This is a genomic window from Halorubrum sp. LN27 (assembly GCF_016635065.1).
In the GTDB taxonomy this organism is placed as follows: domain Archaea; phylum Halobacteriota; class Halobacteria; order Halobacteriales; family Haloferacaceae; genus Halorubrum; species Halorubrum salipaludis.
The window spans coordinates 1058753-1112935 of sequence record NZ_JAEPET010000001.1 but is presented as its reverse complement, the minus strand read 5'-3'; the positions used below and the strand labels follow the sequence as shown (position 1 = coordinate 1112935).

General features: G+C 70.1%; 59 protein-coding genes (1 of these 59 running past the window's edge). 27 read left to right on the top strand and 32 right to left on the bottom strand.

What is annotated here, in order from left to right; all coding sequences use genetic code 11:
- Positions 1–588 carry the 5' portion of a metallophosphoesterase gene (locus JIN95_RS05505; protein WP_200530746.1) on the bottom strand. 30 nt of this gene lie to the left of the window's left edge, so the window shows 588 of its 618 coding nt (coding positions 1–588); it begins with the start codon at positions 586–588; its stop codon lies beyond the left edge, outside the window.
- 146 nt (positions 589–734) lie between these two features.
- On the opposite strand from JIN95_RS05505, the gene JIN95_RS05500 reads away from it, so the two are divergent.
- Entirely contained in the window at positions 735–1931 is a 1197-nt protein-coding gene (locus tag JIN95_RS05500; RefSeq protein ID WP_095637082.1) for a multicopper oxidase domain-containing protein, read from the top strand.
- Between the two features lie 49 nt (positions 1932–1980).
- Here the strand turns inward: JIN95_RS05500 and JIN95_RS05495 are convergent, their stop codons facing one another.
- A complete protein-coding gene (locus JIN95_RS05495) occupies positions 1981–2436 on the bottom strand; it encodes a MoaD/ThiS family protein (protein ID WP_200530745.1) in 456 nt (151 codons plus the stop codon).
- Positions 2437–2616: 180 nt separating this feature from the next.
- On the opposite strand from JIN95_RS05495, the gene JIN95_RS05490 reads away from it, so the two are divergent.
- Complete coding sequence (locus JIN95_RS05490) at positions 2617–4905, top strand: cbb3-type cytochrome c oxidase subunit I (protein WP_095637080.1); 2289 nt, start codon at positions 2617–2619, stop codon at positions 4903–4905.
- A gap of 22 nt (positions 4906–4927) precedes the next feature.
- Here JIN95_RS05490 and JIN95_RS05485 read toward each other — a convergent pair whose 3' ends face one another.
- The 4 genes from JIN95_RS05485 to crtI all read right to left on the bottom strand — a co-directional run bounded on the left by JIN95_RS05485 (position 4928) and on the right by crtI (position 8871).
- Entirely contained in the window at positions 4928–5485 is a 558-nt protein-coding gene (locus JIN95_RS05485; protein WP_095637079.1) for a diadenylate cyclase, read from the bottom strand.
- Positions 5486–5588: 103 nt separating this feature from the next.
- Positions 5589–6479 carry a bisanhydrobacterioruberin hydratase gene (cruF, locus tag JIN95_RS05480; RefSeq protein ID WP_200530744.1) on the bottom strand — a complete coding sequence of 297 codons (891 nt, stop codon included), beginning with the start codon at positions 6477–6479 and terminating at the stop codon, positions 5589–5591.
- Positions 6476–7363, bottom strand: a complete 888-nt coding sequence (locus JIN95_RS05475) for a prenyltransferase (protein ID WP_233139073.1) — start codon at positions 7361–7363, stop codon at positions 6476–6478. The genes cruF and JIN95_RS05475 overlap by 4 nt, the downstream gene beginning before the upstream one ends.
- Before the next feature lie 8 nt (positions 7364–7371).
- A complete protein-coding gene (gene crtI / locus JIN95_RS05470) occupies positions 7372–8871 on the bottom strand; it encodes a phytoene desaturase family protein (protein WP_200530743.1) in 1500 nt (499 codons plus the stop codon).
- Between the two features lie 123 nt (positions 8872–8994).
- On the opposite strand from crtI, the gene JIN95_RS05465 reads away from it, so the two are divergent.
- Positions 8995–9705, top strand: coding sequence for an SDR family oxidoreductase (locus JIN95_RS05465; RefSeq protein WP_200530742.1), 711 nt, complete (start codon positions 8995–8997; stop codon positions 9703–9705).
- Between the two features lie 33 nt (positions 9706–9738).
- Here the strand turns inward: JIN95_RS05465 and thiM are convergent, their stop codons facing one another.
- The 9 genes from thiM to JIN95_RS05420 all read right to left on the bottom strand — a co-directional run bounded on the left by thiM (position 9739) and on the right by JIN95_RS05420 (position 19464).
- Positions 9739–10617, bottom strand: coding sequence for a hydroxyethylthiazole kinase (gene thiM, locus JIN95_RS05460; RefSeq protein WP_234699163.1), 879 nt, complete (start codon positions 10615–10617; stop codon positions 9739–9741).
- The gene (gene thiE, locus JIN95_RS05455) at positions 10607–11245 is read right to left on the bottom strand and encodes a thiamine phosphate synthase (RefSeq protein ID WP_200530741.1); all 639 of its coding nucleotides are present in this window, start codon (positions 11243–11245) and stop codon (positions 10607–10609) included. Before thiE ends, thiM begins: the two co-directional genes overlap by 11 nt.
- 615 nt (positions 11246–11860) lie before the next feature.
- Complete coding sequence (locus JIN95_RS05450) at positions 11861–12721, bottom strand: mechanosensitive ion channel family protein (protein ID WP_200530740.1); 861 nt, start codon at positions 12719–12721, stop codon at positions 11861–11863.
- Positions 12722–12794: 73 nt separating this feature from the next.
- The gene (gene cofG, locus JIN95_RS05445) at positions 12795–13967 is read right to left on the bottom strand and encodes a 7,8-didemethyl-8-hydroxy-5-deazariboflavin synthase subunit CofG (protein WP_200530739.1); all 1173 of its coding nucleotides are present in this window, start codon (positions 13965–13967) and stop codon (positions 12795–12797) included.
- Positions 13968–14061: 94 nt separating this feature from the next.
- Complete coding sequence (gene cofC, locus JIN95_RS05440) at positions 14062–14751, bottom strand: 2-phospho-L-lactate guanylyltransferase (protein WP_200530738.1); 690 nt, start codon at positions 14749–14751, stop codon at positions 14062–14064.
- Positions 14752–14764: 13 nt separating this feature from the next.
- On the bottom strand, positions 14765–15943 hold the full coding sequence (locus JIN95_RS05435) for a tubulin/FtsZ family protein (RefSeq protein WP_198951575.1): 1179 nt from the start codon (positions 15941–15943) through the stop codon (positions 14765–14767).
- 169 nt (positions 15944–16112) lie between these two features.
- Positions 16113–17009, bottom strand: a complete 897-nt coding sequence (locus tag JIN95_RS05430) for a complex I NDUFA9 subunit family protein (RefSeq protein ID WP_095637886.1) — start codon at positions 17007–17009, stop codon at positions 16113–16115.
- An 87-nt stretch (positions 17010–17096) separates the two neighbouring features.
- Positions 17097–17966, bottom strand: coding sequence for a universal stress protein (locus tag JIN95_RS05425; protein WP_200530737.1), 870 nt, complete (start codon positions 17964–17966; stop codon positions 17097–17099).
- A gap of 94 nt (positions 17967–18060) precedes the next feature.
- The gene (locus tag JIN95_RS05420; protein WP_200530736.1) at positions 18061–19464 is read right to left on the bottom strand and encodes a hemolysin family protein; all 1404 of its coding nucleotides are present in this window, start codon (positions 19462–19464) and stop codon (positions 18061–18063) included.
- Between the two features lie 220 nt (positions 19465–19684).
- Here JIN95_RS05420 and tmk point away from each other — a divergent pair, with 220 nt between their 5' ends.
- A complete protein-coding gene (gene tmk, locus JIN95_RS05415) occupies positions 19685–20278 on the top strand; it encodes a dTMP kinase (RefSeq protein WP_200530735.1) in 594 nt (197 codons plus the stop codon).
- Between the two features lie 15 nt (positions 20279–20293).
- Here the strand turns inward: tmk and JIN95_RS05410 are convergent, their stop codons facing one another.
- Positions 20294–20617 (bottom strand): hypothetical protein, encoded by a 324-nt coding sequence (locus tag JIN95_RS05410; RefSeq protein WP_095637882.1) that lies wholly within the window; start codon positions 20615–20617, stop codon positions 20294–20296.
- A 38-nt stretch (positions 20618–20655) separates the two neighbouring features.
- Positions 20656–21213: a DUF5813 family protein gene (locus JIN95_RS05405; protein WP_200530734.1), complete on the bottom strand. Its 558-nt coding sequence runs from the start codon at positions 21211–21213 to the stop codon at positions 20656–20658.
- A gap of 150 nt (positions 21214–21363) precedes the next feature.
- Between JIN95_RS05405 and JIN95_RS05400 the strand changes: the two genes are divergently transcribed.
- Entirely contained in the window at positions 21364–22722 is a 1359-nt protein-coding gene (locus JIN95_RS05400) for a carboxylate--amine ligase (RefSeq protein ID WP_200530733.1), read from the top strand.
- 603 nt (positions 22723–23325) lie between these two features.
- On the opposite strand, the gene JIN95_RS05395 is transcribed toward JIN95_RS05400, so the two are convergent.
- Positions 23326–24729, bottom strand: a complete 1404-nt coding sequence (locus JIN95_RS05395) for an ATP-binding protein (protein ID WP_200530732.1) — start codon at positions 24727–24729, stop codon at positions 23326–23328.
- A gap of 159 nt (positions 24730–24888) precedes the next feature.
- Here JIN95_RS05395 and JIN95_RS05390 point away from each other — a divergent pair, with 159 nt between their 5' ends.
- From JIN95_RS05390 to JIN95_RS05380, 3 genes are all read left to right on the top strand, one after another.
- Positions 24889–25485, top strand: a complete 597-nt coding sequence (locus JIN95_RS05390) for an NUDIX domain-containing protein (RefSeq protein ID WP_095637878.1) — start codon at positions 24889–24891, stop codon at positions 25483–25485.
- A gap of 74 nt (positions 25486–25559) precedes the next feature.
- Positions 25560–26315 carry a DUF2064 domain-containing protein gene (locus JIN95_RS05385; RefSeq protein ID WP_200530731.1) on the top strand — a complete coding sequence of 252 codons (756 nt, stop codon included), beginning with the start codon at positions 25560–25562 and terminating at the stop codon, positions 26313–26315.
- A 73-nt stretch (positions 26316–26388) separates the two neighbouring features.
- Positions 26389–26859, top strand: a complete 471-nt coding sequence (locus tag JIN95_RS05380; protein ID WP_095637876.1) for a DUF5812 family protein — start codon at positions 26389–26391, stop codon at positions 26857–26859.
- A gap of 21 nt (positions 26860–26880) precedes the next feature.
- Here the strand turns inward: JIN95_RS05380 and JIN95_RS05375 are convergent, their stop codons facing one another.
- Entirely contained in the window at positions 26881–27228 is a 348-nt protein-coding gene (locus tag JIN95_RS05375; protein WP_095637875.1) for a hypothetical protein, read from the bottom strand.
- A gap of 146 nt (positions 27229–27374) precedes the next feature.
- Between JIN95_RS05375 and secF the strand changes: the two genes are divergently transcribed.
- From secF to JIN95_RS05360, 3 genes are all read left to right on the top strand, one after another.
- On the top strand, positions 27375–28256 hold the full coding sequence (secF, locus tag JIN95_RS05370) for a protein translocase subunit SecF (RefSeq protein WP_095637874.1): 882 nt from the start codon (positions 27375–27377) through the stop codon (positions 28254–28256).
- Positions 28256–29845 (top strand): preprotein translocase subunit SecD, encoded by a 1590-nt coding sequence (locus JIN95_RS05365; protein ID WP_095637873.1) that lies wholly within the window; start codon positions 28256–28258, stop codon positions 29843–29845. Before secF ends, JIN95_RS05365 begins: the two co-directional genes overlap by 1 nt.
- 198 nt (positions 29846–30043) lie before the next feature.
- Positions 30044–30853, top strand: a complete 810-nt coding sequence (locus tag JIN95_RS05360) for a TMEM165/GDT1 family protein (protein WP_200530730.1) — start codon at positions 30044–30046, stop codon at positions 30851–30853.
- Positions 30854–30877: 24 nt separating this feature from the next.
- Here JIN95_RS05360 and rnhB read toward each other — a convergent pair whose 3' ends face one another.
- The 3 genes from rnhB to JIN95_RS05345 all read right to left on the bottom strand — a co-directional run bounded on the left by rnhB (position 30878) and on the right by JIN95_RS05345 (position 33818).
- Positions 30878–31594, bottom strand: a complete 717-nt coding sequence (gene rnhB, locus JIN95_RS05355) for a ribonuclease HII (RefSeq protein ID WP_200530729.1) — start codon at positions 31592–31594, stop codon at positions 30878–30880.
- Positions 31595–31660: 66 nt separating this feature from the next.
- Positions 31661–32032: a 30S ribosomal protein S8e gene (locus JIN95_RS05350; protein WP_095637870.1), complete on the bottom strand. Its 372-nt coding sequence runs from the start codon at positions 32030–32032 to the stop codon at positions 31661–31663.
- A 151-nt stretch (positions 32033–32183) separates the two neighbouring features.
- Positions 32184–33818 (bottom strand): NAD-binding protein, encoded by a 1635-nt coding sequence (locus tag JIN95_RS05345; protein ID WP_095637869.1) that lies wholly within the window; start codon positions 33816–33818, stop codon positions 32184–32186.
- Between the two features lie 158 nt (positions 33819–33976).
- On the opposite strand from JIN95_RS05345, the gene JIN95_RS05340 reads away from it, so the two are divergent.
- The 5 genes from JIN95_RS05340 to JIN95_RS05320 all read left to right on the top strand — a co-directional run bounded on the left by JIN95_RS05340 (position 33977) and on the right by JIN95_RS05320 (position 36624).
- A complete protein-coding gene (locus tag JIN95_RS05340) occupies positions 33977–34360 on the top strand; it encodes a transcriptional regulator (protein ID WP_200530728.1) in 384 nt (127 codons plus the stop codon).
- Positions 34357–34635, top strand: coding sequence for a hypothetical protein (locus JIN95_RS05335; protein ID WP_200530727.1), 279 nt, complete (start codon positions 34357–34359; stop codon positions 34633–34635). The genes JIN95_RS05340 and JIN95_RS05335 overlap by 4 nt, the downstream gene beginning before the upstream one ends.
- Positions 34636–34707: 72 nt before the next feature.
- Positions 34708–35409 carry a helix-turn-helix domain-containing protein gene (locus tag JIN95_RS05330; protein ID WP_095637866.1) on the top strand — a complete coding sequence of 234 codons (702 nt, stop codon included), beginning with the start codon at positions 34708–34710 and terminating at the stop codon, positions 35407–35409.
- Between the two features lie 78 nt (positions 35410–35487).
- Positions 35488–36033, top strand: coding sequence for a DUF1684 domain-containing protein (locus JIN95_RS05325; protein WP_095637865.1), 546 nt, complete (start codon positions 35488–35490; stop codon positions 36031–36033).
- An 84-nt stretch (positions 36034–36117) separates the two neighbouring features.
- Complete coding sequence (locus JIN95_RS05320; RefSeq protein ID WP_200530726.1) at positions 36118–36624, top strand: hypothetical protein; 507 nt, start codon at positions 36118–36120, stop codon at positions 36622–36624.
- A 103-nt stretch (positions 36625–36727) separates the two neighbouring features.
- Here JIN95_RS05320 and JIN95_RS05315 read toward each other — a convergent pair whose 3' ends face one another.
- Positions 36728–37765 carry a succinylglutamate desuccinylase/aspartoacylase family protein gene (locus tag JIN95_RS05315; protein WP_095637863.1) on the bottom strand — a complete coding sequence of 346 codons (1038 nt, stop codon included), beginning with the start codon at positions 37763–37765 and terminating at the stop codon, positions 36728–36730.
- A gap of 121 nt (positions 37766–37886) precedes the next feature.
- Between JIN95_RS05315 and JIN95_RS05310 the strand changes: the two genes are divergently transcribed.
- Positions 37887–39239, top strand: coding sequence for a RimK/LysX family protein (locus JIN95_RS05310; protein ID WP_198951574.1), 1353 nt, complete (start codon positions 37887–37889; stop codon positions 39237–39239).
- A 58-nt stretch (positions 39240–39297) separates the two neighbouring features.
- Here the strand turns inward: JIN95_RS05310 and JIN95_RS05305 are convergent, their stop codons facing one another.
- Positions 39298–39849, bottom strand: coding sequence for a hypothetical protein (locus tag JIN95_RS05305; RefSeq protein WP_200530725.1), 552 nt, complete (start codon positions 39847–39849; stop codon positions 39298–39300).
- A 131-nt stretch (positions 39850–39980) separates the two neighbouring features.
- Here JIN95_RS05305 and JIN95_RS05300 point away from each other — a divergent pair, with 131 nt between their 5' ends.
- Positions 39981–40730 carry a helix-turn-helix domain-containing protein gene (locus JIN95_RS05300; protein WP_095637861.1) on the top strand — a complete coding sequence of 250 codons (750 nt, stop codon included), beginning with the start codon at positions 39981–39983 and terminating at the stop codon, positions 40728–40730.
- 49 nt (positions 40731–40779) lie between these two features.
- Positions 40780–40986: a hypothetical protein gene (locus JIN95_RS05295; protein WP_095637860.1), complete on the top strand. Its 207-nt coding sequence runs from the start codon at positions 40780–40782 to the stop codon at positions 40984–40986.
- 25 nt (positions 40987–41011) lie between these two features.
- On the opposite strand, the gene JIN95_RS05290 is transcribed toward JIN95_RS05295, so the two are convergent.
- Both JIN95_RS05290 and JIN95_RS05285 read right to left on the bottom strand, forming a co-directional pair.
- A complete protein-coding gene (locus JIN95_RS05290; protein WP_095637859.1) occupies positions 41012–41719 on the bottom strand; it encodes a DUF2270 domain-containing protein in 708 nt (235 codons plus the stop codon).
- A gap of 117 nt (positions 41720–41836) precedes the next feature.
- On the bottom strand, positions 41837–42172 hold the full coding sequence (locus JIN95_RS05285; protein WP_095637858.1) for a hypothetical protein: 336 nt from the start codon (positions 42170–42172) through the stop codon (positions 41837–41839).
- A gap of 102 nt (positions 42173–42274) precedes the next feature.
- On the opposite strand from JIN95_RS05285, the gene JIN95_RS05280 reads away from it, so the two are divergent.
- Complete coding sequence (locus JIN95_RS05280) at positions 42275–44155, top strand: ATP-binding protein (protein WP_095637857.1); 1881 nt, start codon at positions 42275–42277, stop codon at positions 44153–44155.
- 148 nt (positions 44156–44303) lie between these two features.
- Positions 44304–44756, top strand: a complete 453-nt coding sequence (locus JIN95_RS05275; protein ID WP_095637856.1) for a universal stress protein — start codon at positions 44304–44306, stop codon at positions 44754–44756.
- 30 nt (positions 44757–44786) lie between these two features.
- Here JIN95_RS05275 and JIN95_RS05270 read toward each other — a convergent pair whose 3' ends face one another.
- The 5 genes from JIN95_RS05270 to JIN95_RS05250 all read right to left on the bottom strand — a co-directional run bounded on the left by JIN95_RS05270 (position 44787) and on the right by JIN95_RS05250 (position 48632).
- On the bottom strand, positions 44787–45074 hold the full coding sequence (locus JIN95_RS05270; protein WP_095637855.1) for a transcriptional regulator: 288 nt from the start codon (positions 45072–45074) through the stop codon (positions 44787–44789).
- Positions 45075–45263: 189 nt separating this feature from the next.
- Positions 45264–45740, bottom strand: a complete 477-nt coding sequence (locus JIN95_RS05265; RefSeq protein ID WP_095637854.1) for a 50S ribosomal protein L11 — start codon at positions 45738–45740, stop codon at positions 45264–45266.
- 309 nt (positions 45741–46049) lie between these two features.
- The gene (locus tag JIN95_RS05260) at positions 46050–47426 is read right to left on the bottom strand and encodes an MFS transporter (RefSeq protein ID WP_200532105.1); all 1377 of its coding nucleotides are present in this window, start codon (positions 47424–47426) and stop codon (positions 46050–46052) included.
- Between the two features lie 27 nt (positions 47427–47453).
- Positions 47454–48302, bottom strand: coding sequence for a TetR/AcrR family transcriptional regulator (locus tag JIN95_RS05255; protein ID WP_095637853.1), 849 nt, complete (start codon positions 48300–48302; stop codon positions 47454–47456).
- Between the two features lie 135 nt (positions 48303–48437).
- A complete protein-coding gene (locus tag JIN95_RS05250; RefSeq protein ID WP_004046659.1) occupies positions 48438–48632 on the bottom strand; it encodes a cold-shock protein in 195 nt (64 codons plus the stop codon).
- 154 nt (positions 48633–48786) lie between these two features.
- On the opposite strand from JIN95_RS05250, the gene sdhC reads away from it, so the two are divergent.
- The 6 genes from sdhC to JIN95_RS05220 all read left to right on the top strand — a co-directional run bounded on the left by sdhC (position 48787) and on the right by JIN95_RS05220 (position 53530).
- Positions 48787–49215 carry a succinate dehydrogenase, cytochrome b556 subunit gene (gene sdhC, locus JIN95_RS05245; RefSeq protein ID WP_095637852.1) on the top strand — a complete coding sequence of 143 codons (429 nt, stop codon included), beginning with the start codon at positions 48787–48789 and terminating at the stop codon, positions 49213–49215.
- 1 nt (position 49216) lies between these two features.
- The gene (locus tag JIN95_RS05240) at positions 49217–49588 is read left to right on the top strand and encodes a succinate dehydrogenase (RefSeq protein WP_095637851.1); all 372 of its coding nucleotides are present in this window, start codon (positions 49217–49219) and stop codon (positions 49586–49588) included.
- A 3-nt stretch (positions 49589–49591) separates the two neighbouring features.
- On the top strand, positions 49592–50482 hold the full coding sequence (locus JIN95_RS05235) for a succinate dehydrogenase/fumarate reductase iron-sulfur subunit (RefSeq protein WP_095637850.1): 891 nt from the start codon (positions 49592–49594) through the stop codon (positions 50480–50482).
- Positions 50483–50534: 52 nt separating this feature from the next.
- On the top strand, positions 50535–52364 hold the full coding sequence (locus tag JIN95_RS05230; RefSeq protein ID WP_095637849.1) for an FAD-binding protein: 1830 nt from the start codon (positions 50535–50537) through the stop codon (positions 52362–52364).
- Positions 52365–52585: 221 nt separating this feature from the next.
- Positions 52586–52813, top strand: a complete 228-nt coding sequence (locus JIN95_RS05225) for a TrmB family transcriptional regulator (protein ID WP_095637848.1) — start codon at positions 52586–52588, stop codon at positions 52811–52813.
- 81 nt (positions 52814–52894) lie between these two features.
- Positions 52895–53530 (top strand): uracil-DNA glycosylase family protein, encoded by a 636-nt coding sequence (locus JIN95_RS05220; RefSeq protein ID WP_200530724.1) that lies wholly within the window; start codon positions 52895–52897, stop codon positions 53528–53530.
- Between the two features lie 97 nt (positions 53531–53627).
- Here JIN95_RS05220 and JIN95_RS05215 read toward each other — a convergent pair whose 3' ends face one another.
- On the bottom strand, positions 53628–53975 hold the full coding sequence (locus JIN95_RS05215; RefSeq protein ID WP_200530723.1) for a hypothetical protein: 348 nt from the start codon (positions 53973–53975) through the stop codon (positions 53628–53630).
- Between the last annotated feature and the right edge of the window lie 208 nt (positions 53976–54183).

Genomic DNA, 54183 nt, shown 5'->3' with positions numbered 1-54183 from the left:
GTCAGGGTCCGCGGATCCGTCGCGGGCGTCGGCGTCGAGGACCGCGACGCGGAAGGCGTCGTCGGCGCCGTCGACGGGGATGGGGAGGCCGCCGGGGTTCACCCGCACCGTCCCGCCGCGCTCCTCGACGCCGTGCGCGTGGGTGTGACCGTGGAACACGTAGTCGTAATCGCCACAGTCGACGAGGGCGTCGACGACGACCCCGCTCGTCCCGTGAGTGACGGCGACGTCGACGGTGCCGTCGCTCTCGGCATCGTCGCTCTCGGCGTCTCCGCCGGAGCCACCGAACGAGAGCGTCCCCGCCTCGCCGAGGTACGTCCCGAACGAGTCGACGGTCGACTCGACCGCCCACTCCCCGTCGTTGTTGCCGCGGACCGCGTAGAAGTCGAAGCCGGCGTCGGAGGCGCGGTCGCCGGGGGCGTCCCGGTCGGAGCCGTCGCCGCCGACGTCGAAGGGCGTCACTGAAAAGGGCGCGACGAAGTCGCCGCAGTGGACGACGGCGTCGACGCCCTCGCGTTCGAACAGCGATACGGCCGCCTCGACGGCGGCGAGGTCGTCGTGGGTGTCGGAGACGATGCCGATCCGCATCTCACGTCGGCCGTCGGGTCGTGCGGGTATAAATACCGGTCGTCGGCCGGGTCCGACTGCATATAAACCGTACGACCGCCGACCGCGTTCTCACGGTCCGTGGATCCTGATTCCGGTTTATATGTGTTCCCCGGTCATGTTCGGATATGACGAGAGACGGCGACAACACGGGTCGACGCACGGCTTCCAGACGCGGCTTCCTCTCGGCGGCCGCGGCGCTCGGGACCGTCGGGCTCGCGGGGTGTGGCGCCCCGCGCGCGGACGCCGGTGAGGGCGCCGAGAACGCCGTCACCGACGAGGGCGTTCAGGAGCAGGTGGCGGAGTGGTCCGGGAGCGACGCCACGGGCGTCGAGACGGACCACCCGTACACGTCCCCGCGGACGACGATCGACTTAGACGAGCGCGACGGACAGATCACGGTGTCCACGACGCCGTGTCGCCACACCCTGCTCGGCGAGGGGGCGAAGGGCGGCCCGTGGGAGCTGCCCGAGGTCTGGGCGTGGCAGACCCCCGACACGGACCCGAGCGTCCCCGGTCCCCTGCTCCGTGTCACCGAGGGGACCGAACTGGAGATCACCTACGACAACTCGGAGCACAACCGCCCGCACACCTTCCACGTCCACGGGCTCTCGAAGAGCTGGATGGACGACGGCGTCCCGACGACGACGGGCCAGCAGGTCGCGCCGGGCGAGGAGCACACCTACGAGATCGACGCGAACCAGCCGGGCACGCACCTCTACCACTGCCACTACCAGACCCAGAACCACCTCGACATGGGGATGTACGGGATCCTCCGCGTCGACCCCGAGGGGTACGAGCCCGCGGACACGGAGGTCTTCCACACGATCAAAGACTGGGACAGCCGGCTGTCGGCGTCGACCGCCGGCGGCGACGTCGACTTCAGTCACCGCGACCGCAACCCGGACGTCTTCACCGTAAACGGTCGCTGTGCGCCGTACACGTTCCACCCCGAGGAGGGATCCCCGCTGATCGTCGAGGAGGGCGACCAGGTCCGGATCCACTACGTCAACGCCGGCTACGAGTCGCACGCGATGCACACCCACAACCACGGGTTCACCGTCGTCGAGAAGGACGGCGGCGTGATCCCCGAGTCCGCCCGGCACCGCGAGGACGTGGTCCCCCTCGCGCCCGCCGAGCGCAAGACCATCGAGTTCACCGCCGACGCCGACCCGGGCGTCTACGCGCTCCACTGTCACAAGGTGAACCACGCGATGAACGGCGAGAGCTACCCCGGCGGCATGATCGGCGGGATGGTCTACGAGAGCGTAATGGACTCCGAGCAGTTCGCCTCCGTGATGGAGCTGGCGGGGTACGAGGGCTGATCGGTCTCGCCGAGCAGGGCGTCCGGTCTCGGAGCCCCCGAGTTCCGGGCTAACAGCAGAACATGAACGGGTACACCAGCGCGACCCGGTCGCCCTCCTCCAGTTCGGTGTCGAACCCCTTCTCGTTCTCGTTGAAGTGACCGTTCACGAGGATCCGGGCGTACGCGATCGTCTGTTCGCCGGCCGGGTTCTTCGACCACGTCCCCGGTAGCTCCTCGGGCGTCGGCGCCCAGCCGCTGTGGGTCGCCTCCGACTCGCTCTCCGCGATCAGCATGTCCTGTAGCTCCGGGTAGTCCGCGAACAGCTCGTCGAGGAACGCCCGGAGGGTGTCGCCCTCGAAGGTGTACTCGAACTCGTACTCCCCGAGCTCCGTCCGGACGTGGCCGGTACACCGCACCGTGACCGTGGTCTCCGCGGCCGTCTCCGACGCGCCCGCGGACTCCGGTTCGCGCTTCGACTCCGCTGCGCTCCTCGACTCCGACACCGGCTCGCTGGTCGTTGGCATACCCGCCCGTACGCGTCGTTTCCCGGTAAGCCACCGTGCGAACATGTTCGTGACTCGGCTCACCTTGCCGATCTCGGGGGAGAGCGCCCGGGACGCCGACGGGCGGTGTCAGTCTCCGGGAACGGCGTCCGAACATGTTGCCACCAAACTGATAGTCCGTGTGGAGACAACGCCCACGTGATGGAACTCACGCGCAAGACGATCGCGAAGGTCATCGTCGCGGCGTTCCTGCTCAATCTGGTCGTGATGGGCGCCGGGGCGTGGTTCGCGTATCAGGAGGCGCCGCCGATCCCGGACGAGGTCGTCGGCCCCGACGGCGAGACGATCGCCACGGGAGAGACGGTCCAGGACGGGAAGGCGGCGTTCCAGCAGTACGGGCTGATGAACCACGGGTCGATACTCGGCAACGGCGCCTACTACGGCGAGGACTACACCGCCGAGACGCTGGATCTGAAGGCCGAGCACATGCGCGAGTACTACGCGCAAGAGGAGTACGGCGCCGGCTACGACTCGCTCAGCTCCGCCGAGCGCGCGGGGATCGACCAGACGGTCCGCGACGACCTCGACGGCGCACACGACGGGAGCGACACCGTCGAGTACTCCGCCGCGGAGGCGTACGCCCACGAGCAGGTGCGCGAGACGTACGTCGAGCGCTACCACGAGGGCGACCACGACCGCGGCGTGCCGGTCGAGATGATCGACTCGACCGAGGAGGCCGAGGACTTCGCCGACTTCGCGCTGTGGACGGCGTGGTTCTCCCACACCGACCGCCCCGACGGCGACAACTCCTTCACGAACGAGTGGCCGCCCTCGCCGGCCGCCGGCAACGACGCGACCGGCGCCGCGATGACGTGGAGCGTGATCGCGATGGTGCTGCTCGTCGGCGCGGCGGGCGCCGCGATCCTCCTCTACAAGTCGGTGAAGCTCCCGGAGCCGTCCGCCGAGGGCATCACCGTGCCCGAGCCGGGCGACGTGAGCGTCTTCCCGAGCCAGCGCGCCGCGCTCCGGTTCATCCCCATCGCCGCCGGGCTGTTCTTAGCGCAGGTGCTGTTGGGGGGACTGCTCGCGCACTTCTACATCGAACGGGCCGGCTTCTTCGGGATCGAGGAGCTGTTCGGGGTCCACATCCTCCAGATCCTCCCCTTCTCGATCGCGAAGACGTGGCACATCGACCTGGGGATCCTCTGGATCGCGTCGACGTGGCTCGGCGCCGGGCTGTTCCTTCCGCCCCTCCTCACCGGCCACGAGCCGAAACACCAGTCACGGTACGTCAACGTCCTGCTCGGCGCGTTAGTGACCGTCGTCGTCGGCGGGATGGGCGGCATCTGGCTCGGCGCGAACGGCTACTTCGACGGGCAGCTGTGGTGGCTCCTCGGCAACGAGGGGTTAGAGTACCTCGAGGTCGGGAAGGTGTGGCAGGGCGGCTTACTCGTCGGGTTCGTGCTCTGGGCGATCCTCGCGATCCGCGGGCTCAAGCCACTGCTCGACCGCGAGCCGGTGTACGGGCTCGCGCACATGATCCTCTACGCGGGCGGCTCGATCACCCTGCTGTTCGTCGCCGGGTTCATGTTCACCCCCACGACGAACATGGCCGTCACGGAGTTCTGGCGGTGGTGGGTCGTCCACATGTGGGTCGAGGGCGCCTTCGAGTTCTTCATCGTCGCGATCATCGGGCTCACGCTGGTCTCGATGAACCTCCTCACGCGCCGCAGCGCCGAGAAGGCGGTGGCGCTACAGGCGCTGCTCGTGATGAGCACGGGCGTCATCGGCGTCTCCCACCACTACTGGTGGGTCGGGATGCCCGACTACTGGGTCCCGATCGGGAGCGTCTTCTCGACGCTGGAGCTGCTCCCGCTGATCTTCATCCTCTACGAGGCGATCGGGCAGTACCGGGCGATGACCGAGACCGGCGGGTTCCCCTACAAGCTCCCCTTCATGTTCATCGTCGCCAGCGGGATCTGGAACTTCGTCGGGGCCGGGGTGCTCGGCTTCTTCATCAACCTCCCGCTGATCAACTACTACGAGCACGGCACCTACCTCACCGTCGCGCACGCCCACGCCGCGATGTTCGGTGCGTTCGGGTTCCTCGCGCTCGGGATGGTGGCGTACATGCTCCAGCTGTCGATCGACCCCGAGCGCTGGGACGGCTCGTGGCTCCGGGCGTCCTTCTGGCTGTGGAACGTCGGGCTCGCGCTGATGGTCGGCATCTCGCTGCTCCCGGTCGGCTTCCTCCAGCTGGAGGTCGCGTTCACGGAGAGCTACGCCGCGGCGCGCAGCCTCGCGTTCTACAACGGCGAGCTCGTCCAGACGCTGTTCTGGGCGCGGCTGCCCGGCGACACCCTGCTCATCCTCGGGACCGCGATCTACTTCGCGGACCTGATCCGCAAGCGGTTTGTCCTGCGGAGCTCCGCCGACGACCCGACGATCGACGACATGGCCGTCGCGGAGGGGATCATCGACGACGACTGAGGCCGACGCGTCACTCCGCGCGTCACTCCGCGCGCCACTCCCCGCCGAGCTCGTCGCGCTCCATCGACTCCGCGTCGCCGTCGCGGAACAGGCTCACCCGTCCGGTCTCCTCGCTCAGCGTCACGGTCGCCACGACCTCCGGCCGGACCGAGGTCTCGATCGCGCTCATGTGCCGCGAGCCCATCCACGGCTCGTAGCTCACGTCGTCGACCAGATCGGTCTCCTCGCTGCGGGTGCCCAGGTCCCGGAACCGCACCATCTGCGCCTCGATCTCGCCGTCGACCGCGACGACGACCCCGCCGTCCTGCTCGCGGCTCACCGACTCGACCGCCTCGACGAAGGCGTCCTCCGCGAACGCGGTCGGACAGCTCTCCCGGGGCCACCGGTTCTCGCCCATCGGGTCGGCGTAGTCGCCGTACTCCCGGTCGGCGACGACCGCGAAGTAGAGCCCCGGCCCCTTGACGTGCGGCTCGTCCCAGCCGTCAAACGCGAGGCTGACGTGCTCGGCGCAGTAGGTCAGCCGGTCGACGACTTCCCGGACCCGCTCGTGGGTGCCGTACTCGATCGCGAGCCCGCTCATTCGGTCTCCTCCGCTCGAACCGTGGTACTCGTGTCGGCGGCGCGAACGCGCATGCGTTCGGAAACGGACGGGGCGTACATAAGGGGTCGCGAATCGCCCGGGCTCACGCCCGCCGCCACTGCGTGAACAGGCTCGCGTCGAACCGGTCGGCGCGGACGAGCCCGACGCCGAACGCGACGGCGACGGCGGCGGGGAGCAGGTTCCCGTACCAGAGGTTGATCCCGCCCCAGAGGATCACGAAGCTCACCATGTCGTCGAGCATGAACTCGCAGTCGCGGAGGCGGTCGGCGAGCGTCGTCCCCGCGAACGCGCGGTCGAGCGCGACCACCGCGACCGTCGCCGACAACACCCAGCCGGCGTAGTTCGAGAGGGGGACGCCGAAGAAGGCGCCGCCGCCGAACGTCCAGAAGCCGAGCGCGACCGCGCCGGGGTCGAGCACCACGTCCATCGCCACCACGGCGGCGATCACGGTCGCGAGCCGGAGCCAGCCGTTCGACGCCCGCGGGCCGAGGAGCAGGAGACAGAGCAGGTAGGCGTTCACCACGAGCGGGATGAAGAAGACCGGGAGCGCCAGCGGCACCCCGCCGAGCATCGGGCCGAGGCTCACGGTGTACTCGAAGGTGCCGTACGGCCACCCCGTGGCGACGCCGAACAGCTCGATCGCGTAGGTGTAGGCGACGAGCGCGCCGATCCATCCGATCGCTCGGCGGTCGACCGCGGGCAACACCCCGACGACGAGCGGCGAGCGCATCACTAACACGCCGAAGAGGACGAACCAGGGGTTGAACGCGAGGGGCTCCGGTACCCACCCCTCCGCGCTGCCGACGAGCGCGAGCGCGCCGACGAGGGGGAACAGCACGGCGATGGTGAAGCGGTTCTCGCGGACGATCCGGTCGAGCAGGCGCTCCGCCTCGCGGCGGGTGTCGGGGAGCCGTGCGCGGAGCGCGTCGAGTCCGCCCGCCGTCGAGGCGGAGGGTGGAGGGGAGTCGCTCACGCGAGCGCCTCCGTGATCGGGTAGACGCGCCAGAGCCCGCCCATCGCCAGCAGGGTGCCGACGGCGGTGTTCAGCGCCGGAAACCACCAGTAGGCGCGGTCGACCGCGATCGACGACCGGGCGACCCACGCGACGAAGACGGGGTAGACGCCGAGCAGCGCGCCGAGCCGGGGGTCGACCGCGGCGAACCCGACCGCGGCGGCGACCCAGCAGGCGGCGCAGTAGGCGTACGTCCGGCGCTCGCCCAGCAGCGTCGCCGTCGTCCGGATCCCGGCGGCGCGGTCCGGCTCGATGTCGGGGATCGCGGAGAAGGTGTGCATCCCCATCGCCCAGAGCCACGCGCCCGCGAGCGCCGCGAGCGGCGGGTGCGTCCCGGCCACGGCGGCGTACGCGGCCGCGCCCGGCAGGACGTAGAGCCCGTTCGAGGCGGAGTCGAGGAGCGGGGTCGTCTTGAACCGGAGCGGCGGCGCGCTGTAGCCGGCGCCGAGCAGCAGGAAACCGGCGAGGTACGGCCACGCGACCCGCGGCGTGACCGCGAACGCGGCGAGCCCGAGCGCGCCGGAGGCGACCACCGCGAGCGAGACGAGCCGGTCGCCCCGCCAGCGCGCCTCGCGGTCCTCCTTCTTCGGGTTCAGCTCGTCGATGTCGGCGTCGAAGGCGTCGTTGACGCCGTAGAGGAAGACGTTCGCCGGCACGAGGAAGTACGCCGCGAGCCCGACCGTCATCGGCGTGAACAGCCCGCCCACGTCGGCGATCCCGTAGGTGACGCCGACGGCGACGGGGCCGGCGAGGTACAGCCAGAACCGCGGCCGCGACAGCACCAGCAGGTACCGGCAGAGGTCTGGGAGCGAGCGTCGGCCGGGGTCGGTCGCGGTGTCGGTCACGGCTCCGGTCACGCCGTCTTCGACAGCTCCTCGGCGGTCAGCTGTCCGCTGATGAGACACATCGGGACGCCGATACCGGGGGTCGTCGTCGACCCCGTGAAGTAGAGCCCGTCGACCGCGTCGGACCGGTGGGACGGCCGGAGCAGCGAGGTCTGTCGCAGGGTGTGGGCCAACCCGAGCGCGCTCCCCTGATAGCTGTTGTACCGGTCGGCGAAGTCGTCGACGCAGAACGTCTCCTCGAAGACGATCCGGTCGCGCAGCTCCGTCCCGGTGTTCTCGGCGATGTCGTCTATCACGAGGTCGCGGTACTCCTCGCGCAGCTCGGGGGTGTCCTCCAGTCCGGGCGCGATGGGCACGAGGGCGAACAGGTTGCTGTGCCCCTCGGGCGCGACCGTGTCGTCGGTCTCGGAAGGGACACAGAGGTAGTAGGCGGGGTCGTCGGGCCACGACGGGTCATCGAAGATCTGCTCGAAGTGCTCGTCCCAGCCCGTCGGCAACACCAGCGTGTGGTGTTCGAGGTTCGGCACGTCGCCCTCGACGCCGAGGTACAGCAGGAACGCGGAGGGGGCGTACGTCCGCGACTCCCAGTACTCCTCGCTGTACTGCCGCTTGTGTTTCGGGAGCAGCTCCTGTTCGGTGTGGGCGTAGTCGGCGTCGGAGACGACCAGATCAGAGAGGTGGCGCTCCCCGTCCGCGGTGTCGACCGCGAACGCTCCCCGGCGGCCCTCGATGGCGGTCACTTCGGCGTCGGTGACGTACTCGACGCCGAGGTCGTCGCCCAGCTCGACGATCCCGTCGACGACGGCGCCGATCCCGCCCTCGGGGTAGTAGACGCCCATGTTGTAGTCGACGTGGCTCATCAGGTTGTACAGCGCGGGGGTGTTCGTCGGCGAGCCGCCGAGGAAGACGAGGGTGTACTGCATCAGCTGCTGGAGCTTCGGGTGATCGAAGTAGTCCTCGACGTGTCCCTGCATCTTGCCCAAAAGCGAGAGCCCCCACGAGTAGCGGAGCACGTCCCTGTCCACGTAGTCGCGGAGCCGCGGGCGGTCCTCGTACACGAAGTGCTCCATCCCGATCTCGTAGGTGCGCTCGGACTCCTCCAAATACGCCTCGAACGCCTCGCCCGCGCCGGGCTCGTACTCCTCGAAGAGGGCCTTGTTCGCCTCGCGGTCGGGGAGCACGTCGACCTTGTCCCCGTCCTTCCAGAACACCCGGTAGTGGGGGTCGAGCCGCTCCAGCTCGTAAAAGTCGGACGGCTCGCGGCCGAAGTGGCCGAAGAACCGCTCGAACACGTCCGGCATGAGGTACCACGAGGGCCCCATGTCGAACCGGAAGCCGTCGGCCTCCAGCCGGCTCGCCCGCCCGCCGAGCTGCTCGTTCTTCTCCAAGAGGGTCACGTCCGCGCCGGCGTCGGCGAGGTAACACGCGGTCGAGAGGCCGCCGAACCCGCCGCCGATCACGACGACGGATTCGCCGGCCACGGCGTCGATATCCGGGGCCACGTCCATGTCCGATCGTACGGCGGCAGCGGTATAAATACCGGCCAGACGGCAGCGGGTGCCGCGGAGACCGCGGGCCGAGCCACCGCGAGTGAGTACGCCTAAGTCGGCGACCGCCCTACCGATCCCCACATGGATCCCACGGTCGCGATCACCGGCGCAACGAGCGGGATCGGGCGGGCCGTCGCCGAGGCGTTCGTCGACGAGGGGGCGTTCGTCGCCGTCTCCGGGCGCGACGGCGACGCGGTCGACCGGACGGTCGCGGCGCTGAACGGGGACGGAGACGGCGGCGACGCGCTAGGAACCGCCTGGGGCGCCCGCGTCGACGTCCGCGACGAGTACGACTTAGAGCGGTTCTTCGAGGGCGTCGCCCGGGAGGCCGGGCCGATCGACGCGGTGTTCGCGAACGCGGCCGTCTTCCACGGCGGCCCGGGCGAGCGCCCGATCGACGAGACGAGCTACGCCGACTACGACGACACCATGCGGACCAACGCCCGCGGCGTCTTCGCGACGGTCGCGGAGGCCGTCCCGCACCTCGCCGCGGACGCGCGGGTCGTCGTCCCCTCCGGGGCGGTCGCCCACGAGTCCCGACCGGGGATGGGGGCGTACGCCGCCTCGAAGGCGGCGGCCGAGGCGGTCGCACGCGGGTTCGCCGCCGACCTCGACGCGGCCGTAGGGGTCGTCGATCCCGGGCTCGTCGCGACCGACCTCACCGGGAAGGAGCGCGCCCGCGACCCCGAGAGCGTCGCGCCGCTGTTCGTCTGGGCCGCGACCGAGGCGCCCGCCGAGGACCTGAACGGCGAGCGCCTCGGGCTCCGCGAGTGGAAGTCGGCGACACGGTGAGCGACCGACCGAATCCGACCGCAGTCGCCGGAGTCAGACCTCCTCGATCCGCGAGGCGGCGTCGAGCGCCGGGCGCTCCGACGCCAGCGCGGCGACCGCGTCCATGAACGCCGTCCGGTAGCTCGCCGGCCCCGCGGGGTCGCGCTCCGCGGCGTGCTCGCCGGCGACCCCGTACGCGACGCACGCGGCGAGCGCGGCCTCTGTCGTCGACGACGGCGGCTCGGCACCCTCGCCGACGACCGCCGCGAACGTCCCGAGCGTGCTCGCGAGCATACAGCCCGAGCCGACGAACGAACCCATGCGCTCGTGGCCGGCCGACACCTCGTAGGCCCTTTCGCCGTCGGCGACGACATCGGTCGGCCCGGAGGCGACGACGACAGCCCCCGTCTCCGCCGCGAGCGCCCGCGCCGCGTCGGGGAGGCCCGCGTCGGGCTCGCCCACGGACTCGACGCCGCGGACCGTCGCCTCCTCGCCCGCGAGCCCGCGGACCTCCCCGGCGTTGCCCTTGATGGCGTCGAACGCCACCGCGTCCAGCAGCCGCCCGACCGACTCGACGCGGTGCGGCGTGGCCCCGTACCCGACCGGGTCCAGCACGACCGGGACGCCCGCCTCGTTGGCGCGCCGGCCCGCGTCGACCATGGCGTCGACGTCGGTCGTCGACGCCGTCCCGGTGTTGATCACGACCGCGTCCGCGCCGGCGGCCATGTCGCCCGCCTCCGCCGGGGCGTCGGCCATCACCGGCAGCCCGCCCCAGTGGAGCGTGACGTTCGCGGTCTCGCTCGTCGTCACGTCGTTCGTCAGGTGGTGGACCAGCGGCGGGGTCGCCTCGACCGCCGCCAGGGTCTCCCCGACCGGCAGGTTCTCGATCGGCTGCCCCTCGATCGGCAGGTCGTCGACCGGCTCATCGCCCATCGCCGACCACCTCCCGGAGCTCCGCGGTCGCGGCGCGCGGATCGTCCGCGGCCGTGATCGCCGAGACGACCGCCACGCCGGCCGCGCCCGCCGCCGCGACCGCCCCCGCGTTGCCGGCGTCGATGCCCCCGATCCCGACGACGGGGAGGTCGACGGCCTCCGCGATCGCCGCGACGCGCTCGGGGCCGACGCCGTTCGTCTCCGCCGGCACGTCCTTCGTGTCGGTCGCGTACACCGCGCCGACGCCGAGGTAGTCCGCGCCCGCGTCGGCGGCGGCCCGCGCCTCCGGGACCGTCGACGCCGAGACGCCCACGATCGCCTCGTCGCCGAGGCGCTCGCGGGCGACCGCGGCCGGCAGGTCCGACTGCCCGAGGTGGACGCCGTCGGCGTCGACCGCGGCGGCCAGGTCGACCCGGTCGTTGACGATCAGGGGGACGCCGGCGTCGGCGGTGAGCTCGCGGAGCCGGCGCCCGAGCTCGTACCGCTCGCGCGCCGACCGTCCCTTCTCGCGGAGCTGCACGGCGTCGACGCCGCCGTCGAGCGCCGCCTCCACGATCGCTTCCGTCTCTCGACCGGCCGACCGGCTCGCCTGCGTCACGAGATACGCCCGCCACTCGGTGGGATTCATTAGTGGTACCTTCTAGTGGTGGGTGAAAAGTGGTTCCGTCTGGCGCGGCGCGTATTTATAAGAGATTCCGCCGTCACTAGCGGGGGAATCGAAACGCGGAAAATGAGTCTGTTGAAACCCTCAGAAGAGACACACTCTGTCCCTATTGCGGTCAATACAGGGAACTCGCTTATCACTCTGCCTTCGTGTGTTCCACCTTTTTCCGCCGAATGTAGGCGCCATACCCCGCTAAGATGGCTGCGTAGATGAATAGTAGAGCATGCATCAACAAGAGACAATTCCAACCATTACACCCCAAAAGATCTATAGTTGTCCAGATTGCGAGGTCCCATAGGAAGCCACCGCTGGTTAGTAATCCACTGTCGAGGTGTATTACAGCAATCAGCGAATACCCATATATAATAGAGAATAATATCATAAACAGACCGACATTCCCAATGGGGCGGTTAAATAGTCTTATTTTGCTCACAGGAGAAACTGATTGTTCGGCGGTAAGTGTTTTCTTGGAATCGTGTTCGATACGCACTCTTCAGCGACCAGCCGTTTCATGCGAGAATCTGCTCGAAGAACGACTTCAACAGAGTCAAAAAACGGACATCGGGCGCCCGCGTCGCGCTACTCGTCGGCGGCGACCGACTCGACGACCTCGACGCTCCCGGTGAGCTGCCGGTGGACGTACGGGATGTCGATGCCGGCCTCGTCGAACGCCTCCTTGACTTCGGTGACGTACTCGGAGCGCACGCGGACGAAGTCGCCGCGGTCGGGCTCCGCGATCCACCAGCGGCACTGGAGCCCCACGTCGGAGTCGCCGAGGCTCACGAGCCGGACCGAGGGCGCGGGGTCGTCGAGGATCTCCTCGTGGGCCTCCGCCTTCTCGACGATGATGTCGGTGGCCTGCGAGATGTCGTCGTCGTAGCCGATGCCGAAGACGAACTTCTGGCGGAGCGTCTCGTAGGCGACCGGGTTCGTGACGGCGTTGTTCGCGAGGTCGCCGTTCGGCACCGTGATCCGCTCGTTGTCGAAGGTGCGGACGCGGGAGACCCGCAGGTCGATGTCCTCGACGCGGCCCGCGTTCCCGTCCCACTCGATCCAGTCGCCGACCTCGAACGGCTTGTCCTTCAGGATGAAGATCCCGGCGACGAAGTTGCCGAGGAGGTCCTGCGCGGCGAAGCCGATCGCGAGCGCGATGGCGCCGCCGAAGACGGCGAACGCCGAGAGAAACGCCCCGTAGCCGGCGACGGTGAACCCGATCGCGATCGCCGCGACCCACACGACCGCGTTGGCGACGCTCGTCCCGAGGCTCCGGACCGCGTCGTCGAACCCCCGCGAGCCGAGTATCCCGCGGACCGCCGGAACGAACGCGTACTTCCCGAACAACAACACGGCGAGGAAACCGAGGACGAAGCCGACCACCGCCGTCCCGATGCCGACGAGGTCGACCGCGTTCGCGATCGCGTCGAGCTGTAGGAGTACCATCGTCACCCCATTCGGATGGGTATTTAAAGAAGCTACTGGCAGCGCAGTTGTTTATGCCGGGTCGGTCGTCCCCTCAGTCCCCGCGCGCCGGCCGCGGGTCGAGCGGTCCGTCCCCCCGCGCGACGCCGCGGAGCCGCCGCCCGTGCGGGTCGTCCTCGCGGATCCGATCGCGGACCGCCGGCGGGATCCAGGCGTCGCGGTCCGTCGGCGCCGGGGCGGGATCGACGCCATTCGGCCTGAGGCCGTCAGGGAGGTACCGCGCGTAGGTCGGGAGGCGCTCGCGAAGCGGCATCCCGCCGGCGTCGGCGACCGCCCGGAGGCCGTCGAGGTCGGGCCACGCGTAGTCCGGATTGACGTAGTCGTCCGTGACGGGCGAGACGCCGCCGAGGTCGTCGATCCCGCAGTCGACGAGATCGGCCGCGGGCGAGAGGTTCGGGGGGACCTGCACCGACACCGCCGGCGGGAGCGCGGCCCGCGCCATCGCGACGACCCGGCGCATCGTCGCCAGGTCGGGCTTCGCGAAGTCCGAGCGCTCGTTCGGGACGACGTTCTGGACGATCACCTCCTGGACGTGGCCGTGTCGCTCGTGGAGCTCGCGGATCGCCAGCAGGCTCTCCGCGCGGTCGCGCCAGCCCTCGCCGATGCCGACTAAGATTCCGGTGGTGAACGGCACCCCCTGCCGGCCCGCGGCCCTGATGGTGTTGAGGCGCTGGCCGGGGGTCTTCCGGCGGCCGCCGCTGTGCGCGTCGACGTCGGCGGTGGTCTCCAGCATGACGCCCATCGAGGCGTTCACCTCGCGGAGGGCGGCGAACTGCGACTCGGCGAGGTCGCCCGGGTTCGAGTGCGGGAGCAGCCCCTCCTCCAAGGCAATCTCGCAGGCCCGGTAGAGGTAGTCGTGGATCGAGTCGTACCCCCACTCGTCGAGCTGGTCGTGGACCGCGGTGTACCGGTCGTCCGGCTCGTCGCCGAAGGTGAAAAGCGCCTCCGTGCACCCGGCGTCGGCGCCCACGCGACAGCGCTCGCGCACCTCCTCGGGAGACAGCAGCGACGCCTCGCCGGGCACGTCGTAGTAGGTGCAGTAGGTGCAGGTGTACCGGCAGGCGGTCGTCAGCGGGACGAACACGTTCCGGGCGAAGGTGAGCCGGTCGGCGGGCTCGACGTCGTCCGGCGCGACCGAGAGCAGCCGCTCGACCCGTTCGGGGTCGGGCTCGATCTCGATCCCGTACTCGTCGGCGGCCGCGAACACGTTCGTCCCTCCGCGGTCCGGACTCAAAAAGGATCGCGGTCGCGGATCCGGTTGGGCTGCTCGCTCAGGGCCGTCGCCGCCTCCCGGTCCCGCCTCACTCCCGCTCGACGCCGACCCGCCCGTCGGTCGTATCGAGCGCGAAGCCGGCGTCGCGGAGCCACCGCGACGCCCGCTTCTCTCCACCGTCGCTCCCGCCGTCGGCAGCGTTCGCCTCGGCGTGGATCAGCAGCTCCGCGAGGTCGGCCGGTTCGTCGATGTCGGTCGCGAGCCGATGGGAGTCCACCACCGCGACGCCCGCGCCGATCTCGGCGGCGATCCGGCGGTGATCGAGGTAGGAGGCGCCGTGGTAGTCGACCCGGAACTCGGGGTGGGAGGCGACGAACGCGTTCGTGCCGCCGCCGCGGCCGGGGGCGAGCGCCACGTCGGCCTCGCGGCCGGCCGCGAACAGCTCCCGCAGGGCGTCCGGCGTCGCGAGCGCGAGGTCGGCCATGACGACCGCGACGCGCTCGGCGGCGTCGCCGTCGGCTCCGCCGCCTTTGAGCCGCGCGTCAAGCGCCCCGTTGACCGCCTCCGTCAGGGGGCGGTCGTCGACCGTCACCGGACAAGGGAGGTCGGCGTCGACCGCGCCGGTCGCCAACACCCGCGGCTCGCCGCCGGCCTCGTCGATCGCGTCGAGCACGTCGCGGAGCGCCGCGAGGGCGAACGCGGCGCGCTCGTCGGGCGCGAGGACCGCGGAGAGTCGCGACTTGGGGCGGTCGGTCGAAAACGGGACGAGGACCTCCATCGGGAGGGTCGCCTCAGAACAGCGATTCGAGTTCGTCGCCGTCGTCGCTGACGAGGTCGTCGAGGTTCTCGTCGCTCTCCTCGCGGATCTCGTCTAAGTTGTCCTGCGCCTCGATGGCGACCTGCTGGAGCTCCTTGATCCGCGGGACGTTCGTGACGCCCGCGAGCAGGATGACGGTCGCGACGAAGCCGGCACCGCGGTACGGGTAGTCGCCGCCGCGGACCTCCATCGAGCCGGTCTGCTCTTCGAGCCACTTCCGGCCGCGCTCGATACCTTTCCGGTTGAGGTACTCCGGCGGGCCGGCGAGCACGAGCAGCGCGCGCTCCGCGCCCTCGATCTCACAGGGGAGCGTGAGCCGCCCCAGCGCCGCTTTGCGCACGAGGCTGGTGATCCGGTTCGTGGTGTGGGCGCTGTCGAGCTCGTCCCCGCCGTTGTCGTCGCGGAGCCGCGAGAGCAGCCCACCGGAGGTGCGCTCCTCGACCTCCTCCTCGGCGTAGCCGACGGTGGAGACGCCGCCGCCGGAGAGCGTGTTGATGATCTCCGAGGAGTCGACGACGCTCTCGGCGATTTCTTGGCCCTGCTGGATCTCGCCGGCGCCGAAGAGGATGCCGAACCGCCGGACGATCTCCTCGTTGATCTCCTCGTAGCCGCCCTGCACGGACTCGCCCGTCTTCCGCCAGGCGTCGTTGTCGAACACCATCAGGTTGTCCACCTCGCGGACGAACGTCTGGAACGAGCGGGCCGCGTTGAGGGTGTAGATGCCCCCCTCGTCGCTGCCCGGCAGGATGCCGAGCCCGTAGACGGGCTCGGTGTAGATGCGCTTGAGGTGTTTCGCGAGCACCGGCGCGCCGCCGGAGCCCGTGCCGCCGCCGAGCCCGGCGACGACGAGGAACGCGTCGACCTCGTGGACCGGGATCGAGTCGATGGCGCCCTGCACCTCGTCGATGTCCTCCTCGGCGATCTCCGCGCCGAGCTCGTTGTCGGCGCCGACCCCGTGGCCCTTCACGCGCGACTGGCCGATGAGCACGCGCTGGTCCTCGGCGATGTGCTCGAGGCCCATCAGGTCGGCCTTGGCCGTGTTGACGGCCGCGGCCGCCCGGACGATCTCCGAGCCCGTGCGCTTGTCGTACTCAAGGAATTTGTCGACGACTTTCCCCCCCGCCTGTCCGAATCCGATCATTGCAAGTTTCATCGTGTGCTCCCTCCGCGTTTGAAATGAACAGAACGTGATCGCGTATTTAAACCTTCGGTTGCCGTTATTGCCCGTGATATTCGGCTCGTTGACACGAACACGCCCGCCGCGCCCGGCTCGGCGGCGGCGAGGCGGCGCAGTCCCTCGAATTCCGTCGGATTCGCCGCCATCACGCCACCCCGAGGTAGTTTCCGAGGGTGGTCAGTTCGGCGGGGTCGACGCCGAACGCCGCGACGTCGTTGTCGGCGGTCGTGTTGTCGAACTGCAACGACCGGTACTGGTCGGGCCCCATCGGGAACCCGGGGACGGCGCCGAGCACGCTGAGCCCGATCCGGGCGAGCGGCATCGGGAGGGGGACGATCGTGACTCCCTTCTTCTCGGCTTCGTACACGAGGTCCGTCACGTCGCGCAGGGTCAGGACCTCCGGGCCCCCGACCTCGTACGTCTCGCCGACGTGCTCGTCGTCTTCGAGCGCCGCGACCAGCATCGGGACGAGGTCCTCGACGTGGATCGGCTGGAACCGCGTCTTCCCGCCGCCGGGGAGCGGGTACAGCGGCACGCCCGGCGCGAACATCCCCTTCAGTCGCTTGGTGAAGGAGACGAACTCGCCGCCCTCGCCGAAGACGACCGAGGGGCGGAAGATCGTCCAGCCGAGGCCGCTCTCGCGGACGATCTCCTCGGCTTCCCCCTTCGCGCGGATGTACGCGGTGTCGCCGTCGGGGTCGGCTCCGAGTGCGCTCAGCTGGAGGAACCGCTCCGCCCCGGCCTCCTCGGCCGCGCGCACGAGGTTCTCGGTCCCGCCCCGGTGGATCCGGTCGTGCATGACGTTCCCGCCCTTCGGCTCGAACAGCGGCGAGAGCGCGACCAGATTCACGACGGCGTCCTGTCCCTCGACCGCCCCGGCGATCGAGTCGTAATCGGTGACGTCCCCCGTCGCGGACGCGACCCCCTCCGGCGCGTCGCTCGGCGATCGGGAGAGCGCCGTCACCTCGTGACCCCCGTCAGCGAGCGCGCGGCAGAGGTACGACCCGATGAATCCGGTTCCGCCGGCTACCAACACTTTCATGCGTCTCTCAACGGACGGAACGCCCCTAAACCTACCGCGGCGTCAGACGCGGAGATGACGCGGGCTTCCCCGGAGAAATCGGCCGCCTCAGACGCCTTCGCCCGGATCTGGGACCGTCATCACGGGCACCGGCGACGTCCGGACGGTGCGCTCGGCGACGCTCCCGAGCAGGTACCGCTCGACGCCGGTCCGGCCCTGCGTCCCCATGACCACGAGGTCGACGTCGTTCTCGTCGACGTACGCCCGGATCCCGCGCGCCGCGGACGATCCGACCTCGACCGCCTCTACCGCCTCGACGCCAGCCTCCCGCGCCGTCGCCGCGGCCGCCGCGACCGTCTCCTCGGTGTCCTCGACCAGCGCGTCGATTCCGGCGTACCCCTCGATCCCGACGCTGCCCACGTCGACGACGGAGAGGACATGGACCGTCGCGCCCGCGTGCTCGGCGAGCGCCAGCGCCCGGTCGAGGGCGTCGCCGGCGCGCTCACTCCCGTCGGTCGGCACGAGGACGCTCCGGTAGGGGTACCGCACCGTCTCGCCGTCGGGGCGGACGCTGAGCACCGGCACCGTCGACTCGCGGACGACGCGCTCGGTCGTGCTCCCGAGGAGCAGGCGGTCGAGCCCCGTCCGGCCGCGGGTCGGCATCGCGACGAGGTCCATCCCGTACTCCCCGGCGTACGCGGCGATCGTCTCGGCGACGCCTCCCTGTAACACCTCGGTCACCGTCTCGACGCCCCGCTCCGCGGCGCGGTCAGCGGCCGCCTCGACGATCTCCTCGCCCTCGCGTTCGAGCACGTCGACGACCTCGCCGCCGATCCGCGTGACGCTGTCGTGGGTCGTGTCGGCGACGTTGAGGACGTGGACCGTCGCGCCGTGGTCGACGGCCAGATCGAGGACGTGATCGAACGCCGCGTTCGCCCCCTCGCCGCCGTCGGTCGGGAACAGGATCCGGTCGAACATACGCCCACCCTCGCGGCGTGCGGGTAAAAAGGGCCGCGGCGGTTCGCGGGGACGGGAACACAGGCGGCTCGCGGGAACGGAGGAGCGCCGCGCGTCAGGCGTCGTTCGTCTCGTCGCCCGCGTCGACACCGTCGCTCGCTTCGCCGTTGTCGTCCGTCTCATCGCTCGCTTCGTCGCCGTCGCCCGCGCCGACGGCCTCCTCGATCCGGATCGTCGAGATCCGCGCGCCGTCGACGGCCGTGACCTCGAAGCCGTACTCGCCGGCCGAGACGGTGTCTCCGGGGCTCGGGGTGCGGCCGAGCCGGTCGAGCACGAGTCCGCCGAGCGTCTCGAACCCGTCGCCGTCGAAGTTGGTGCCCAGCGCGTCGTTGACGACGGACAGCGACACCGACCCGTCGGCCTCGTGAGTCCCCTCGCCGGCCTTCCGGATCGCGTGCTCGGCGCTCTCGGCGTCGAACCCGTCGCGGAGGTCGCCGACGAGCGTCTCGATCGCGTCCTCGACGGTGGCGATCCCCTCGAAGGCGCCCCACTCGTCGACGACCGCGGCCATCTGCCGGCGCTCGTCGCGGAACTGCACGAGGAGGTCGCTGAGCGACGTGGTCTCGGGGACGACCACGAGGTCGCGCGCGAGGTCGGCGGCGGTGACCGACTCCTCGCCCGCCTCGCCCGCGCGGAGCACGTCCTTCACGTCGACGAAGCCGACCACTCGGTCCGCGTCGTCGTCGGACACCACCGGATACCGGGTGTGGCCCGCCTCCAGCACGGTCGCGCGGATCGCGGCGAGGTCGGCGTCGGCCGGGATGCTCGTCACGTCCGGCCGGGGGACCATCGCCTCGCGGACCACCGTGTCGTCGAGGTCGAAGACGGCGTTGACCATCTCCACCTCGGCGTCGTCGACGTGGCCGGCCTCGCCGGAGCGCGCGAGCACGCGGCGGATCTCCCGCTCCTCCATCGTCTCGTCCGTCTCCGAGGCCGGCGGGACGCCGAGCATGCGCGTGAAGGCGTTGGCCGCCCCGTTGAACACGACGATGCCGGGCGAGAACAGGTAGTAGGAGAGCTTCATCGGCGGCGCCAACAGCATCGCGACCCGCTCCGCCTGCGCGATGGCGATCGTCTTCGGCGCCAGCTCCCCAAAGACGACGTGGAGGAACGTGATGACGCTGAACCCGATCGCGAACGCGACGAGGTGGACGAGGTTCGCGGGCAACAGGGGACCCAGCACCGGCTCGATCAGCGCCGCGACCGCGGGCTCGCCGATCCACCCGAGCCCGAGCGACGCGATCGTGATCCCGAGCTGCGTCGCCGCGAGGTAGTCGTCGAGGCTCCCCATCACGTCCTGGAGCGCCCCCGAGCCCGGGCGCCCCTCCGCGGCCAGCTGCTCGACCGACGTGGAGCGGACGCGCACGAACGCGAACTCGGAGGCGACGAAGAAGCCGTTCAACACGACTAACACGAGCGCCGCGACCACCCGCGTGACGGAGATCGCGACGTCTACCATCGATGCCTCCGCGGCGCGCGACCGTGACGGGTGTAGCCGATGTGGCGGATGTGGCGGACGTGACGTGTATCGGCGACCATGCCGGCGGTTCCATCCGGAGCCACTAAAAAGGGGTCCGTCGGACTCCGCGCCGCCGAGCGCGTCCGTCGGAACGGGCGGCCGCCGAGAGGCGTCCGTCGAAACCCGCGCCGTTTATTCCTCGCCGCGCCGGAGCGCGACCATGCTGATCACGCTGGAGGGGCTCGACGGAAGCGGGAAGACCACCGTCTGGGAGGCGCTCCACGACGTGTACCCCGACGCGACGTTCACCCGCGAGCCCACCGACAGCTGGTACGGGGAGGCGGTCGACCGGTCGATCGCGGCCGACGACGCTGACCCGCTCGCGGAGCTGTTCCTGTTGACGGCCGACCACGCCGACCACCTCTCGGGGACGATCGGGCCCGCGCTCGCCGACGGCGGGCTCGTGATCTCCGACCGGTACTCCGACTCCCGGTTCGCGTATCAGGCGGCGACGCTCGCGGCCAGCGACGTCGAGATCGATCGCCCGCTGGAGTACATCAAGGGGATCCACGCCGCCTTCTCGCGGCCGCCGGACGCGACGATCTACCTCGACCTGGGCGCGCGCGAGGCCGCCGAGCGCGCGGGCCGGACGAACAAGTTCGAACAGGACGGCTACCTCGCCGCGGTCCGGGAGAACTACGAGCGACTGATCGACGCCGAGCCGGACCGGTTCGTCCGCGTCGACGCCTCGCGGTCGCCGGAGGCGGTCATCGCGCGGGTGGAGGAGGTCCTCGCGGAGCTGGTGGACGAGTAGGACGCTGCGTCCGCGTTAGCTCGTGTCCGGCAGCTCCACGTCGTCCGGGGAGGGCACGTAGAGGTAGTCGATCGCCGCGCCGAGCACCAGCGGGAGCGCGACGAGCAGCGCGACGACCAGCGTCGGGCTGCCGAGGTTGACTCCGGCGCCGACGTTGAGGACGCCGGTGAACACCAGCATCGAGAGCAGCAGCAGCATCGGGGTCAACACGAGGGTGTACACGACCGACCCCCACGAGGTGTTCAGCCGGAGCCGGAAGAATCGGGTCGCCACCCCGGCGATAAGCGTGTGGAAGGCCACGAGGGCGACGAGGCTGACGAACCCGAACAGCGCGAGCATACCCGGTCTAGGGGCTCCCGGCATTTGCCCCTATCGGCCTAGAGCCCGCCGCCGTTCCCCTGCTGGCGCGCCGCCGAGAGCAGCCCGTCGACGGGCTCCGTGTACTCGTAGCCGGGGATGACGCCCTGCACGTACGTCCCCTCGACGAAGTCGATCAGGGACCCGGCGTCGTCGACGCCGCGCCGCTCGTTGCTGTCGGTCAGCTCGAACGCGACCGCGATCTCGTCGTCGCCGATCGACACGGTCGGGTCGAACGCGCGGTCGCCGCGGGTGACCCCGCCCACGTCGACGACGCGGAGCTCGAACGTCTCGATCCATCCCTCCTCGACCACGTCGGCGACCTCGTCGGCCGTCGTCGCGGAGAGGGTCGGCACCCGGACGGTGACGGAAAAGCGGATCCGGCCGTCCGCCGCCGGCTCGGCGCACACCTCTGCGTCGAAGGGGGTCGTCTCCGCGGTCCAGAGCCCGTCGCCGGCGGGCTCGAAGGAGCCGTGGTCCGCGAACGCGCGGCGGACGCGGCCGGGGAGTTCGTCGTCGGCCGCGCGCTCGCCCGCGGCCTCGGTCTCGGCGTCGATGTCGCTCTCGCGTTCGCCCATACCGGATCGGTGGCGACACGCGAGTAAAAGCGCGTTGTGTCGCGTTCGACGACCGCTCGCGCCCGGAGCGGTCGCCGCGGTCCCGTCACCGGTAGTGGCACGCAGAGCCGATACTGGTGCGCCTTTGTATCCGGACCGCCGATGGGAGGTATGGCAGAGCAGTTCCGCTCGACCGACGCGCTGATCGACGCGCTCGCGGACGTCTCCTTCGACCGACCGCCGGCGCTCGTCAGCAACGCACACGTGACCGGACTCGGCGTCGCCCGCGCGCTCGACGCCCACGACGTGCCCGTGATCGCGCTCGACCGCCCCAGCGACGACGTTGGGGGCGGGGAGGCCGGCGGGGGCGGCCGGACCAGCGGGGGCGGTCGGGCCGGAAGCGACGGCACCCGTCGCCACGACGGGCTCGCACCCCCCTCGGACGCGGTCGACTTCGCGGGCGCGGTGACGTACCCGCTCGACGACCTCGACGGGTTCCGCGAGGACGTGGAGGCGGTCGTCGACGCGATCGGCCGCGAGGCGGTCGCGTTCGGCTGTATGGACGAGTGGGCGCTGGCGTACGCGCGGGCCGATCCCGAGGGCGTCCGGCTCCCGTTCGCCGGGATCGACACGCTCGACGACGTGTTGAACAAGTCGGAGCTGTACGCGACCTGCGAGGCGCTCGGCGTGCCGTATCCCGAGACGTACCGGCTCGCGGAGACGGCGGACGCGGCGACGGGAACCCCTGACGCCGACGCCACCCTCGACGAGGCCGCCGAGGCGCTGGGGTTCCCGCTCGTGGTGAAGCCCGAGCTCAAACGGGACTTCGAGGAGGCGTTCGGCACCAACGTGTTGGAGGTCGCCGACCGCGAGGAGTTCGCGGACGCGGTCGCGGCCGCAGAGGAGGAGGGGATCGCCGTGATGGCCCAGAAGCGCGTCGACATCGCGACCGGCCGGGACCACTCGCTCGCGTCGTACGTCCCGCCATCGGGCGTCGAGGACGCCCTCGGAGTCGTCGGCAACGCCGCGGTGCGATACCCCCAGCAGTTCGGCACTTCGTGTCTGGTGGAGACGGCCGACGAGCCCGACATCGAGGCGCGCGCGCTCGCCGTGCTCGACGACGCCGGCTACCACGGGATCAGCGAGGCGGAGTTCGTGTACGACGACGGGCGCGGGGAGTTCCTCTTGCTCGACGTCAACACCCGGCCGTGGAAGTGGATCGGGATGCCGGTCGCCGCGGGCGCGAACCTCCCGATGGCGGCGTACGCCGCCGTCACCGAGGCCGAGTACGAGTCGCCGGGGATCGAGCCGACGCGGTGGGTGTACCTCCGCGACTACCTCTCCCTGCTCGCCGGCGACGACGCGTTCTGGGACCAGCTGTCGGCCGCCGACTGGCGGCGGCTCGTCGCCGGCGACTTCGAGCGCGAGGGGGACCTGACCACCGGCGTCTACCGCCCCTCCGACCCCGCGCCCGCCGCGAAGCTGCTGGAGACGGAGTTCGTCGACCGCGACTACTACTGCGCCTGCTGAGACGGTCGATAGCGGGAATACGTGAATCAGTGAGACGAAGTGGTTGTTTATGAGTGATCGAGTGGTGTTGCTGGCGGCTGTTTCTCCGTGATTGGCGGCTCTGCGGTGAACACTTCTAAACCCCCAGCCGCTCGCTTATAAGCGGTTGTCTACGGATCGACGGTGAAGCCCTCCAAAGCCCCAGTCGCTGAGGCCGGCGCACGCTCACTGCGCTCCTCGTCACTCGCTTCGCTCGTTCCTGCGGTGCTTACGTCGCCTGCGCCGGCCTCAGCGACTGCCCCTTTGAGTCCCACCCCGCACCGCACAGCACCCGCACCTCACGCCTCCCCAACCTCGTCGCCGGACTACGTCCGGCTTCCAGAGGCGCTTTGCGCCTCGCTGCCGCTCGCTTCGCTCGCGGCGTCCCTCGCGCGTGCTGCTCGGCCGTGAGGCGGCCTCGCAGGCACGCGCCGACCGCATCACACTTTATAAGTGATTGTCGCCGACGCTCACACCTTTTTAAATACCGTACTCCCGCAATCGATCATCGCTGTGTTCGTCTTGACCGGACTGAGACGGACCGAATTACCAGATATCCGCGTCGAAAAGGTCGTTCCGCGGGGTTCAGTCGTGCGAGTGGCTGTGCGCGCCGTGGTCGTGGGCGGCCTCGTCGTTCTCGTCGTGGGTGTGGTCCTGTCCGTCGGGGTCGGTCTCGCCGAGCACCTCCGCGCCCTCGCCGTCGATCATGTCCATGTTTTTCAGATTATCGCGCTCCTCGAAGTCCTCGACGGCCTCCATCACGTCCTCTTGGGTGATCGTCATCCGGTCCTCCGTGAGCGCGCCGAGGACGGCCTCGCGGAGCACCATCCGGAGGTCAGAGCCCGTGAGCCCGGTCGTTCGGTCGGCGACCTCCTCGGGGTCGAAGTCGGCGATCTGCATCTCGCGGGTCACCACACGGAGGATGTCCGCGCGCATGTCGCGATCCGGCTTGGGGAAGTTGACGATCTCGTCGAACCGGCGCCACGCGGCGGCGTCGAGCTGGTCCGGGTGGTTGGTCGCGCCGATGAGGAGCACCTCGTCGCGCACGAGCGACACCTCGTCGATCGACTTCAGCAGGGTGTTGACCGCGCGCTTCAGGGCGGCGTGCTCGTCGGAGCGCCGCGTCTTCGCCACCGAGTCGAACTCGTCGATGAAGAGGATACACGGCGAGAGTCGCTTGGCGACCTCGAACGTCTTCTCCACGTTCTTGGCCGTCTCGCCGAGGTACTGGCTCGTGATCATCGACATCTTCACCTCGACGAGGGGAATGCCGAGCTCGTGGGCGAGCGCCCGCGAGACGGTCGTCTTCCCGGTCCCCGGCGGCCCGACGAACAGGAGCTTCCCGATCTCGCGGAGCCCGATGCTCGCGAGGTACTCGCGGTGTTCGATCGCCTTGACGATCTTCTGGATCTCGCCCTCCTGGTCGCCGGTGAGCACGAGGTCGGCGAGCGTCGTCTCGATCTCCTCGGGGGCCTGGACGTTGACGAGGTCGAGCATCTCGCCGTCCTCGTCCTCGTCGAAGTACTCCTCCAGCAAGGCGTCGATCCAGACGCGGTCGGCCTGGATCGGCCGGACGTTGTCGCGCGCCGCCTCGTGGGTCACGGGCGCGTCGAGGTCCTCGGCCAGTTCGAGCGCGGCGACGATCGTCGGGTTCTGGGCGATCCGGTCGGCGGCGGCGTGGTCGCGGTACCACTCCAGCGCCATCGCTGGCTGCGTCAGCGAGATCTCGCCGGAGAACTCCGTCCGCTGGGTGAAGAGCAGGTCGGAGACCGCCTCCCACGGGTGGTCGACTCCCGTCGCGGTGCGGGTCGTCTCGCTCGTCGCCTTGAGCGGCCGCTCGACGCCGCCCGGTGCGTCGTCGGCGGCGTCGTCGGACCAGAACACCTGCCGGAAGCGCGGGGGCAGGTCGTTCTCGTCGAGGTCGCGGTTCTCGGTGTAGAGGTGCGTCGTCAACACGAACTCGACGACGTCGAGCGCCGGGTCACTCATCCGCGCGACGTAGCCGCGGGAGGCGGTTAAGCGCGTCGAACCGCGGCGGCGACCGCCGGCGACGGGGGCGCCGACGCGCCGCCACGCCGCCGAGACGCCGCTCCGACGCCCGGGCGACGTATCGAACGCTTATTAGCCCTGGTGATCGACCTACCTCGCATGAGCTCCGAGGACGCGGCCGCGACCGGCGACGCCGCCGGTCAGGCCGCCACCGACGCGGACCACGAGAACGCGCTCCAGGACGTGATCGCCGTCGATCCCGACGACGTCGAGCAGGGGACGGTGAACCGCCTCGACGCCCACACCGGCGACGGGATCCGCCACCGGGCGTTCACCTGCCTCGTGTACGACACCGACGGCCGGATCCTGCTGGCGCAGCGCGCGCCCACCAAGCGGCTCTGGGACGCCCACTGGGACGGGACGGTCGCCTCCCACCCGGTCGAAGGGCAGTCACAGGAGGACGCGACCGAACAGCGCTTAGAAGAGGAGCTGGGGATCACCCCCGACCAGTACGACGACCTCCGGGTGACGGACAAGTTCGAGTACAAGCGCTACTACCCCAACGAGGGCGTCGAGTGGGAGGTCTGCTCGGTGCTGAAGGTGACCCTCGACGACACCTCGCTCGACCCGGACGAAGAGGAGATCGGCGGCATGCTGTGGGTCGACTACGAGCACCTCCACGAGAACCCGTCGCTGTACCGGCAGCTCCGCCTCTGCCCGTGGTTCGAGATCGCGATGCGGCGCGACTTCTCCTGAGGGGTCGACCGCGGCGCCCCCACGTCGAGACCGAAACGGCGAGTTGAAGGCGCGCGGGCGATTCGGGTCGAGACATGACCGTCGTCGCCGTGCTTGCGAAGCCGCCCCGCGAGGGGCTCGTCGCGACCGGACTCGCCGAGTCGACACCGCTGTCGACCGCGGAGGCCGCCGACCTGTACGAGGCGCTGTTCCGCGACGCCGTCCTCGCGGTCGACCGCTCGGGCGGCGAGCTGCTCGTGAACTACCCCGTCGACGACGACCTCCCCGCCGAACACCGCACGGACACCGCGCCCGAGGCGGAACTCCGCACCCTCGTCGCCGACACCCTCGGCGGCACCGACGAAGTCCGCTTCGAGCGGCAGGTCGGGTCGTCGTTCGGCGCGCGCGCCGGCAACACCGTCACCCACCTGCTCCGCGAGGAGAACGCCGACTCCGTCGCGGTCGTCACTCCGCAGGCGCCGCTGCTCTCGCGGACCGTGATCGACTCGGCCGCGATGAAGCTCCGGACGAACGAGGTCGTGCTCGGCCCCTCCACCCGCGGCCGGACCTACTACGCCGGCTTCACCGCGCCGATCGACTTCGACGGCGCGTTCGAGGACCCCAGCCTCCCGACGCTCGCGGCCCGCGGCGCCGACGCCGACCTCGACGTGGAGTTCTTAGAGTCGTCGCCCTCGATGGTCGACGGCGACGACCTGCTCGACGCGGTGCCCCTCCTCCGCGCCCGCTTCGCCGCCGAGCGCGTCGTCCCCGACTACACCGCCGCGTTCGTCCACGAGCACGGGCTGGACGTGGTCGTCGAGGACGGGGACGCACAGGTCATTCGGGACTGATACGCCTCGAAACCCCAAAACGGCTCGGCGCCGCCTCGAAACCCGGAAAAGGCTCGGCGGCCTACAAACAGTAATGACCGACGAGAAGGAGAGCACGTTCCTCGTCACGCACGTCGAGAGCGACTCCGCGGTGCTGAAAGACGTCAACGACGGACAGGTGCACACGCTGAGCTCGAATCCCGGGCTCGCGGTCGACGACGCCGTCGAGGCGACCGTCGCGCCCGACCCGCCGATGGAGGTCACGTATCAGGTCGTCGAGGTCGCCGAGCGGCGGTCCCTCTCGATCGAGGAGAGCGAGGAGCCCCCGACCGTCCACGAGCGCGAGCTCGCGGCCGAGACGGAGACCGGCGAGCTGGCCCGCGAGGAGCGCGCGGGCGTCGGCGAGGTCCACGTGTTGACGCCGCCGGAGGAAGACACCGCGGACGCGGTCGCGGACGTGCTCGACGACCGCGAGGCGACGCTGTCGCGGGCCGCGCGGCTCGGCGTGAACCGGGTCGAGGTCCGGTCGGAGCCGGGCGTCGTCAGCGTGCGGTACATGCCCTGAACCGGGTCGGAGACGGAAACGTCAGTTCTGATCGGCGGTCGAGCACGACGGCCCCGCCGCGCTCTGGACGCGCCAGCCGCCGTCGACCTCGCCCGGCCGCGTCTCGTAGGCGACCGTCGTCGCGTCGGTCACCGTCGCCGCGTCGACCGGGTCGCCGTCGACCTCGACCCGCTCGACGCGGAACGGCACGTCGAGGCTGTCGCCGCAACAGCCGACGTCGACGAACTCCTCGCGGGCGTCCCCGACGGCGACGCGGTCCAGGACGCGGGCGAAGTACCCCCGGTAGCGGTCCGTCTCGATCTGGTCGCGTCCCCAGTCGCTGAGCCCCTCCGGATACGAGAGGACGACGCGCGTGGCGGTCGGTTCCATGCCACACGGTACGGCGTCCGCCGGCTAAGCCGTTGCGGCGCGAGCCGTCACCTCGCGTCCTGACGGTCGCGGCCGGACGGTCGGTGCGGGAACCCCGGGCGAGTGAGTGAGAAGGCTTATTCGCGCCCGCGCAGGAACCGGTATTTATGGTAGCGATCGAGGTACCGGAGGTCAACTACACCGAGTACTCGAACCGGCAGCTCGTGGCGGTCCCGCTTGCGGTCCTCGTTCTCGCGCTCGCGATCATCGGCGGGTGGTACCTCGTCACGGGTGCGCCGGCGAACCTCGGGTTGGAGTTCACTGGCGGCGTGGAGCTCCGGATCGCCGACGACGGCGGCGACGTAGAACAGCAGATCGAGACCGCGTTCGATCGGGAGCCCGACGCGGTCCGGTCGATCCCCGCGGACGACGTGTACGTGGTGACGTTCCGGGCGGCCGACGAGGACCCGGAGGGCCTGGCGAACGACCTGTCCGCGCAGGCCGACGCAGCCGGGCTGTCCACGAGCGCGATCGATCAGGTGTCCCCCAGCTTCGCGGCCGATACGGCCCGAACCGCGATCTTCGGCGTCGCGCTCGCGTTCCTCGGGATGAGCGTGCTCGTGTTCGCGCTGTTCCGAACCTTCGTCCCGTCGATCGCGGTCGTCGCGTCGGCGTTCTCCGACCTGGTGATCCCCGTCGCGGTGATGAACCTCCTCGGGATCCAGATGACGCTCGGGACGATCGCGGCGCTCCTGATGATCATCGGGTACAGCGTCGACTCGGACATCCTCTTGAACAACTCCGTCTTGCGGCGGACCGGCGAGTTCTACGAGTCGGTGAGCCGCGCGATGCGGACCGGGGTGACGATGACGCTCACGTCGATGGCGGCGATGATCGTCATGGCGATCGTCGCCGCGCTGTTCGGCGTTGACCTCCTCCGGAACATCGGGATCATCCTCTCGGTCGGGCTCTGCGCCGACCTGATGAACACGTACCTGCTGAACGTCTCGCTGCTTCGCTGGTACAAGTTCGAGGGGGTGAAACGCTAATGCTCGAACCGATCAAGAACAACTGGCGGATCCTGCTTCTGGTCGTCGTCGTGCTCGGCGCGACCGTGGCGCTTTTCGCGCCGCAGTTCGGTCCTCAGACCGCGCCCGGCGAGGACGCCGCCGAGGCCCAGCAGGGGATCACGAACCTCCAGTACGGGCTCGATCTTGCGGGCGGGACGCGGGTCCGCGCGCCCCTGCTCGGCTACACCGCCACCGAGGTGGACTTCGACGGCGATACGCCGGACGACGTCGCCCGCGCGGTCGCGGACGAGCTCGATGGGGTCTCGGCGCGGGACATCGGGGCCGTTCCCGAGGAGACCGCGGTCGAGGTGACCGACCCGTCGGTGAGCGAGTCGGAGTTCCGCGCGGCGATGGACGCCTCGGGGTACGCCTACGACGACGTTCGCTCCGGCGTCACGCAGGAGACCCGCGACGTCGCACAGAGCGTCATCGAGGGGAAGATCAACGAGGCCGGGCTCTCCGGCGGGAGCGTCCAGCAGGTCCAGTCACTCACCGGCGAGTACTTCATCCTCGTCGAGGTGCCCGGCGAGGACCGCAGCGACGTGATCGACCTCCTCGAGGAGCGCGGGACCGTCCAGATCGACATCGCGTACCCGACCGAAAACGGGACCGCGATCCAGGAGGAGGTGCTGATCCAGGACCACTTCGAGGACATCGGCACCGCGGCCCAGAGCGACCAGGGGACCGGGGCGTACGTTCCGGTGACGGTGCGGAACACCGCGCCGGAAGGGGAGCAGTCGCCCGCTCACGGCTTCCAGCAGGCGGTCGCGGACCGCGGGTTCGCGTCGGCGTACAACACGAACCAGGACCGCTGTGACTACAGCGAGAACCCGGACGACGTGAGCAAGCCGTGCCTCCTGCTCACCGTCGACGGCGAGGTCGTCAACTCCTTCGGGATGGACCCGGACCTCGCGGACAGCATGGCGAGCGGGTCGTGGGCCACCGACGGCGGCTTCCGGCTCACGACGACCGAGTTCAGCGAGGCGCAGACCATCTCGATCAACCTGCGCGCCGGCGCGCTCCCGGCGGACCTCGACATCAGCGGACAGGGGACCTCGCGGTCCATCTCGGCGGCACAGGGTGAGAACTACAAGAACTACTCGCTCGTGACCGGAATCCTCGCCGTGTTCGCGGTCGCCGGCATGGTGTTCCTCCGGTACCGCGAACCCGCGGTGGCGCTGCCGATGATCGTCACGGCGCTCGCCGAGGTGTACGCGCTGCTCGGCTTCGCCGCCCTGTTGAGCTACCCGCTCGAACTGGCCGTCATCGCCGGCTTCATCGCGGTCGTCGGGACGGGGGTCGACGACCTCGTGATCATCGCCGACGAGGTGATGAGCGAGGGCGAGGTGAACTCCAAGAAGGTGTTCGACTCCCGGTTCCGCCGCGCCTTCTGGGTGATCGGCGCGGCCGCGGCGACCACGATCATCGCGATGTCGCCGCTGATGGTGCTGTCGCTCGGCGACCTCTCCGGGTTCGCGATCTTCACGATCCTCGGCGTCCTGATCGGCGTCCTGATCACCCGCCCCGCGTACGGCGACATCCTGCGTCGCCTGCTGACGGTCCGGTGAGGATCGGACACGCGACCCGAATCGGACGCGGGATCCGAACCGGCCGCCCTCCGCGATTCGGTCCGCCGAGCGCGACCCCGACGACGCGCGCCGCGAACGACTCGAACACGTGACTCCCGACCAATCGGACGCGACGAACCCGACGCGGACCGCCACGCAGCCGTCGCCGTCGCGGTCGAGGAGCCGGGGTGTCCGGGCGTGACCGCCTACGGCGAGATCGTCGTCGTCGCGTTCGTCGCCCAGCTCGCGGTGCTCCCGGGCGAGAAGGTGCAGTTCATGATCGCCGCGCTGTCGACGCGGTACGATCCGAAGGTGGTCGTCGCCGCCGCGGGGTCGGCGTTCGCCGGCTGGACCGCGGTGGAGATTGCCTTCGGACAGGCGCTGCAGTCGTCGCTCCCCGGGATCGCGCTCGACGCCGTGACCGCGACGCTGTTCTTCGTCTTCGCGTACCTGCTGTACCGGTCGATGCCGGACCGCGGGTCGGGCGGAGTCGCCGGAGACGGCGAGCAAGAACCGGTCGACGCAGAGCCGGAAGCCGACGCAGAGCCGGAAGCCGACGCGGAACCGGAAGCCGACGCGGAACCGGAAGCCGACGCGGAACCGGAGCCCGAGGACGCGACCCTCGCCGCGCTGGAGTCGGTGACGCTCCCCGGACCGCTCGACCGCTACGCCGGCTCGCTCGGCGGCTTTCTCCCGATATTCGCCCTTACCGCCACCGGGGAGTTCGGCGACAAGACCCAGCTGGTGACGATCGGGCTGGCCGTCCAGTACGGGGCGACCTCCGCCATCTGGGTCGGGGAGATGCTGGCGATCGTCCCGATCAGCCTCGCGAACGCGTACTTCTTCCACACCTTCGCCCACCGGTTCGACATGCGGCGGGCGCACCTCGCGTCCGCCGCGCTGTTCGCCTTCTTCGGCGCCGATACCGTGCTCTCCGTCGTCGCCGGGATCTCCGTCTGGGAGACGTTCATCGACGCCGTGAGCGCGGCGGCCGCCGGGCTGGTGTAGGCCGGGAGCCTCTGCGAACCGGCGCTAAAACTCGTCTAACCCGGACTGCTCGGCGGCCGCCAACACGTCGTCGCAGGTCGCCCACGACCGCCGCGCGCAGTCGGGGACCTCACCGTGGTCGTCGACGTACGCCCGGAGGAAGTCACGCGTCGCCGGATCGCTCGGATAGCCGCTGCCGATCGCGTCGTACGCCGGGTAGTCGGCGTCGATCGCCGCCATCCGCTCGTCCCGGGCCACCTTGGCGACGACGCTCGCGGCGCCGACGACCGGGTCGTCCTCGTCGGCGCCGTGGGCCGCCGACACGTCGACCGCGGGGTGGTCGGGGGCGTCGTCGCCGGCGGTGTCGCCATCCGCGACGAACTCCCCGAGCCGTCGGGCGAACCGCGCCTCGCTGGTGTCGCCGGCGTCGGCGACGACGCGGACCGGGTCGGCGGGGTCGACAAGGTCGGCGACGACGCCGGCGTCGAGCGCGGCTCGGACCGCCCGCGCCTGGCCGCGCACGGTGAGGGTGTTCATGTCCGTGTCCGGGCGGTCGATCTCGGCGGGTTCGACGAACGCCACGCCGACGGCGACGGCGTCGGCCTCTCGGACCGCCGCGTCGATCGCCTCGCGGCGCGAGGGGGCGATCCGCTTCGAGTCGTCAACGTCGGCCGGGAGGTCGGCCGGGTCGGCGAGCACTGCCGCGGCGACCATCGGTCCGAGCACGGGGCCCTTGCCGGCCTCGTCGACGCCGAGGTACACGCGTCGCTGGTCGTCTCGGACGGGTAAATAGGTTCAGAAAGCGGTCGGCGACGGACGGAAAGCCGTTTACTCGAGGAGGACCGCGTTGACCTGACCGGTCTGGCCGGGTCGCGAGGTGACGCGGGCGCGGCCCGCGGAGGTCTCGATGACGGCGCCCTTGGTGATGATGTTCCGGCGGGCGTAGTTGACGTTCGAGGGGTTGTCGACGACGTTCTCGATCTCGGCCTCGCTGACCTCGCCGCCGTCGGCGACCTGCGCGACGTTCGTCGCGAGCGCGCGGACCTTCTTCTCGGTGCCGCGGGAGTCGATGTACTGGACCCGCGTCTCGCCGAGAGTCGTCTCGGCCGGTTCGCGGCCGAGCTGGTGGCGCTTCTTGTTCGAGGCGTGCTTGAGTCGGCCGCCCGTCCGCTTGCGCGTGGAGCGTCCCTGGTCTTTCATACAGGCATGAACACCCAGCGAATACTTGAAGCGTTCGACTCGCCTCGGCGCCGAAGTCCCCGAGACCGGCGCGTGGCGGGCGGGACGCCCCGTCCGACGGCGCTCGCACTGGCTGGGCCGGCGTCGCGGTGACGGGGACGGCGCCGCACGGTCACGCGAACCGGGACTCGAACGTCCGAATCCCCTCGTCGGTCCCGACGACGACGATCTCGTCGTCCGACCGGATCCGCGTGTCGGGGCCGATCTCGGTCACGGTCTCGTCGCCCCGCTCGATGGCGATGACGGTGCAGCCGGTCGTCTCCCGGACGTTCGCCCGGCCGATCGTCTTCCCGGCCAGCCGCGGCACGCGGCTCCTGACGACCTCGATCTGCTGGTTGAGCGAGAGTACGTCGCGGTCCTCGATGACGGTCGAGGCGGACAGTCGCCCGGTGACGGTCGCAAGCGAGAGCACGTAGTCGGCGCCCGCCCGGTGCATCTTCCGGACGCTCGCGGCCTCCTCGACGCGGGCGAGGACCTGCGTGTCCGGGGCGAGGTCCCGGACCACGAGCGTCGTGAACTCCGTCGTGGTGTCGTCCGGCAGCGCGAGCACGACCGTCTGTGCCCCCTCCACGCCGGCGGCGCGCAGCGTCTCCGGATCCGTCGCGTCGCCGACCACGTCGACGCCCGCGGCGTCTTCGCGGTCGACGACCGTGACCGGGAGATCGGCGTCCCCGACCGCCTCGGTGACGGTCCGGCCGACCTGGCCGTACCCGATCACCACCGTCTCGCCCGCGCCGAACCGCCGCGTGGCCGAGTTCGCCAGGTCGACGAGCCGCTCCAACTGGTCCGACCGCCCCGAGACGAGCAGGACCGTCCCGGCCGACAGCGTCGCGTCCGGCGGCGGCGCCGCCTCGAACTCGCCGTTGAACCACGCCCCGATCACGTTGGCGCCGGCGCGCTCGCGGATGTCGGTGTCCGCCAGCGTCGAGCCGGCGAGCGGGCTCCCGTGCGGGACCGACACCTCCGCGAGCCGCAGCGAGTCGCCGATCGCGATCGCCTCGCCGAGATCGGTCTGGATCGCGGTCGTCACCTTCGCGGCGAGGCTCTCGCCGAGCAGCGACCGCGGCGAGAGCACCTCGTCCGCGCCCGCGAGCCGGTGGTACCGCTCGCGCTCCGGATCCTCGACGACGCTGATAACGCGCACGTCCGGCGACACCTCCTTCGCGGCGAGCACGATGCTCGCGTCTACCTGGTCCGAAGCGTCCGTCACGAGCGCCCGCGCGTCGGTGAGATTCGCGGCCGCCAACCCCTCCGTCGACTCCGGGTCCGCGCGGATCACCGCGCGGCCCGCCTCGTGGAGCCGCACCGCCCGGTCGTCGTCCGGCTCGACGATCACGTAGGGGATCTCGCGGGAGTCGAACTCCTCGATGAGCGCCGCCGACCGCGAGGTGTCCGAACAGACGACGACGTGATCGGACAGGTCCTCGTCCGCCGAGACGGGGACGGTCGTGGAGAACGCCTCCTCTAACAGCGGCGTCACGACGACCGGCAGCGCGCCAATCAGGAGCACCATCCCGACCAGGTCCATCACCGCGATGAACGCGTTCAGCTGCTGGCTCTCCCACGGCGAGTCCCCGCCGAAGCCCGTGGTCGTGAACATCTCGACCGAGAAGCGGAGCGCCTCGATCATCGTGCGCGGATCGCCCTCGTACACCCGCATTCCGTAGCGATAGACGACCGCGGTGAACACCAGCACGAAGAGGACGAAGCCGAAGTACCCGCCGACGCGACGCTTCCACGAGTCCATCGGAACCGAGTACGATATCCCGATACAAAAACGGGGCGCGTTCGGCGGGGTCGAGGCGGGAGAGACTGGGGGCGATATCCGGCGACGCCGGGGTACTGGCCGGCCGACGCTCGGACCGAAGTTCGATGCTTTAAGTCCCGGGGGGCGAAGACACGCGTATGGTGCGGGACCCGTCGCGCGAAGAGGATCCGCCGTCGGTAGACGACGTGCTGGACGCGCTCGCGGACGACGACGCACGGCGGATCGTGTCCGCGCTCTCCGAGCCGAAGACGGCCAGCGACATCTCGGAGGAGTGCGACATCCCCCTGTCGACGACGTACCGGAAGCTGGAGCTGCTCACCGAGGCGTCCCTGCTGGCCGAGTCGACGGACATCCGCCGCGACGGGCAGCACACGACCCGCTACTCCGTCTCGTTTAAGACGGTGACCGTCTCGATCGACGAGGAGGACGACCGGGAGTTCGAGATCGAGTTCACGCGCCCGGAGCGCACCCGGGACGAACGACTGGCCGACCTGTGGTCGGAGCTCCGCGAGGAAACATGAATACGTACATCAACCTGTTCATCATCGTCGCAAAGACCGCCATCCTGGTGCTCGGTGGCAGCATCACCTACTACGCGCTCCGAGCGTACGGCCGGACCGGCAACCCGTCGCTCCGCGCGCTCGGCATCGGCTTCGGCGTCGTCACCGTCGGGGCGCTTATCGGCGGCGTCTCCCACCAGATCATCGGATCCAGTCTGGCCGTCGGGATCGCGATCAACAGCCTGCTGACCGCGGTCGGGTTCGCCGTCATCGTCTACTCGCTGACGGTCGAGTGAGGGCTCGCTGTCGACGTTCGACGAACCCCGATTTCGGTAGCCTTTTGCGGCGTTCCGCCTTCGGAACACGTCATGAGCGACGCACGCGAGGAGCTCTCTCGCCGGATCGCCGGCGAGATAACGCTCAGCGACGATCCCGGAGCGACCCTCCGGAAGTGGCGGACCGACTTCGACGTCTCCCAGACCGAGCTGGCCGACCAGCTCGACGTCTCCTCCTCGGTCGTCTCGGACTACGAGAGCGGGCGGCGCGAGAGCCCGGGCATCGGCGTCGTCCGCCGGACCGTCGAGGGGCTCCTGGACATCGACGAGCGCCGCGGCGGCGGCCGGCTCCGCCAGTACGCGCGCGTGCTCTCCGCCGGGTTCGAGAGCGACATCGTCCACGACCTCCGCGAGTACTCGACGGCGGTGCCCCTCGAAGAGTTCTACGAGGCGATGGGGGCGACGGAGGTCGTGCGCGGCGAGCAGGACCACGTCAACGGCCACACCGTCATCAACTCGATCGAGGCGATCACCCGCCTGTCGAGCGAGGAGTTCTACCGGCTGTACGGCCAGTCGACGAACCGCGCGCTCGTGTTCACCCGCGTCACGCGCGGCGAGTCGCCGCTGGTCGCGCTGCGAGTGGTGAGCCCGACCCCGAACGCGGTCGTGCTCCACGGGATCGAGGACGGCGACCTGTGGGACCACGCCGCCGACCTCGCCCGCGTCGACGGGTTCTCGCTGGCGACCTCGACCCGCGATCTGGACGACTGCCTGGCCGACCTGCAGGCGCTTTGAGCGGGCGTCGCCGGTGAGCCGAGGGCGCTCCGCCCCCGGACCGCGACCCTGAAACCCCCGGCGCCCCTCGCCTCGGACATGAGCGACGACTACGCCGAGCGCCTCCGCGCGAACCGCCGCGAGAAGGACGACTTCTTCGCCGAGCACCCGCAGTCGCCGATCCCGCCGGAGCACCGCGACGGCTTCGACGGGCTCGACTACTTCGAGCCGAACCCCGACTACCGGGTCGAGGCGACCGTCACCGTCCACGACGACCCCGAGCCCGTCGAGATGGAGACCACCGCGAGCAATCCGGTGCGGTACCTCCGGATCGTCACCTTCGCGTTCGAGGTCGACGGCGAGGAGCACACTCTCGCCGGCTACCGGCAGGAGGGCGACGAGGGCGCGATCTTCGTCCCCTTCCGCGACAAGACGACCGGCCAGCAGACGTACCACAACGGGCGGTACATGGAGCTGGAGCCGGACGGCGATCTCGGCGACGGCGACGCGGTGACGATCGACTTCAACCTCGCGTACAGCCCCTTCTGCGCGTACAGCGAGACGTTCTCCTGTCCGCTCCCGCCCGAGGAGAACTGGCTGGAGATCGTCGTCCCCGCGGGCGAGAAGGCGCCCGACATCGAGTAGCCGCCCGGCATCGAGTAGCCGGCGCGACCCTCGCGGCGCCGCCAGCGCGGAAAGCCTCAAATCCTCCCCCGCCGAAGCCCGCCCATGCGCACCCGGCTCGCGGTCGCCGGCCTCGTCGCCGTCGGCGTCCTCCTGATGGCGAACCCCCTGTACCTCCCCGTGCCGGTCGGCGAGCCCGACCCCGCGTACACCCACACGGTCCGGCCGGTCGAGAGCGGGTCGCCCGTGGCGGGCGTCGACGCCCCTGACGAGGGGAGCGAGACCGGCGTCGTCGACTACGCCGACCTCGACCCCGAGGCCCGCGCCGCGTTCGACCGCGCGCTGGAGACGGAGGGCGGGTTCGGCGTCGAAGACCCGGACGAGCGAGTCGATTCGTTACCGTATCCCACCGATCCGACCCTGGGCGACGGGCTCCTCGTCGTCGCGTACGAGGGCGAACGGTACGAGTTCTGGACGCGGACCGTCGAGCGCGAGCCGGGTCCCGTCGTCGCCCAGCGGATCGCGGTCCAGCCGGTCGCGTTCCTCGCCGGCTTCTTCGCCGTGCTCGCCGCGGTCGGGCTCGGCGCTCGGACGAGGCTCGACCGGACGTGATCGCGGAGACGCGACGCTGGCCGGACGTGATCGCGGAGAACCGACGCTGGCCGGCCGTGATCGCGGAGAACCGACGACGGCCGGACCGGGCGGGGGATCCCCGTCAGTCCGCGGCGTTCGGCTGTCCCACGGGCTTCGGGGAGTCCCCGGTCTCGATGGCCCTCCGGGTCGACTCGTCGATCTCGACGAGGTGACACAGCGGGTTTCCGGGATAGACCACGGGGTTCTCCAAGAGCCCGATCAGCAGCCCCGTGAATGGCGCTTCGACCGCGACCTCGTCCTTCTTGAACGGGTTGGTGATCGTCGCGATCCGCTCGCCCTCGCGGACGAGCGACCCGCTCTCGAAGTGCGTGTCGACGATCCCGCCGGAGTCGGCGCGGAGCCACGTCTTCTCGCCCGCGCCGGCGACGATCGTCCGCCATCCCGGCCAGCGTACCGTGTCGGTCGACAGGAGGCCGTACTCGGCGAACACGGAGCGTACGCCGGCGAGCGCGTCGTCGATGAGCGGGCGCTGGAAGCGGTGGGCCTCGCCCATCTCGATCGTGATCGTCGGGATCCCGTCGTCGGTCGCCTCGCCGCGGAGGGTGCCGCTCGGTCCGTCGCTGTCGATGATCACCTTCGAGCCGAACGCCATCGCGAGCCGGTGGACGCCGGTGTCGGCCATGTCCGCGCGGACGTGGAGCATGTTCGTCCGGCCGCGGGTGGAGGTGTGGAAGTCGAGCCCGAAGTCGCAGGGCGCGATGAAGTTCTCGTAGATCCGGTGGGCCATCCGCTTCGAGCTGGTCGACCCTGCCTTCCCGGGGAACGAGCGGTTCAGGTCGCGGTCGTAGACGGGGAGGTAGCGCTGCTGGGCGAGGAACCCGGGAACGTTGAGCACGGGGAGACAGACGAGGGTGCCCGCGAGCGCCGAGAGGTCCCACTCGTGGGCGACCTCGCGGACGACCTCGATCCCGTTGAGCTCGTCGCCGTGGGCGGCCGCGGTGAGGAACACCGTCGGCCCGTCGCGCTCCCCGTTGACGATCGTCACGGGGATCCGGACCGGGTCGCCGAGGTACGTCTCGCTGATTCCGTAGCGGATGTTCTGCGTCTCTCCCGGCGGCACCGCGCCGCCGTTGTACGTGAACACCCGATCGTCGCTCATGCCGAACCGGAGCACGGCGGGGAGTATATATATGGCGACCGAGAGACTCACGGCTGATAGCCGGCGGGTCGGAGCGCGTTCGATCGGTCGACCTTTTAGGTGGGCCCACGCAGAGGCTTCCATGAGTTCGGATCCGGTACGGGTGGGAGTGCTGTCGCTGCACAACAGCAAGGAGACGAAGGCGATCTGCAACGCGGTCGAGGACCTCGGGCACGAGCCCGTGTGGCTCCGCGAGGAGAACGCCGCCATCAGCGTCGACGACGGCGACGTGTCCGTCGAGCCCGCGGTCGACGTGATCGCGAACCGGCTGCTCCTCTCGAACACCGACCAGCCCGCGGAGCTGCTCGGGCTGGCGACCACGTTCGAGCGCATCCGGCCGATGCTGAACCAGCCGGACGCGGTGCTCGCGTCGATCCACAAGTTCGCCACGGCGGCGACGCTCGCCGACTGGAACATCCGCGTGCCCGACGCGCTGCTCGCGCTGTCGAACGACCGGCTCAACGAGGGGCGCGAGCGCTTCGGCGAGGTCGGCGTGTACAAGACGGCGATCGGCACCCACGGCGGCGGGACGTGGAAGGTCGACCTCACGGAGCGCGTGAACCCGAAGGTCGGGAACCGGCAGGCGTTCCTCCAGCGGCTCATCGACCGCGACGACGAGAAGCACCGCGACCTGCGCGTGTACATCGTCGGCGACGAGATCATCGGCTCGATGTACCGCTACGCGCCCGAGGGCGACTGGCGGACCAACGTCGCGCTCGGCGGCGCGGTCGAGGACGCCACCGACGACATGCCCGAGGAGGCCGCCGAGACCGCGCTGTACGCGGCCGAGGTAATGGACCTCGACTACGCCGGCGTCGACCTCGTGGAGGGGTACGACGGCTGGTACGTGCTGGAGGTGAACCCGACGGCCGGGTTCAAGGGCCTGTTCGAGGCCACGGGCACGAGCCCCGCGCCCCACATCGCGAAGCTCGCGATCGAGACGGTCGGCGGCGAGGTCGACGACGGCGACGTCGAGCGCATCGCCGCGACGCTCGACGACTCGCGGCCGTCCTGTGCGCCGGTCCCGAAGCCGAACACGACCGAACAGCCCGACATCGGCTACATCGAGGAGGTCGTCGTCACCGGCACCTCCGGCTCCACGCAGGCGCTCGCGAAGTCGGACACGGGCGCGACCCGGACCAGCATCGACACGCAGCTCGCCGCGGAGATCGGCGCGGGCCCGATCAAGAGCATGACCCGGGTGAAGTCGGGCAGCGTGAAGGGCGGCAAGGCCCGCCCCGTCGTCGACCTCGTGATCGGTATCGGCGGCAACCAGCACACCGTCACCGCGAGCGTCGAGGACCGCGGCCACATGGAGTACCCGCTGCTGCTCGGCCGCGACATCCTCACGGACTACCGGGTCGACGTCCGCCGCCGCGCCGACACCGACGAGGCGGAACGCGACGAGGCGGGCGAGATCCTCGAAGAGGAGTAGCGCGGCCCCTCTCCCCAGCCCCCACTCCCGCCCGCCGGGCGACGAGCGACGAGCGGGGTCAGCCGTACAGCGCGATGACGACCGCGACGAACAGCAGCTCGCCGCCGACGAGGAGCGCCGCGAACAGCCAGTAGCGGTACGTCCAGAGCCACTCCCGCGCCCGCGCCGACGGCTGGCGAGCGCTCTCGCGGTCGGCGGCCCGTTCGTTCCCCGCGTTGGCGTCGCTGACCCTGTCAGCGGGGTCCGGCAGGTACGACTCGTCGAGCCGCCACTCGCCGTCCTCGTAGGTCGCGGGCACCCGGGCGCCGACGACCGCGTCGACGTCGAGCGGCGAGACGCCGACCGCCTCGAGGAACGCGACGAACGCCTCCGACTCCGCCAGCGAGCCGTTGCTCGGCGCGGGGAACCGCTCGGTGTGTCTCGCGTCGCCGTGCGGGGTCCGGAACTCCACGACGACCTCCCGGCCCGCGGACCGCACCCCCGTCACGATCAGCTCGCGCTCCGCGTCGTTGAGGTACGCCTCCCGGAGGCGCCGCTGCACCTCGTCGTCGACGTCGGCCTCCGCCGAGAGTTCCCATTGTCGGTCGCCGTCGGAGGGTCGATCCCGCATCCGGACCGCACTTGGCGGCGCGTTCCAATAAGCGCGCGGGCCGTTTTCCGCCCGCCGGCCGCGTCCCCTCGGAGCCCGTTTCAACGCCGGCGTTCGGAAGCCGTTTCAACGCCGGCGTTCTGGAGTCGCGCATGCGCGAAGTGACGCTGCGGGTCCGCCACCACGGAGGGCCCGAGTCCGAGGTGAGCGCCCGACACCCGGAGGTGACGCTCCGATCGGTCTCCTCGATGACCGGCACGGGCGGGGAGCGAAAGCGGATCGTGGAGCTGCGCGGCCCGACCGACGAGATCGAGTCGTTCCTGACCGAGTTCCGGCGCGCAGATCCCGTGGTGGCCGCGGAGCCGATCTCGCCGGTCGCCGGCGGTCACGCGTACGTCGCGCTCACCGTCGACACCGACGGCTGGGAGGGGATCGGCGAGCGGCTCGCGGCCCTCGGCGTCCACTACCGGATGGGGACGACGATCTCCGGCGGGATCGAGCGCTGGACGGTGTACCTCGACGCCGACGCCGACCTCTCGGCGCTGATCCGCGGGGTCGAACGCGGGGGAAACGACGTCGAGCTCGCCCGCAACGTCGAGCTCTCGACGCTCGACCGCTCGCCCAAGCTGCCCGCCGCGGGCATCCTCGACGGCCTCACCGACAGGCAGCGCGAGGTGCTCGCGACCGCCATCGCGACGGGGTACTACGACCACGGCGGCGGGGTCGGCGTCGAGGACGTTGCGGCGGAGCTCGGCCTCGGGTCGACGACGGTGTGGGAACACCTCTCGCGGGCGGAGGGGGCGGTGATGAACGCCCTGTTCGACCGGTTCGAGGAGTGGGGGTTGCCCGGGGGACGCGGGACCCGGCGGAACGGCGACGATCGGTCCGAGGCGTCCCGGTAGGGTCGCGATCCGAACAATACTTTTGTGCGTTCGGGTCGGACCGGCGCGTATGGACGAGGGAACTGTGTCGGTGCCGGACGAGCAGTACGAGCGGCTCGCGGCGCTCGCGGCCGCCCGCGGCGTGAGCCCCGAGACCCAGCTGGCCCGGCTCATCGACGACGCCTACGAGGGGCTCGACGGCGACCCCGACCGCGTCGACGGGCTCCCGCTCGGGGTGTACGGCGCGGGCGACGAGGAGGCCGACGGCTCGGGCTGAGCGCGCGCCGTCGACGGATCCCCGGTTACTTCCACTCGTCGGAGCGGTCGGTCGACCCCAGCTCTCCCTTCGCCTGCCGCGGGCGCTTCCGGAACGTGAGCCCGAGCACGGCGACGTAGAAACAGGCGACGCCCGCCAGCACCATCCAGCCCGGAACCGCGCCGACGGACGCGGTGGCGACGACGCCGCTCTCCGGCTGGGTGAACACCGTGAGCCGCACGACCCACGCCGCGATGAGCACGCTGAGAAGCGGCGCGTACACGCGCCGGAGACGCCGCGAGACCGCCTCGGCGGCGGGCGTCTTGATCGTCGGGTCGCGGAGGTCGGCGCTCAGGAGCTCCCGCCAGTTCGACTGTTCGACGCCCTCGGGGTCGAGCGCGTTCGCGAACACGTTCTCCTCTAAGAGCCGGACGCGCGAGCGCCACACGTCGTACATGCGGTACCGCCGGGCCTCGATGCCGAGGAAGACGGCGAGCATCACGAGCCCGATGAGCAGCACGTAGTGCGGGCGCGACTCGTTCGAGAACGTCCACGTGAGCAGCGACGCCGTCAGCACCACCGCCCAGTTGGTCGTCCGGTCGATCCGGGTCCGCCACGAGGCCGCCCGTCCGAGCTCTCCCCGGTAGGTGTGTCCCATGAGCGAGAGCAGCTCGGACCGGTCTCCCGCGGCCTCCGCGGCGACCTCGCGCTCCTCGCGCGACTCGGGATCGAAGTCCCCGGACGAGTCGGTCATACGCCTCTTACCGTCCCCGAGGTGGTAAATCCCGGCGTGGGACGGGTACGGACCGGCCAGACCGCGGGTGCACGTGAGGGGAACGGCGCAGCGGTGGCGGGTCCGCAGCGGACGCGCTCAGGCCGGGTCCTCCTTCGTCACCTCGACCTCGACGGCGTCGGGATCGACACCGATCCTGGCGAACTGGGTCCGGACGTGCTCTTTCGCCGCGGTCAGGGCCTGCTCGCGGGTGTCGAACCCGCGGGGCATCGGCTCCTCGAAGGCGACGCGGATCTCCTCGCCGTCGACGAGGAGGGCGGACCCGCCGCTCTCGACCTCGTAGAAGGCGTCGCACACCCAGACGTACGGGGCGTCCTCGTCGGGCGCGCCCTTGTACGCGGGGGGATCCTCACCGCGCTCGAACACCGTGCCGGTGAGCTCCGTGCCCCCGCCGCTGCCGCGAACGAGTATCATGTCACCGGTACGGGCCGGAGACTCAAAAGGGGCCCGCGGCGTCGCCGCCGACCCGGACGGCGAGGGGGAAACGCTTTCGGCGTCGGAGGCGGTGGGTCCGGCATGACGCTGGAGGACTTCACCGAGTTCGGCGACAGGGAGGGCGACGGCGGCGGAAGCGCCGATGTCGACCCCGCGAGCGCCGGATCCGGTGGTGCCGATGGAGAGAGCGGCGAAGCGGTCGATGACGGCGGCGCAACCGACGGCGACGGCGCGACCGCCGGAGGCGACGACACCGACGAGTTCGCAGCGTACGACGCGGAGCCGACCGGCGAGGACGCGGGGCTCGGCGTCGTCTCCGTCTCGCAGGGGCTCCGGGTCGCCGAGGAGGCCGAGGAGACGACGCTGAAGGCGTTCGTCACGACAGGGAACCGCGAGGCGGTCCGGCTCGGGAAGTACCTCCTCATCCCGTACCCGGACGGCGAGCGCCTGTTCTGTCGGATCACCGGGCTGGAGTACGCACAGGAGTTCCGGTCCGACGACGCCACCGAGATCCACGCCCGCCGGCAGATGCGCCGCGACGACTTCGCCGAGCGCGACTACAAGTTCATGGCCGAGCTGGAGCCGATGTCGGTCGTGTACGGGTCCGGCGACGACATGAAGCGCCGGATGACCGACCGGGTGCCGAAGCCCGGCGCGGTCGTCGAGGAGGCCTCCGACGACGCCGAGATCAAGACCGGGCTGAAGATCCCCGAGGACGGCGTCTTCCTCGGCCACCTCTCCGTGGGCGGTGAGAAGGTGCGGACGGCGGCCGAACCCCCCACCGTCGACTACCGGGTGAAGGACGACTACGCCGACGGCGACCCCCTCGCGTTCCGGCACACCCTCGTCGCCGGCGGGACCGGGTCGGGGAAGACCCACGCCTCCAAGAACGTCCTCCGGCAGTACCTCGATGCGGACCGGACCTACCCGACCGGCGACGGGCGGGAGTCGCGGATGGCGGTCGTCCAGTTCGACCCGCAGGACGAGTACGCGCAGATGCACGACGACAACCCCGACCTCGACGCCGACTTCGCCCGGCGGCTCGACCGCGAGGGGATCGCCCACGGCGGCCACGACGACACCGTCGCCTTGGTGCCGCGGGTCGCGGACGCGACGTACCCGGGCGAGGGCCACCGCGCGGAGCGCGTGGAGTTCACGATCCCCTTCTCGCTGGCGCGGGACATGCCGTGGCTCGTCGCCGGCTCCGGGCTCAACGAGAACCAGTACCCCGCCCTGCTGACGCTTCTCAACCGCTTCTTCCGCGACTACGGGGACTCGGGCACCTACAGCCAGTTCCTCTCGTACCTCGACGACCCGGCGCTCAAAGAGGAGCTTGACGAGAGCGGCCGCGTCCACGAGGCGACGTTCGACGCCGTCAAGCGCCGCGTCCGCGGCGTCCCCGGCGGCGTCTTCGACCAGGACGCGAAGCCGATCACCGAGCTGGACCACACCCTCGTCCGGCCCGGCGGGCTCTCCGTGGTGCCGACCTACCACCTGCCGACCTCGCGGCAGAAGGAGATCGTCGTGCTCGCGGTCGCAGGGCTGCTCGTCGACGACAAGCTCTCGAACGACCCCGACAGCGACCGGATCGAGGAGACACCCCTCCTGATCGGGATGGACGAGGCCCACAACTTCCTCGCCGACGCCGACACCGTACAGGCGCGGAAGGTCGTCCAGAAGTTCACGGAGGCCGCCAAGCAGGGCCGCAAGGAGCGTCTCGGCCTGTTCCTCATCACGCAGGACCCGCAGGACGTGGCCGAGTCGGTGTTCAAGCAGGTGAACACCAAGATCGTCTTGAACCTCGGCGACGAGGACGCGATCTCCAGCGTCAACATCCCCGCCAACCTCGCCGGGAAGGTGCCGTACATGGAGAAGGGACAGATGGTCGTCTACTCCCCCGACAACTCCGAGCCGGTGGAGCTGATCGGGCTCTCGGAGTGCGTGACGCGGCACGGGGACTGATCGGCGCGCTCCGATTCCGCAGAGCGGTCCGCTCGGCAGAGCGATCCGCTCGGCGGAACGATCCGTTCGACGGAGCGGTCCCGGCCCGCGTTACCGCCGCGCCGGAGCCGCCGCCGCCCTTTTTACACCGAGCGAGCGAAGCGCGCACATGGCCAAACGGATCCTCGTCGCGGTCGACGGATCGACGGAGGCGACCGAAGCGCTGCAGTTCGCGGCGTCGGAGTGGCCCGACGCCGAGCTGACGGCGCTCCACGTGATCAACCCCGCGGACTCGGCGACCGGCGCGGAGGGCGGGTTCCCCGGCGCCGCCGACCAGTGGTACGAGAGCGCCAAACAGCGCGGCGATCGGATCCTGAGCGAGGCGACGTCGACGGTCGACCGCGACGTGGAGACGCGGCTGGAGGTCGGGCGGCCGACGGCGACGATCCTCGGCGTGGCGGGCGGCGAGAAGCCGGTCGGCGAGTCGGAGGGCTCTGCCGACCCGTTCGACCACGTCGTGCTGGCGAGTCGGGGTCGGACCGGCCTCTCTCGGGTCCTGCTCGGGAGCGTCGCCGAGGGCGTGGTGCGCCGCGCCGAGGTCCCCGTCACCGTCGTTCGGTGAGGCGATCGGCGGACTCGCCGCGGTCCGCGCTCACACCACCGCGCGCTCCGCTTCGACCACCTCTCCGACGACCGTCCACCCCTCCTCGTCGGGACCGGACCGCCCGAGCAGCACGGACTCGTGGTCCTCGGAGGTGATCAGCCGGAACTCGGCGTCGCCGTCCGCGTCGGTGCGGACGCCCTCCCCGCGGAACTCCCGCTGGAAGAACTCCGTCGAGGAGAACTCGTAGACGCCCGTCTCGCCGTCGTCGAGGGTGAGTCGGACGGGTCGCGGTTGGACGTTGTGGATCCGCTTCGCGACGGGATGGAGATCGGGCATGCCCGCGACTCGGCGCGTCGCGGGTAAAAAGGCGGTGGGGTCGATGAAGGCGGTGGGGTCGACGGCCGTCGGGTCCGCGGAACCGCACCGCTGCGCGCATCGCGCAGCGGTGCGGGAGAAAACGACGCCGGAAAAATCGCCACGGCGAGACCGCGGCGAAGCTGCGGCGGAACGCCTCGGAACGCGTCGTTACGCTTCGAGGACGTCGTCGTAGTCGCCGGCGTCGACGCGGTCGTCGAACGTCCGGGCGTCCTCGCCCTCGATGGTGACGCCGAGGGAGGCGCAGGTGCCGCCGACCTCCTTGGCGGCGTTTTTCACGTCGTACGAGAGCAGGTCGGTCGACTTCTGCTCGGCGACCTTCTTCACCTGTTCGATCGACATGTCCGCGACGAAGTCCTTCTGGGGCTCGCCGGAGCCGGTCTCGAAGCCGGCCTCGTCTTTGATCAGTTCGGCCGTCGGCGGGACGCCGACCTCGATCGTGAAGGAGCCGTCGTCCTCGTACTCGATGGTGACGGGCACTTCCATGCCGTCGAACGCGGCGGTCTCCTCGTTGATCTGCGACACGACGTCCTGGACGTCCACCGGCGTCGGTCCGAGCTCGGGACCGAGCGGCGGGCCGGGGTTGGCCTGCCCGCCGGGGACGAGCGCTTCGATAGTTCCAGCCATATCCGTACGAACCCGGCGGCGACTTTTAACGGTTGTTCTTTCGAGTAGCGGGAGCCAGCGGTTCGCACACTTCCGATATCGGCCTCGGGGCGGCCGTTACGGCGTTCGAGGGGATGAATCGGGGACGGCGATCGCTTATAAGCGCCTTTCGTCGCTGACCATCTTCGAAGCCCCAACCTCGTCGCTCGCTTCGTCGCCGGCGCTGCGCGCCGGCTGCATGAGTGACCTCCGGCGCCTCTCTGCTCGCAACTCCCTCGCTGGCTCCTCGCGCCCTTATCAGGGCGCTCGGAGCCGCGCCCAGCGGTCGGTTCAGGAATCCGCGGGGACCGACCCCTTGTCCGGTCCCGCCTCCCCCGCAGTGCGTCCGGGGAGGAACGTCCCCGTCTCGCGCCGGACGCCCAGGAGGAGCACGCCGCCCGCGGCGAGCGGGAGGACCGCGCAGGCGGCGTAGATCGGCGCGAACCCCACCGCCTCGATCAGGGGCAGCGACACCATCGGGCCGAGGCCGCCGCCCACGTCGCCGAGGACGTTGTTCGTCCCCGAGGCCCGGCCCATCCGCTCGTCGGGCGTGAGGTCCGCGAGCAGGGCCATCATCGGGCCGCTCGTCCCGCCCTGCCCGGCGCCGATGAAGGCGCAGGCGAGTCCGAGCGAGACCACCGATCCGGCCCGGGCGAGCAGCAGGAACCCGACGAACGAGACCGCGAGGAACGTCAGCAGAATCGGCGTTCTGGAGTCGCGGGTGTCCGAGATCCGCCCGCCGACGAACATGAAGACCGCGGCGGAGAGGACCGTGCCGGCCATGAACAGCCCGGAAGTCCCCTGCGGGGCGAGACCGAACAGCGAGATGTCGTTCTCGCCGAGGAATAACACGAGCGTGGAGAACAGCGCGCCGATGTACGCGAACATCAGCCCGAAGTTGACCAGCCCGACCGTCACGGCCGGGACCGCGGTGTCCACGTCCCATGGCTTGATCGAGTCCCCCGACCGGTCGCCCGTGACGTGCGTCTCCGGGACGAAACGGTAGGCGACGACGCTGGCGGTGAGCGCGAACGCGGCGGCGACGACGAACGCCGCGACGTTGCTCGCGAGCGCGGAGACGACCCCGCCGAGCACGAGGCCGGCCGGGAACCCCATCGTGATCCCGCCGCGGACGATCCCCATGTTCGTCCCGCGCGAGCCCCCGTCCGAAAGGTCGGCGGCGATGGTGTACGCGGTCGCGAACACCGCGGCGGAGCCGAGCCCCCAGAGGACCCGCGCGAGCAGGAACCACGTCTCGGGCGCGACGACGGCCGCGATCGCGGTGAACCACCCCTCCGGCCCGACGGCGAGCGGACCGGCCGCCACCGTCGGCAGCGACGCCGCGAGCGGGCGGAGCGACTCGGCGGGCGGCATCGCGAGCGCGACGACGTAGCCGAGGGTGGCGACCCCCTCGACGAACAGCCCGGCGACGAACGGTTTGCGCGTCCCGTACCGGTCGACGAGGGCGCCGGCCGGCGCGTTCGCGACGAGCCGCACCCAGCGGTTCGCGGAGAGGATCACGCCGACCATGAACGCCGAGATCCCGAGGACCGCGCCGAGGTTCGGAAGGATCGGGAAGACGACCCCGCCGCCGAAGCCGACGAAGAAGGTGCTGGCGATCACCGCGAGCAGCACGGTCGGCGGGCGGTCGATCCCGAACAGTCCCACGTCAGTCACCCCGTGCCGGCCCGCCGGTCATTCCCGCTCGTCCTCGTCGACGGGCGCCATCGCGGCGATCCCGTCCTCGAGCGACGGCAGCTCCGCCCCCGCCGCGAGCAGCGGCTCGACGATCCGCCGGAGGGCCGCCTCCGCGACCGCACGCGTGTACGCCGGCTCGGGCCGGTCGGCGGTGTCGCTGACCCCCGCCGTGCCATCGCTCGGAGCGTGACCGGAACCTTCGTCCGCAGATCCGTCTTCATCCGAACCGTCCGAGTCGTCCGAATCGTCCGACCCGTCCGACCCGTCCGACCGCTCCGCCGCCGCGCTCTCCCCCTCCGCCTCGTCGCCGTCGGCGGCCGTCGCGCCTCGACTCAGCGTGATCTGTCGCGTCCGCGCTCCGTCGAGGGTCGCGACGAGCAGCGCCGCGGTCTCCTCGACGTCGACGTCGCGGAACACCCCCTCCTCGATGCCGGATTCGAGGATGTCGACGACGGTGCCGCGGAGCAGCCGGTCGCTCCGGACGAGCTGTTCGCGAATCGGTTCGTTGAACGGGCCCTGCGTCCGGAGTTCGAGGAGCGCGATGTGGAACGCCTCGCGGTCGACCGCCTCGGGCTCGAAGACGAACCAGCCGATGAATCCCGCGAGCCGCTCCGCGGGCGGGTCGTCGGCGTGGGCCGCGATGCGTCGCTCCGAGTCGGTAATGACGCGGTCGAGGAAGGCGACGAGGAGGTCCTCCTTCGTGTCGTAGTGGTAGTGGAGCAGCGACTTGCTCTTCGAGCACTCGTCCGCGATGTCCTGCATCGTCAGGTCGGCGTAGCCGTGGGCGCGGAGCGCGCGGTAGACCCCGTCCATGATCTCGTCGGCCGCGCTCGGCTGGTCGCTCATTGACTGACCGGTCAGTCAGCGATCAGTAAATCCCTATCGGTCGGGGAACGATCGGCCGCTACGCCGGATAGAGACGCGTCTCAGCGGTGTAGAACAGTCGAAAAGCCGATACAACCCTGAACGTCGTCGCCGGAGTTACAGGCGGGTGACGTTCGTCGCGCGCGGACCCTTGTCCGCTTCCTCGATGTCGAACTCGACTTCCTGACCTTCCTCCAGGTCCGGGCCGCCGACGTCCTCCATGTGGAAGAACACGTCCTCGTCCGCGTCGTCAGTCTCGATAAATCCGTAGCCGCCAGTGTCGTTGAAGAAGTCAACTTCGCCTTTCGCCATTGCAACCGTACTGGCGGGAGGGGAACATAAAAGGCTTCCGCGAGCGAGACGGCCGTGCCAAAGAGGCTCATACGCGGACGCGGGAGGGGAGTCCGTCGGGGTCGATCCCGCCGTGTTAGTAACTACTATACGACCCCGGTTGGAACCGGTAGGTATGAGTCAGTCGTACAATCGAGGCCTCATCGAGGACTTCAGCCGCTGGCGGGAGTTCGAGGCGGGGATGTGGGCCTGGATCTTCCATAAGTTCACGGGGTGGGTGCTGATCGGCTACCTGTTCACGCACATCGCCGTGTTGAGTACAGCGATCCCGGCGGCCAACGGCGCGACGATGATGTTCCAGGGGTCGGAGACGGACGTGTTCACGGGGACGATCGTCAGCCTCGAAGGGCTGCTCTTAGTGCGCATCCTGGAGGTCGGCCTGCTCGCGGTCGCCGTCTTCCACATGCTCAACGGCACCCGACTCCTCCTCGTCGACCTCGGAATCGGGCTGGAGGCACAGGACAAGAGCTTCTACGCGTCGCTGATCCTGACCGGAGCGATCACCGTCGCGTCCGTTCCGACCTTCATCGCGGGGGCGTTCTGAGATGGCGGAACGCTACTCCTCGTTCAAGTCCGGCGGTCGGATGTGGCTGCTCCAGCGCGTCACGGCGGCGTTCCTGCTGGTCGTGCTGGCGTTCCACTTCTTCCTGCTCCACTTCGTCCACCACGCCGACGAGGTCACGCTCGCGGCGAGCTCGGCGCGGATGGAGCAGCTGAGCTACTACTCGCTGATGGTGCTGTTCCTCGTGACCGCGACGTTCCACGGGGTCAACGGCGTGTACAACGCCCTCATCAACCAGGGGCTGACTGGCACCAAACGCACGGTCGTCAAGTGGACGCTCGTGGCGGCGAGCGTCGTGCTGCTGTTCCAGGGGATTCGGACGGCGAACGCGTGGGCGGGCGGCTTCCCACTCTGAACTATGAGTACGCAGACACCGACACAGACCGAGGAATCGAGCGAGACCGACGCCGAGGCGGACGCGCCCTCGAAGGGCGACGAGCGTCGAGACGAGAAGCGACGGCGGGCCGCCGAGGAGCGCGCCCGCCGACAGGCCGAGGAGGCCGAAAAGGCCGCCGCCGACGAGGAGACGGTCGAGCTGAAGGTGTTCCGGTACGATCCCGAGGTCGAGGGGAAACAGGAGCCCCGGTTCGACACGTTCCACGTCCCGTTCACGAAGGGGATGACCGTCCTCGACGCGCTGATGTACTCGCGGGACACGTACGACTCCTCGCTCACGTTCCGGCACTCCTGCCGGCAGGCGGTCTGCGGCTCGGACGCGATGTTCGTCAACGGCGGCCAGAAGCTGGCGTGTAAGACCCAGATCTCAGAGCTCGAAGAGCCGATCCGGGTCGAACCGCTCCCGCACGCCGAGGTCCGGAAGGACCTCGTCGTCGACATGGAGCACTTCTACGACCAGATGGAGGCCGTCGAGCCGTACTTCCAGACGAACGAGTACCCCGACGGCGAGTTAGAAGAGCAGCGCCAGACGCGGGAGAACCGCGAGAAGATCAAGATGTCGACCCGGTGTATCTGGTGTAGCGCGTGTATGTCCTCGTGTAACATCGCCGCCGGCGACAACGAGTACCTCGGTCCCGCCGCGATCAACAAGGCGTACCGGTTCGCCATGGACGAGCGCGAGGGCGAGGACATCAAACAGAAGCGGCTGGAGATCATCGAACAGGAGCACGGCGTCTGGCGGTGCCAGACCCAGTTCTCCTGTACCGAGGTGTGCCCGAAGGACATCCCCCTCACCGAGCACATCCAGGAGCTGAAACGCGAGGCCGTCAAGAACAACCTGAAGTTCTGGTGAGCGCGGTAGACACGCTCAAGGGACTCCAAACCTAACGGAATACCATACAACAATGCACGAACACGACGTTATCGTTGTCGGCGCCGGAGGGGCGGGACTCCGGGCGGCGATCGCGGCACAGGAAGCGGGGGCCGACGTGGCCATCGTCTCGAAGCTCCACCCGGTCCGCTCGCACACGGGCGCGGCCGAGGGCGGGATCAACGCGGCGCTACGCGACGCCGACTCCTGGGAGGACCACGCCTACGACACGATGAAGGGGTCCGACTACCTCGGGGACGCCCCGGCGGTCGAGGCACTCTGTCAGGAGAGCCCGGAGGAGGTCATCCAGCTCGAACACTGGGGGATGCCGTTCTCCCGCGAGGAGGACGGGCGCGTCTCCCAGCGGCCGTTCGGCGGCCTCTCGTTCCCCCGGACCACGTACGCCGGCGCGGAGACCGGCCACCAGATGCTCCACACGATGTACGAGCAGGTGGTCAAACGCGGGATCACGGTGTACGACGAGTGGCACGTGATGGAGCTGGCCGTCACGGACGAGGAGGACCCGGCCGACCGGACCTGCCACGGCGTCGTCGCCTACGACATCCAGAGCGGCGAGATCAGCGGCTTCCGCGCCGATAACGGCGTCATCCTCGCGACCGGCGGGATGGGACAGGTGTTCGATCACACCACGAACGCGGTCGCGAACACCGGCGACGGCGTCGCGATGGCGTACCGCGCCGGCGTTCCGATGGAGGACATGGAGTTCATCCAGTTCCACCCGACGACGCTGCCGTCGACGGGCGTCCTCATCTCCGAGGGGGTCCGCGGCGAGGGCGGAATCCTCTACAACGAGGACGGCGAGCGGTTCATGTTCGAGCACGGCTACGCGAACAACGACGGCGAGCTCGCCTCCCGCGACGTGGTCTCGCGCGCCGAGCTGACCGAGGTCAACGAGGGCCGCGGCATCGAGGACGAGTACGTCCACCTCGACATGCGGCACTTAGGCGAGGAGCGCATCCTCGACCGGCTGGAGAACATCCTCCACCTGGCGGAGGACTTCGAGGGCGCCGACGGACTCACGGAGCCGATGCCCGTCAAGCCCGGCCAGCACTACGCGATGGGCGGCATCGAGACCAACGAGTTCGGCGAGACCGCCATCGGCGGCCTCTACGCGGCCGGCGAGTGTGCCTGCGCGTCGGTCCACGGCGCGAACCGCCTCGGCGGCAACGCCCTGCCCGAGCTCATCGTCTTCGGCAAGCGCGCCGGGCGTCACGCCGCCGGCGAGGAGATGGGCGAGGCCGAGGTCACGACCGGCAAGGAGGGCGACTGGGAGCCCGCGGACTACGAGTTCGAGGTCGAGGTCGGCGAGACCGGCGGACAGGGCCCCGCCGCGGCCGACGGCGGCGCCGTGGCGACGGACCCCGACGGCGTGCTCGAGGCCGAGGTCGAGCGCGCCAAGGCCCGCGTCGAGGAGCTGCTCTCGCGGGAGGGCCGCAACCACGCCGAGATCCGGTCGAAGGTCCAGGAGACGATGACCGCGAACGTCAACGTGTTCCGCGAGGAGGGCCGGCTCGAGGAGACGCTGGGCGACCTCCGCGAGGCGCGGGAGGCGTACAAGGACGTCGCGGTGTCGGACCCGTCTCGGACGTTCAACACCGACCTGATCCACACGATGGAGACACGGAACATCCTCGACATCGCCGAGGCGCTCACGATGGGCGCGCTCGCCCGCGAGGAGTTCCGCGGCGCCCACTGGCGGAAGGAACACCAGGAGCGGAAAGACGAGAACTGGCTGAAACACACGCTCGTCTCGTGGAACGACGGCGAGCCCGAACTCTGGTACAAGCCGACGATCCTCGAAGGCGAGAACAAGACGTACGAGCCGAAGAACCGGTCGTACTGAACGCGGAGTCGACAACGATCGATCCGGATCGTTCACGGTTTCGTATCCGTCGTCGGTCGAAACTCGGCCGCGATCGAGGGTCACGACGCGGTCGGTACCGACCGTAACGATCGCAGCCTCCCGCGTTTTCGGCGTGTTCGACTCCCTATCCGTTGTCCGAGCCGTTTCGACGATCGTTGAATAGGGGGTTTATTATCGTCGAACGCAACGGATCGGACAAGATGTTAGAGACGCAGACCGCACGCACCGCGGCGCCGGCCCTGCCGCCGGAGCTGCAGTCTCCCCGCGCGAAGCTCGTGTACCTGTACCTGACGACGAAGGGCGACGCGACCGTCTCGGAGATGGGCGACTCGCTCGGCATGAAGAAGCTCTCGCTGTACAGCATTCTGAAGACCCTTCGGAAGGAGGGCATGGTCGACTGCGACGGCGACACCTACACGCTGAACTGACGGGACGCTCGTTCTCTCCGCTTTCGCCCCCGCCGCTCCGGCCGGCGGAGCGTTTACCAGCCCCCGGGACGCAGTGAGCCCGTGGACGCGAACCAGAGCAAGCTCCGGAACCCGTTCGGGATGGACGCCGACTGCGAGAACTGTTCCGAGCTGTGCGGCTCCCGCGACCGCGTCGTTCACGGCTACGGCGACGTGGGCGGCGAGTTCCTCGTCGTCGGCACGCGGCCGAGCGGGGCCGCAGAGGCCAACAGGATCCCCTTCACCGGCGCGGGCGCGGGCGAGCGGGTGCAGTCGATCTTCGCCGACCTCGGGTTCGTCCGGTCGGCACCGGACGCGACGGAGCCCGACGTACAGAACGTCTTCTTCACCAACCTGACCCGGTGTCGGCACCCCGAGCGCGAGCCGACCGACCGGGAGGTCGAGACCTGCGAGCCGTTCCTCAACGCGGAGATCCGGATGATCAACCCCCAGATCATCGTGCCCGTCGGCGAGCGACCGCTCCGCGAGCTCGCGATCGAGTACACGACGCGGCGGCCAGACTCCTTCGACGTCGACGCCGAGCACGCGACGACGATCCGCGGGCGAGGCTTCGAGCTGGTCCCGATGAAGGACCCGGCCGAGATGACCGACGCCGACGCCGACGCGTTCCGCGAGCACATGCGCGAGAACGTGCTGAGCCGGGACTACCGACAGACGAAGGGACGGCAGAGCCGGTAGCGGGACCGCGGTCTACTCGGAGGCGTCGCCGTCGCGGCGCGGCGTCACCGACTCGGCGCGCCACGCGTCGCCGCGCGTCCGATCCGGCGGCGCGCGGTCAGTCCTCGACACGCGAGCGGGGCCCCGTCGTCTCCGCGGACGGGGACTCCGCCGCGGCCGGCGGCATCGCGTCCGCCGGAAGGCACTCCGGGAGCGTCGCGGCCTCGCGGTCCCGCCACCGTTCCGTCGGCAGCCGGTCGAGCTGCGTTCGAGAGACGACGAGCTCCGTCGACTCCGCGACGGCGCGGTGTTTCCGGATCGCGGTCTTGGTCTCGTCGGTCGAGTGGTCGCGGACGTGCGACTCGACCGTCGCGTACAGGTCGCCGCGCGGCCAGTCGGATCGGTCCCCGACGAGGGCGCGCACCGCGTCACAGACCGGACACCTGAGGAGGACGGCTCGTGGCATGTGATCGAGATCGGACGTGGTCCACAAAAAACCCGCTTGAGAGCCCTATTGACGGCTATATTCGGCTGTGTTCTCCTCGGGACGGAACGTGTCGAGACCGGATCGCATCGATGGATCGGCCCGACTCGCTCCGCCGTCTCTCCCTAATTCGCCCCGCCGTCTCTCCCTAATTCGCCCCGCCGTCTCTCCCCCAATTCGCCCCGCCGTC

Bases quoted from the DNA above. Each gene is read 5' to 3' on its own strand.
- JIN95_RS05500 (WP_095637082.1), top strand. From the start codon at position 735: ATGACGAGAGACGGCGACAACACGGGTCGACGCACGGCTTCCAGACGC.
- JIN95_RS05495 (WP_200530745.1), bottom strand. From the start codon at position 2,436: ATGCCAACGACCAGCGAGCCGGTGTCGGAGTCGAGGAGCGCAGCGGAG.
- JIN95_RS05490 (WP_095637080.1), top strand. From the start codon at position 2,617: ATGGAACTCACGCGCAAGACGATCGCGAAGGTCATCGTCGCGGCGTTC.
- JIN95_RS05485 (WP_095637079.1), bottom strand. From the start codon at position 5,485: ATGAGCGGGCTCGCGATCGAGTACGGCACCCACGAGCGGGTCCGGGAA.
- crtI (WP_200530743.1), bottom strand. From the start codon at position 8,871: ATGGACGTGGCCCCGGATATCGACGCCGTGGCCGGCGAATCCGTCGTC.
- JIN95_RS05465 (WP_200530742.1), top strand. From the start codon at position 8,995: ATGGATCCCACGGTCGCGATCACCGGCGCAACGAGCGGGATCGGGCGG.
- thiM (WP_234699163.1), bottom strand. From the start codon at position 10,617: ATGGGCGATGAGCCGGTCGACGACCTGCCGATCGAGGGGCAGCCGATC.
- thiE (WP_200530741.1), bottom strand. From the start codon at position 11,245: ATGAATCCCACCGAGTGGCGGGCGTATCTCGTGACGCAGGCGAGCCGG.
- JIN95_RS05450 (WP_200530740.1), bottom strand. From the start codon at position 12,721: ATGGTACTCCTACAGCTCGACGCGATCGCGAACGCGGTCGACCTCGTC.
- cofC (WP_200530738.1), bottom strand. From the start codon at position 14,751: ATGGAGGTCCTCGTCCCGTTTTCGACCGACCGCCCCAAGTCGCGACTC.
- JIN95_RS05435 (WP_198951575.1), bottom strand. From the start codon at position 15,943: ATGAAACTTGCAATGATCGGATTCGGACAGGCGGGGGGGAAAGTCGTC.
- JIN95_RS05430 (WP_095637886.1), bottom strand. From the start codon at position 17,009: ATGAAAGTGTTGGTAGCCGGCGGAACCGGATTCATCGGGTCGTACCTC.
- JIN95_RS05425 (WP_200530737.1), bottom strand. From the start codon at position 17,966: ATGTTCGACCGGATCCTGTTCCCGACCGACGGCGGCGAGGGGGCGAAC.
- JIN95_RS05420 (WP_200530736.1), bottom strand. From the start codon at position 19,464: ATGGTAGACGTCGCGATCTCCGTCACGCGGGTGGTCGCGGCGCTCGTG.
- tmk (WP_200530735.1), top strand. From the start codon at position 19,685: ATGCTGATCACGCTGGAGGGGCTCGACGGAAGCGGGAAGACCACCGTC.
- JIN95_RS05410 (WP_095637882.1), bottom strand. From the start codon at position 20,617: ATGCTCGCGCTGTTCGGGTTCGTCAGCCTCGTCGCCCTCGTGGCCTTC.
- JIN95_RS05405 (WP_200530734.1), bottom strand. From the start codon at position 21,213: ATGGGCGAACGCGAGAGCGACATCGACGCCGAGACCGAGGCCGCGGGC.
- JIN95_RS05400 (WP_200530733.1), top strand. From the start codon at position 21,364: ATGGCAGAGCAGTTCCGCTCGACCGACGCGCTGATCGACGCGCTCGCG.
- JIN95_RS05395 (WP_200530732.1), bottom strand. From the start codon at position 24,729: ATGAGTGACCCGGCGCTCGACGTCGTCGAGTTCGTGTTGACGACGCAC.
- JIN95_RS05390 (WP_095637878.1), top strand. From the start codon at position 24,889: ATGAGCTCCGAGGACGCGGCCGCGACCGGCGACGCCGCCGGTCAGGCC.
- JIN95_RS05385 (WP_200530731.1), top strand. From the start codon at position 25,560: ATGACCGTCGTCGCCGTGCTTGCGAAGCCGCCCCGCGAGGGGCTCGTC.
- JIN95_RS05380 (WP_095637876.1), top strand. From the start codon at position 26,389: ATGACCGACGAGAAGGAGAGCACGTTCCTCGTCACGCACGTCGAGAGC.
- JIN95_RS05375 (WP_095637875.1), bottom strand. From the start codon at position 27,228: ATGGAACCGACCGCCACGCGCGTCGTCCTCTCGTATCCGGAGGGGCTC.
- secF (WP_095637874.1), top strand. From the start codon at position 27,375: ATGGTAGCGATCGAGGTACCGGAGGTCAACTACACCGAGTACTCGAAC.
- JIN95_RS05365 (WP_095637873.1), top strand. From the start codon at position 28,256: ATGCTCGAACCGATCAAGAACAACTGGCGGATCCTGCTTCTGGTCGTC.
- JIN95_RS05350 (WP_095637870.1), bottom strand. From the start codon at position 32,032: ATGAAAGACCAGGGACGCTCCACGCGCAAGCGGACGGGCGGCCGACTC.
- JIN95_RS05345 (WP_095637869.1), bottom strand. From the start codon at position 33,818: ATGGACTCGTGGAAGCGTCGCGTCGGCGGGTACTTCGGCTTCGTCCTC.
- JIN95_RS05340 (WP_200530728.1), top strand. From the start codon at position 33,977: ATGGTGCGGGACCCGTCGCGCGAAGAGGATCCGCCGTCGGTAGACGAC.
- JIN95_RS05335 (WP_200530727.1), top strand. From the start codon at position 34,357: ATGAATACGTACATCAACCTGTTCATCATCGTCGCAAAGACCGCCATC.
- JIN95_RS05330 (WP_095637866.1), top strand. From the start codon at position 34,708: ATGAGCGACGCACGCGAGGAGCTCTCTCGCCGGATCGCCGGCGAGATA.
- JIN95_RS05325 (WP_095637865.1), top strand. From the start codon at position 35,488: ATGAGCGACGACTACGCCGAGCGCCTCCGCGCGAACCGCCGCGAGAAG.
- JIN95_RS05320 (WP_200530726.1), top strand. From the start codon at position 36,118: ATGCGCACCCGGCTCGCGGTCGCCGGCCTCGTCGCCGTCGGCGTCCTC.
- JIN95_RS05315 (WP_095637863.1), bottom strand. From the start codon at position 37,765: ATGAGCGACGATCGGGTGTTCACGTACAACGGCGGCGCGGTGCCGCCG.
- JIN95_RS05310 (WP_198951574.1), top strand. From the start codon at position 37,887: ATGAGTTCGGATCCGGTACGGGTGGGAGTGCTGTCGCTGCACAACAGC.
- JIN95_RS05305 (WP_200530725.1), bottom strand. From the start codon at position 39,849: ATGCGGGATCGACCCTCCGACGGCGACCGACAATGGGAACTCTCGGCG.
- JIN95_RS05300 (WP_095637861.1), top strand. From the start codon at position 39,981: ATGCGCGAAGTGACGCTGCGGGTCCGCCACCACGGAGGGCCCGAGTCC.
- JIN95_RS05295 (WP_095637860.1), top strand. From the start codon at position 40,780: ATGGACGAGGGAACTGTGTCGGTGCCGGACGAGCAGTACGAGCGGCTC.
- JIN95_RS05290 (WP_095637859.1), bottom strand. From the start codon at position 41,719: ATGACCGACTCGTCCGGGGACTTCGATCCCGAGTCGCGCGAGGAGCGC.
- JIN95_RS05285 (WP_095637858.1), bottom strand. From the start codon at position 42,172: ATGATACTCGTTCGCGGCAGCGGCGGGGGCACGGAGCTCACCGGCACG.
- JIN95_RS05280 (WP_095637857.1), top strand. From the start codon at position 42,275: ATGACGCTGGAGGACTTCACCGAGTTCGGCGACAGGGAGGGCGACGGC.
- JIN95_RS05275 (WP_095637856.1), top strand. From the start codon at position 44,304: ATGGCCAAACGGATCCTCGTCGCGGTCGACGGATCGACGGAGGCGACC.
- JIN95_RS05270 (WP_095637855.1), bottom strand. From the start codon at position 45,074: ATGCCCGATCTCCATCCCGTCGCGAAGCGGATCCACAACGTCCAACCG.
- JIN95_RS05265 (WP_095637854.1), bottom strand. From the start codon at position 45,740: ATGGCTGGAACTATCGAAGCGCTCGTCCCCGGCGGGCAGGCCAACCCC.
- JIN95_RS05255 (WP_095637853.1), bottom strand. From the start codon at position 48,302: ATGAGCGACCAGCCGAGCGCGGCCGACGAGATCATGGACGGGGTCTAC.
- JIN95_RS05250 (WP_004046659.1), bottom strand. From the start codon at position 48,632: ATGGCGAAAGGCGAAGTTGACTTCTTCAACGACACTGGCGGCTACGGA.
- sdhC (WP_095637852.1), top strand. From the start codon at position 48,787: ATGAGTCAGTCGTACAATCGAGGCCTCATCGAGGACTTCAGCCGCTGG.
- JIN95_RS05240 (WP_095637851.1), top strand. From the start codon at position 49,217: ATGGCGGAACGCTACTCCTCGTTCAAGTCCGGCGGTCGGATGTGGCTG.
- JIN95_RS05235 (WP_095637850.1), top strand. From the start codon at position 49,592: ATGAGTACGCAGACACCGACACAGACCGAGGAATCGAGCGAGACCGAC.
- JIN95_RS05230 (WP_095637849.1), top strand. From the start codon at position 50,535: ATGCACGAACACGACGTTATCGTTGTCGGCGCCGGAGGGGCGGGACTC.
- JIN95_RS05225 (WP_095637848.1), top strand. From the start codon at position 52,586: ATGTTAGAGACGCAGACCGCACGCACCGCGGCGCCGGCCCTGCCGCCG.
- JIN95_RS05215 (WP_200530723.1), bottom strand. From the start codon at position 53,975: ATGCCACGAGCCGTCCTCCTCAGGTGTCCGGTCTGTGACGCGGTGCGC.